Here is a 57,671-nt window from a genome sequence, read left to right as displayed (position 1 = left end):
CAACTTCAAAACCTGCTTGACATGTATTTTGTATCTTATCTGTAATAAGTCCGTCGATTAAATAAGTGAAGTCTTCGTTGCTCTTTCCCATGTAACAATTCACTTCATTCTCAAGCCAACCTTTATAGACAGGAATATCTCTTACCAAAACTTGTTGTTTGCTGGCTAAAGCCTCTAATATGACAATTCCCTCTGTTTCTTCATAAGAAGGGAAGAAAAAAAGATCAGCAGCTGAATATGCCCCTTCGATTATATCCCCTTTTATATAACCTGGAAACTCCACATTTGCCGGATGGTCTTCTTTTACAATTGTTCTAATTGCTCTAGGAATTGAATACATAGGTGTATGACCAAACCAGATAAAACGATATTCTGGAAATTTTCTAGCCAGTTCAACAAAGTCAGTAATTCCTTTTCTTTCAAAATACAATCCTACACAAATAATCACTTTCTGATTTTCGTTGATTTTAAAATACTCTTTAAATTTTTCTTCTTTTTCTTTAGAACGTTCAAATTTATTTAAATCAATTCCATTTGAAATGGAAGATATTGGAACTGTTATACCATAACCTTCTAATAAAGCCTTAGAATAAGGCGTCGGTGTAATTAAATAATCAGCTTTAGAGTATAAGCTAACTAAGTATTTTTTAACTAGAGGTGAAATTTGATTAGATCCAATAAATGAATTTCTAAAATCTTCCTCTGTTGAGTGTGCATGGTAAATAACTTTTTTTCCCATCTTTTTTGCTTTATTTACCATACTATGGCTATTGATTCCATACGTATTAATGTGTAAGATGTCATAATCTGTGCAATTAGCATCTAATGTATATTCAATCCCAACTTCAGAGAGCGCTCGCTTCTGATGGTCTAACGCTCGTCCAATTCCAGACTTCGCTAATATTTTTTCACCTTCAAAATATAATAAAACCTTCACGTTGCCCCTCCTAGCTTCTTTAAAGCATTATAACATAGGTTAAAAAATCCTCACTCAACCTAAAGTCCTAGTTCCATTATCTTACAAATATTATATCAAAAAATAGCATAAGAAAGCCATTTTTCCGCTAAATAGATCCTTTACATGACAAAACTGTTAGATAGTGATAATCAATTTTACCCGTTTCTATCATTATTTCACCTTTTGTTTATTCTATCAAATAATAAAATTTATTTTACTATAAACTAAAAAAAGAACGAAAACTTATTAAGTCTTCGTTCTTTAACTCCGGCAGTAGGACTCGAACCTACGACATCATGATTAACAGTCATGCGCTACTACCAACTGAGCTATGCCGGAATAATTAGCGTGGCGACGTCCTACTCTCACAAAGGGAAACCCTTCACTACAATCGGCGCTAAGAAGCTTAACTTCTGTGTTCGGCATGGGAACAGGTGTATCCTTCTCGCTATCGCCACCACACTGGGTGTTGTTGCTATTTAGTTGAGTGATTATTCACTCAAAACTGGATTGAAGTAGTAATCAAACATTCCGAAACTCTTTTTTATTTCGTTTTTTTGGTTAAGTCCTCGACCGATTAGTATTGGTCCGCTCCGTACATCACTGCACTTCCACTTCCAACCTATCTACCTGATCATCTCTCAGGGGTCTTACTTTCTTAAAGAAATGGGAAATCTCATCTTGAGGTGGGCTTCACACTTAGATGCTTTCAGCGTTTATCCCTTCCCTACATAGCTACCCAGCAGTGCCCTTGGCAGAACAACTGGTACACCAGCGGTAAGTCCATCCCGGTCCTCTCGTACTAAGGACAGCTCCTCTCAAATTTCCAACGCCCGCGACGGATAGGGACCGAACTGTCTCACGACGTTCTGAACCCAGCTCGCGTGCCGCTTTAATGGGCGAACAGCCCAACCCTTGGGACCGACTACAGCCCCAGGATGCGACGAGCCGACATCGAGGTGCCAAACCTCCCCGTCGATGTGGACTCTTGGGGGAGATAAGCCTGTTATCCCCAGGGTAGCTTTTATCCGTTGAGCGATGGCCCTTCCATGCGGAACCACCGGATCACTAAGCCCGACTTTCGTCCCTGCTCGACTTGTAAGTCTCGCAGTCAAGCTCCCTTCTGCCTTTACACTCTGCGAATGATTTCCAACCATTCTGAGGGAACCTTTGGGCGCCTCCGTTACTCTTTAGGAGGCGACCGCCCCAGTCAAACTGCCCACCTGACACTGTCTCCCACCACGATAAGTGGTGCGGGTTAGAGGGTTCATAACACAAGGGTAGTATCCCACCAGCGCCTCCACCGAAACTAGCGTTCCGGGTTCATCGGCTCCTACCTATCCTGTACATGTGGTACAAACACTCAATATCAAGCTACAGTAAAGCTCCATGGGGTCTTTCCGTCCTGTCGCGGGTAACCTGCATCTTCACAGGTACTAAAATTTCACCGAGTCTCTCGTTGAGACAGTGCCCAAATCGTTACGCCTTTCGTGCGGGTCGGAACTTACCCGACAAGGAATTTCGCTACCTTAGGACCGTTATAGTTACGGCCGCCGTTTACTGGGGCTTCAATTCTGAGCTTCGCCGAAGCTAACCCATCCTCTTAACCTTCCAGCACCGGGCAGGCGTCAGCCCCTATACTTCATCTTTCGATTTTGCAGAGACCTGTGTTTTTGATAAACAGTCGCTTGGGCCTATTCACTGCGGCTGACCGAAGTCAGCACCCCTTCTCCCGAAGTTACGGGGTCATTTTGCCGAGTTCCTTAACGAGAGTTCGCTCGCTCACCTTAGGATACTCTCCTCGACTACCTGTGTCGGTTTACGGTACGGGCAGTTGTTTTCTCACTAGAAGCTTTTCTTGACAGTGTGACATCAGGAACTTCGGTACTATTATTTCCCTCCCCATCACAGCTTGTCCGTATAGAGTAAAGCATTTGACTCTACTCAAGACTTACTGCTTGGACATGCACTTCCAGTCGCATGCATTCCTTAGCCTCCTGCGTCCCTCCATTGCTCAAACAAAAACAACTGGTACAGGAATATCAACCTGTTGTCCATCGCCTACGCCTATCGGCCTCGGCTTAGGTCCCGACTAACCCTGGGCGGACGAGCCTTCCCCAGGAAACCTTAGTCATACGGTGGACGGGATTCTCACCCGTCTTTCGCTACTCATACCGGCATTCTCACTTCTAAGCGCTCCAGCCGTCCTCACGATCGACCTTCAACGCCCTTAGAACGCTCTCCTACCATTACACCAGAGGTGTAATCCACAGCTTCGGTAATATGTTTAGCCCCGGTACATTTTCGGCGCAGGGTCACTCGACTAGTGAGCTATTACGCACTCTTTAAATGGTGGCTGCTTCTGAGCCAACATCCTAGTTGTCTGTGCAACCCCACATCCTTTTCCACTTAACATATATTTTGGGACCTTAGCTGGTGGTCTGGGCTGTTTCCCTTTCGACTACGGATCTTATCACTCGCAGTCTGACTCCCGGATATAAATGAATGGCATTCGGAGTTTATCTGAATTCGGTAACCCGAGATGGGCCCCTAGTCCAAACAGTGCTCTACCTCCATCATTCTTAATTCCGAGGCTAGCCCTAAAGCTATTTCGGAGAGAACCAGCTATCTCCAAGTTCGTTTGGAATTTCTCCGCTACCCACAGCTCATCCCCGCACTTTTCAACGTACGTGGGTTCGGTCCTCCAGTGCGTTTTACCACACCTTCAACCTGGCCATGGGTAGATCACATGGTTTCGGGTCTACGACTACATACTCATTCGCCCTATTCAGACTCGCTTTCGCTGCGGCTCCGGCTCTTCACCTTAACCTCGCATGCAATCGTAACTCGCCGGTTCATTCTACAAAAGGCACGCCATCACCCATTAACGGGCTTTGACTTGTTGTAGGCACACGGTTTCAGGATCTATTTCACTCCCCTTCCGGGGTGCTTTTCACCTTTCCCTCACGGTACTGGTTCACTATCGGTCATTAGGGAGTATTTAGCCTTGCGGGATGGTCCCCGCGGATTCCGACGGAATTTCTCGTGTTCCGCCGTACTCAGGATACTCCTAGGTGTTGCCAACATTTCGTCTACGGGGCTATTACCCACTTTGGCGAACCTTTCCAGGTTCTTCGACTATCTTGACAGACTACCACATCGGAGTCCTACAACCCCAACAAGCAAGCTTGTTGGTTTGGGCTCTTCCCGTTTCGCTCGCCGCTACTCAGGGAATCGAATTTTCTTTCTCTTCCTGCAGGTACTTAGATGTTTCAGTTCTCTGCGTCTACCTCTAACCAGCTATGTATTCACTGGAAAGTAACATCCTATAAAAGATGCTGGGTTTCCCCATTCGGAAATCTCTGGATCATAGCTCACTTACAGCTCCCCAAAGCATATCGGTGTTAGTCCCGTCCTTCATCGGCTCCTAATGCCAAGGCATCCACCGTGCGCCCTTATTCACTTAACCTGATGACCTTGCGGTCAATTGTTTGGTTCGTTTCTCTAGCGATAGAGGCGTCACCAATAAAATAAGCTTCGAACTATTTTACTTAAAAAACTCATTCAACGCGGTGTTCTCGGTTTGTTTTGATTACTTTTTTACTTCAATATCCAGTTTTCAATGAACAATATTAGTAACCTAGTGGTTACTAATGGAGCCTAGCGGGATCGAACCGCTGACCTCCTGCGTGCAAAGCAGGCGCTCTCCCATCTGAGCTAAGGCCCCATGGCGCTATTAACTTGAGAGTAAACCTCTCAAAACTGAACAAAGTGTCGACGAATGTGTAAGTTTCCGTAATATTCCTTAGAAAGGAGGTGATCCAGCCGCACCTTCCGATACGGCTACCTTGTTACGACTTCACCCCAATCATCTATCCCACCTTAGGCGGCTGGCTCCACAAGGGTTACCTCACCGACTTCGGGTGTTACAAACTTTCGTGGTGTGACGGGCGGTGTGTACAAGGCCCGGGAACGTATTCACCGCGGCGTGCTGATCCGCGATTACTAGCGATTCCGGCTTCATGTAGGCGAGTTGCAGCCTACAATCCGAACTGAGAGAAGCTTTAAGAGATTTGCATGACCTCGCGGCCTAGCGACTCGTTGTACTTCCCATTGTAGCACGTGTGTAGCCCAGGTCATAAGGGGCATGATGATTTGACGTCATCCCCACCTTCCTCCGGTTTGTCACCGGCAGTCTCGCTAGAGTGCCCAACTGAATGATGGCAACTAACAATAAGGGTTGCGCTCGTTGCGGGACTTAACCCAACATCTCACGACACGAGCTGACGACAACCATGCACCACCTGTCACTTTGTCCCCGAAGGGAAAGCTCTATCTCTAGAGTGGTCAAAGGATGTCAAGACCTGGTAAGGTTCTTCGCGTTGCTTCGAATTAAACCACATGCTCCACCGCTTGTGCGGGCCCCCGTCAATTCCTTTGAGTTTCAACCTTGCGGTCGTACTCCCCAGGCGGAGTGCTTAATGCGTTAGCTGCAAGCACTGAAGGGCGGAAACCCTCCAACACTTAGCACTCATCGTTTACGGCGTGGACTACCAGGGTATCTAATCCTGTTTGCTCCCCACGCTTTCGAGCCTCAGCGTCAGTTACAGACCAGAGAGTCGCCTTCGCCACTGGTGTTCCTCCATATATCTACGCATTTCACCGCTACACATGGAATTCCACTCTCCTCTTCTGCACTCAAGTCTCCCAGTTTCCAATGACCCTCCCCGGTTGAGCCGGGGGCTTTCACATCAGACTTAAGAAACCGCCTGCGCTCGCTTTACGCCCAATAAATCCGGACAACGCTTGCCACCTACGTATTACCGCGGCTGCTGGCACGTAGTTAGCCGTGGCTTTCTGGTTAGATACCGTCAAGGTAAGAGCAGTTACTCTCCTACTTGTTCTTCTCTAACAACAGAGTTTTACGATCCGAAAACCTTCTTCACTCACGCGGCGTTGCTCGGTCAGACTTTCGTCCATTGCCGAAGATTCCCTACTGCTGCCTCCCGTAGGAGTCTGGGCCGTGTCTCAGTCCCAGTGTGGCCGATCACCCTCTCAGGTCGGCTATGCATCATGGCCTTGGTGAGCCGTTACCTCACCAACTAGCTAATGCACCGCGGGTCCATCCATCAGTGACACCCGAAAGCGCCTTTCAAATCAACACCATGCGGTGTCGATTATTATGCGGTATTAGCACCTGTTTCCAAGTGTTATCCCCCTCTGATGGGTAGGTTACCCACGTGTTACTCACCCGTCCGCCACTCCTCTTTTCAAATGAGTGCAAGCACTCGGTAGAAAAGAAGCGTTCGACTTGCATGTATTAGGCACGCCGCCAGCGTTCGTCCTGAGCCAGGATCAAACTCTCATAATAAAAGTTGAACACAATCCGAAGATTGTTAAGCTCATTTGTTTGCTAGCATATTGCTTCGCTTTGTTAAAAATTGTTGTTTGTTTTTACCGTTGTAAAAACAACCTACACATTTGGTTCGTCTTACTTTGTTCAGTTTTCAAAGGTCTACTGTGTTACCTCGCAGCAACTTTTATATCATACCAAATCTTCGATTTGATGTCAATACTTTTTTTTAAAAAGTTTCAAAGTTTTTTTCTGCTTGATGTTATCGGATGTTTCATGACAACTTCATTAGTTTACCAGGTTGTTTGTTATTTGTCAACAACTTTCTTCCTGATTTTTCGAGTTTTTTTAAAACTTGAAATGTTATTCTATTATTGCCGTTCAGCATAATTCGTCAGTGCCTTGCGACAAGATATAATATAACAAGTTTTTCTTTATTGGTCAACCATTTTTTGAAAAAATTTAAAAAGTTTTTTATCTTAACTTCTCACCATCTCTTGTATTTTCGCTTTTCTGACTCAAAACAGTTTCAATATTAGTTTTTTAAAAAAAATAGCAATGAATCCCGATCGTTCTTTATAATTTATATGAAAATAGTTCGAATTCATTTTCATTAGAATCTTTTGAGCTACCAATGTTAACAAATCCGTTTCCTTGATAAAACTGGATTAACTTCTGATTGCTACCTAAACAATCTAAACGTAACTCAGATACTTCATCAAGAAACTTTCGTTTTAAAGCACTTAACAATTCTTCTCCATATGCTTTTCCTCTGTATATAGGACGAATGATGACGCGATGTATGTAGCATGCGGATTGGTGAAAGCCGAAATCTTTCCAAAGTAATTTATCCCATTCAGTCGGAGTTTTCCATGCAGCTGCCATTCCTATTAGTTGATTCTTACTATTATAGAAGAAATAAACTTCACCTTTAGCAACAGCTTCTTCTAATCCGTGTTTATCTTCGCCTTGTAAAACATCTGACCATTGATTACTCCCTTGTTCTTTCAACCATTCGGCACTCTCTTTTAATACAGACATAGCAATTTGCGTTTCTTCTATTGTTACTTGTTTTAATTTCATGGCGATTTCCTCCGAAAAAAAATGCATTAAAAGAAAACGGAACAAAACTAGATTATAGCTTTGTCCCGTCTTATGTTTCTGTGATAAGAGTTGTACAGTAGTATCCTTCTCTTATTCTTTATGTACCTATTTAGTTTTAAAACATCGGGACTCCTTCAATTTCATAAGAAGCTAATAAAGTTTTTAATTTAGATGGTTTTTCCCATGCATATCTATTATCAATAGTTGGGACTACATGATCTTCATTCATTTCAAATACAAACAAAGGCATATTTTCAGCATCTGTATGAGCATTTGTTAACTCGACTAAATTAATTGAAGTAACATCTAGTTGAATTTCTTCTTTGAAAACTTGTAACATACTTGCTAAACCCGTCATATCCTCAGAAACTTTTGTTGTAACAAACGCCATTGACTCACCCACTGGATGAACAAGAAATTTTTTCGAACCATCATTTAGATTCAGCATAATAGTACCAGCGACTTTTTTGTTAGACAAAACATCCACCTCAATTAATTTTTGTTTTCAGAAACTAGGAAAATTGTACCATATTTTCTGAAAAAAAACAGATTTATTTCTCAAGTAGTGCATTCATCGCCTCGTTCCTCCAGATAGGAAGCTCATGTTCTAAGGTTTCAAAGCCGATTTTCTTATTTTTATTCGTGAAATATTTTTTACGTCGATGATTTGGTTGCTGTATTTGAGTCTCTAACGTTCTTAAAGATAAGCTGATTTTTTTTGAGTATTCGTCTATATCAATCACTTGAACTTTGACCTTTTGTCCGACAGTTAATAAACTATGAATATTTTTGGTAAAACCTGCCTGCACTTCTGATACATGTATCAACCCTTGGACCGTATCATTTAATGAAACAAACGCACCATATGGTTGTAGACCGGTTATTGTCCCGTCAAGAATCATTCCTATTTTGTATTCCATATTATTATCCTCTTTTCGTTATTGCCACAAAAATAATTTTCTCATTTCAAATGATATCATGTTCCATTAAATAGTGCATGAATTTATTTCTACCATTATTAATTCTTTTTGTTCATATTTCGTTGAAACTCCATTATACTATAGTTAAGTCTCGTTTAACGAAAAATATTTTGATCTAGAAAGGAAGAATTGAATGGTAGAATTTGATACAGTCTATGAACGCCGTAACACAAATTGTTCTAAGTGGGATTCCATTAAAGATACTTATGGAGAAGATGGCTTGTTACCATTATGGATAGCTGATATGGATTTCAAAGCCAATCAGCCTGTTCTAGACGCTATAAATCGAACAGTAGAACAAGGAATTTTGGGTTACTCTCCAGCTCCTGATTCATTGTACGAAGCAATTCAACGTTGGCAGAAGCGACATCACAATTATACCGTTAGCAAAGAAGCGATCCTATTTAACAGCGGTGTCGTGCCAAGTCTCTCTTTGGCTATTCAAGCTTACACTGAACCTGGCGATGCTATTATGATTCACGATCCAGTTTATCCTCCGTTTGCCAAAGTTGTTGAACAAAATGATCGAAAGCTAGTCCGTAGTCAATTATTAATAGATCAAGAACACTTTATTATGGATCTAGAAGAGATGGAAAAATACTTCGTTGCTGAAAACGTTCGACTATTCATCCTCTGCAACCCTCACAATCCAGGCGGACGTGTTTGGACAAAAGGTGAGCTTGAAGCTTTTGGTACATTATGCGCAAAATATGATGTGCTCGTTGTTAGCGATGAGATTCATCAAGATTTGATTTTTGCTCCGCATGTATTTACAACATTCACAAATGTTCACTCGACATTCAAAGATTTTTCGATTACTTTGACTGCAGCAACAAAAACCTTCAACTTAGCTGGTATTAAAAACTCCATGATCTTCATCGAAAATCCTGATTTGCGAAAACAATTCGTTGAAGCACAGGAACGTAATTTTCAGAACGAAATTAATATTTTCGGTTACGTAGGAACAGAGGCTGCTTATGAACACGGTGATGATTGGTTAGATGAATTACTTGGTTATCTAAAAGAAAACATTGATATGGTTACCAATTTCTTAAAAGCTGAACTTCCTAGCGTCAAAATGATGCATCCAGAAGGTACTTACTTGATTTGGTTAGATTTTTCCGCTTTTGGTTTGACCGATGCACAACTGCAAAATCAACTCGTCCATAAAGGAAAAGTTGTTTTGAATCCTGGAATTACCTTTGGTCCTAAAGGGACGCAACACATGCGCTTAAATGTGGCCTGTCCAAAAGAAACACTGTCAGAAGGCTTACGGAGAATCAAACACTCTTTTGAATAATAAAAAAGTGAAACCAGAACCTTAATGCGTTCTAGTTTCACTTTTTTTACATCGTTGCTGTTTATTCGCTAATTTCTACTTTATCGATGACTACATCAAATGTTGGACGATCTTGAGAGTCTCTTTGTACCCCACCGATTTCATCGACTACATCCATACCTTCTACAACATGACCAAAGACTGTGTGACGGAAATCTAACCATGGTGTTCCACCTTTTTTGTAGGCTTCAATTACTTCTGTTGGGAATCCGGCACCTTCTAGTTGCCCCATCATATTTGCTGGAACATTTTGATTGTTTACGATAAAAAATTGGCTACCGTTAGTATTTGGACCAGCATTTGCCATTGATAGTGCACCACGTAAATTGAATACATCTTTAGAAAATTCATCTTCGAATTTTTCGCCATAAATACTTTCGCCGCCCATACCTGTTCCGGTAGGATCGCCACCTTGGATCATGAAATCAGGAATAACACGGTGAAAAATCACCCCATCATAATAGCCCTTTTTCGCTAGTTGAACAAAGTTTTCAACTGTTTTTGGTGCTTGTTCTGGGAAAAGCTGAACAGTAATGTCTCCGCGGTTGGTTTTTATCACGGCTTTAGGGCCTTTTGCATTTGCTAAATCTAATTGTGGAAATTCTGACATCGTTATTTCCTCCTCGTTATTTTTTACTTACTTATAATATCATAAACAACTTCACTTGAAAATTCCATTATCTTTGCTATTCTTTTAAGAGAAGCTTTTTTTCACAAACTCTTACTTGCTTTTTTCTGTTACAAGTGATATTTTGTGAAAAACGATATACTACATTGTTGCTTTCATTTATATAGATGAAAACTTTTTTATTATAGAAATTGGAGGAAATTTTGATGTCTGATTCAAAAAATATATATGATCTAACGATTGTTGGCGCTGGTCCTGTCGGTCTTTTTGCCGCTTTTTATGCTGGTATCCGCAAAGCAAAAACTAAAATCATTGATAGTTTGCCTCAACTTGGTGGACAACTTTCTACGCTTTACCCCGAAAAATATATTTATGATGTTCCCGGTTTTCCCGCAATCAAAGCCAGCGAACTGATTGGAAATTTAGAAAAACAAATCGCTCCATTTGCCCATGAGACTTGTTTAGAAGAAGAAGTGCGAAATTTGGTTCAAGAAGATGGCTACTTACGCATTGAAACATCAAAAGGTGTTCACTATTCTAAAGCTGTTATTTTCGCTATCGGAAATGGGTCCTTCCAACCTCGACGTCTCATGATCGATGGTGCAGCAGAACTTGAAGGAAATCATGTTCATTATTATGTGACAGATATGAACAAATTCTCTGGTAAAAAGGTTGCTATAGCTGGTGGTGGTGATTCTGCTATTGATTGGGCCTTGATGTTAGAGCCTGTTGCAAAAGAAGTATCGATCATCCATCGCCGTCCTGAATTTCGTGGTCATGAACACAGTGTAGAGAATTTGAAAAATTCTAAAGTATCTATTTATACGCCTTATGTTATTGACCAACTTTTAGTAGAGAATAACGCATTCAAAGGTATTCAATTGAAAGAAACAAAAGCAGATAATTTTGAAAAGCTAGACTTAGATTCTTTGATCATCAACTACGGTTTTACGTCATCATTGGGGCATTTAAAAGACTGGGGTTTAGATGTTAGCCGAAACGCTATTGAAGTCAACTCAGATATGTCGACAAATATTCCTGGTGTTTACGCTGTTGGTGATATTTGTAACTATGATGGCAAAGTAAAACTGATAGCAACAGGTTTTGGTGAAGCTCCCACTGCTGTCAATAATGCATTGCACTTTATTAAACCCAACACAAGAACTCAGCCAATGCATAGTACTAGTTTATTTGAAGGAAAAGAAGCAAACATGCTTTAATAAAAAATAAAACGCGCCTTTTAAAGGAGCGTTTTATTTTTTATCCCATTTCTTCTTGCCATTGCACAATCGCTTTTTTTATATTTTCAACCAGTTCTTCTGGTGTTGCACCCGTAATTCGTTCTCCTTCAAATAAAACAAAGAATGTTTGAGCACAAAGAACACATTCATTCATGCAAGAATAAGAAATTACATCACCATTTTCTTCAATAAATGGATCATTCATTAACAGCTCTGCACCTTTAGCTAAATTTTGTTCACAACATTCTATTAGAGGGTTCATTGATTTTCTCCTTGCAATTTTCTCTGTAGATAGTATACCATTGATGTATTATAAGTTTAAAAATGATGCATCGGAGGTTTTTATTTTGGTCATAAAAGGTGAAACATTAGAACAAAAGGCGCGTCAATTATTGAAAGAACGCGGTGTCGAGATGGAAGATTTGGCGGAATTGGTTTTATTTTTACAAAAACCTTATATAGAAGATCTTGATGTAGCAACTTGTATTGAACATATTGATAGTGTGTTATCAAAACGCGAAGTGCATAACACGATCATCACTGGTATTCAATTAGATATTTTAGCTGAAGAAAAGAAATTACTTCATCCTTTACAAGAAATTTTAGAAGAAGATGAAGGTCTATACGGTATTGATGAAATTTTAGCACTTTCAATCGTTAATGTTTATGGTTCGATCGGTTTTACAAATTATGGCTACATCGACAAAGTAAAGCCTGGTATTTTAGCTAAGTTAAATTCTCATGAAGGACCGCAAGTCCATACTTTTTTAGATGATATTGTTGGCGCAATTGCGGCAGCCGCAGCTAGTCGATTAGCTCACTCTCAGCCAGATAAAAGTAGTATCACACAATAATTATTCGTAAATAGAGTAAGGGTAGAAAATTATTGATATCTAAGTTTTAGGTACATAAATAAAATTTTCTGCTCTTTTTTATATTTTTTACAGCTTTTCAATTGCTTCGTTAGTAAGATGTCCATTATAATAAGTTTAAAGTATGCAACATATTATATACTTATGTTTAAAGATACCACTATAGGCTAAAAGAGTTTCTTCTGATTTTAAATGAGCACATTTTTTCAGTCGTTGATTTTCTTCCCCAATAGATAAATCAAAAGCCTATAGTGGTAAACTTTATTCAACATCCCCTAGAGATTAAATCGTACTTATTTAAATTATAGTTGTACGATCAACAAGGATATTAAAAACAATAGATAGAAGTAAAAAAATAAAAAAACGGTATCAGAATTCCTTCCAATACCGTTGTATCGTTCAATAAGTAAACGCTGGCATGTTCATCATCTCGTGTATTTTTAGGGGTAGATATTTTCCTAAAAATTGAGTACAATGAATCATGTCAGTGCTTTTGCATTGACGAGGGCAACTTGATCGGTCAGTGTCTGCTGACTTTTCAGGGCTTCGTAGTTTGGCGGCCACCAAACTGTGAAGTGCCTTTTTTATTTTATTATTTCACTTCTATCATGTACTCATTGTACAAGATGAGTGAATGTTTCGTCAATGATGATTCTGCTTATTTTTCCCTTGAAAAACAATCGTTCTTAAAAAAATAATAGGGCCAAGGCTTTCCTCATTATTTTTTGATTAGTAGAAATTCTTATTAACCGATTAATACTTCGCTTATATTCATTTGAACTTAGTTATCCTAATTATTGATTTGTCGATACAGCCATTTTTAGTGCTTGCACAGCATCAAAGTGTTGGATCGTATAGACGATTGTCCCTTTTTGCCAAACAACTGAATTGTTCTGGTAGCTATCGCTAACGCTAGCTGTTAAAGAAATCTGTCCAACATTTCGAGGTGCTGGAAGCATCGCTGTTTCTAAATATGCAACGGCTTCTTTCGCTAAAGGTTCACCAACTTCTCCTCCAATATTGGAAGCTCTGACAACCATACTCCAATTGCCTTCTTGCCACGATAGAAAAGTAGAGCCTGCCGCACCTTGTTGATAGCCTTTGATTCCATAGCCAAGATCAATTGGATTTCCCCCATTATCAATAATTTGATTAACAGCGGCGGCGGCTTCTGCATCTGATCCATAAGATTTTTTCTCGAATGATGCAATGGGTTGCAACTCATTGACCGCTAGATCATTCACTGCAATTGCATTAGCTTCAGCATAATACAATACTCTAAAGTTTCCTTGATCAGCGGTACTTGTCGTTGCGGCAGTTAAATACTCTGCTGTTTGACTTGTTAATATAGCTTGCGGCAATGAATTGTTTGGAAACTCTTGATTAAGTTGCCCTAAAACCGCCTCTGCTTGTTTTTCCGGTGTGTTATTTTCTGATTTTGCAGGCGCTTTACTTTCATTCGCTTCAGAAGTGTTCGCAGAAGAAGATGACTTTTGGGTTGTACTAGATTTTTCGGTGTTTTTACTCGTCGCTGTAGTTGTTTGACTTGTTTTTTCAGTACTTTTAGCTGTCGTTGAATGTTCGGTTGTTTGCCCTTTTCCTCCACAAGCAGCTAGAGATACACCTGCTAGTAATATAAATGAATAGATGAATTTATTTCTCATTTTTTTCCCCTCCTAAAGGTTCCTTTTCTTTAGTTTATCATTAAATAGTAGAATACTCACTTCATAAAGATTATTATGAGTAAGATGGATATTCGGACGATACAATAGCAAAAAAAAGAATGCATATTCCATCTTCTAAACGTCCGAAGCCGCTGAAGGAATACCATTCTCGTGGGATTTGAACCTATAACCTACTAATTCTAAACTATATGCACAATAGTTTAGAACGAGTTTTATCCTCTTTAATAAAATCAGTCTAAAATGTATAGCCAATTATATCTATTAAGTTATTGGACTAATCGCTATAACTACATCCTCTTTACCTGATTTTTTAAAGAATGAGATGATTGTGTCTGCTTCCAACGTCTTTACAACGTCCGTTGCATCATCAAATACAAAACCATCTAAAACGTTATTAATAAATCCTGTTGTTTCATTAATATCCTGTATTTGACAAAAAACTTTACCTTCACCTACAATTTCCAATTTGTATTCGCCATTTATTGAATCTGGAATAAAAAAATGACCATAAGTATTTTTTAGACGAATACTTCTATCTTCTTCTATAGGTAAATATTTTTCTTTTGAAGGCGTTAAATGAACTGAACTGTTTTTGGGTGTTTGAACTTTGTTCGTATTATAGAATGCTTGATTATTTATAACATCCTTTCGATTTAAATGTTCATTCCCTAAAAAGAACTCTTTGCTGCTAATCTCAGATACATCATAAAATCCTGAAGATAACTTCTCAGAATCCGACAAAACTGTATACGTTCTATTCCTCTGTAGAACCACTCTTTTTGCTGGATTTTTTTCATATGTGAAAATATCGGATGAACTGTTATTATTGTATAGCCTTCTCCCAACCAAAATAATCAAACATGCACATACAATAAATAAAAACATTTTTCTCATGAAACAATACTCCCATCTTTAATCACAACAATAGTATCGCATGATTCTTCTATATCTTTTTTATTATGACTCGCGATAACAATGATTCTGCCACTCGTTTTCAGTTCGTCTATAAGTTGATAAAATTTGTCAATTGCGTCATCATCCAGACCATTCGTTGGTTCATCTAACAATAATACTTTTGGGTTTTCAAATATAGCCTGAGCAATGATCAATTTTTGTCTCATACCTAATGAATATTTTTTTACAGGTCTTCGATCATTGGGATCCAGTCCCACCTTAGTTAAAGCCAGATCTATATCTTTTTTATTGGCAATTTTGTTAATTTCGGAAAGAAGTTTTAAATTATTGACTCCACTGATAGATGGTTCCAGACCTTCATGTTCAATAATCAAACCTAAGCTTGGCAAAAAATCGAAATCTTTCCCTAAGATCTGATCATTATAGGTAATCGTGCCTTCTTGAACGCGAATCAATCCTGAAATTGCACGTAATAACATTGTTTTTCCAGAACCATTTTGTCCAATCAAACCGTAAACATGGCCTTCCTCGAAAGTAAGACTTACGTTTTTTAATACAGAATACTTCTTTATTTTTTTTGAAATACGATCCACAACTAACATTTCTATTCCTCACAAATAATTTATTTTTTTTGCTGCGACATAATGAGCTACTATGAATATACTTATTAATAAAATAGCCCAATAAAAAAAGGAAAAGCTTTCTCTCCCAACTCTAGTTAGGTAAAAAGGAAATTTTAGTACCCCTCCCACTATAGGTATAGTTGAAAATACGTTGGAAAAAACGACTGCTCCCAGAATGTATGCATTCACTAGTAATAAGGTAAAGTAAAGATTTCTACTAACAAAAAGAATCAATGTAGAAAATAACCCTATCGTAACTATTACTATGAATTGACTTAAATATTCGCCTGTAATGATCAAATTGGGCGTTACTGTTTTTCTAATAGCAATAACCAGAACTATAGTACTTATATTAAGAATTAAATGAATAAAAACTCTTTGTAAATAATCGTTCATCACTTGTTTACGATGCTTATATCTAACTAAAGAATAGCTAGTAAACGTTTGATTTATTATACGAAAACACGAAAGTATCAACCCTGTATACATATAACTATAGAGCAAAAACCATGACAAAAGTTCTTTTAATGAATAGTTCTCAGACAAACCAACAATTAATGAAAAATCATTTGCTTTCTGATAATTAAAATCGCCATCAAAAAAAAGAAATAATAGCAATAAAACAATTCTTTCAACATACTTCATAAAAAATCCTTTCTGGTAAATAGCTCATAATTCAGAATACATTGAGCTAATGGAATGGTTATTAATATCGGCAGATATATAACACTATTGGTCTCAACATTTAATACATAATAAATATAACTCAAATTAAAGAATGAAAAGTAATCTTTAAAAAGAAAATAGCTGCCCATTATTAAAGATACTGATAAAAAGCTATTCATGAACTTCCTGTTGCTTCCGTTTATGAGTTCAATCAACATATAAAATTGAACCGAAATAATAGACATAAGAAAAAAAATCAACGTTTGCTTTGTATATTCAGATAACACAATTCGGTCAGGAAATATAAAAAATACTGGTAGACCTATTAAAAAATAGACTATTACGAATTTGCTGATTTCAAGAAGTATTCTAAGGCACTTACAGAAATATAGACGCTTTTTTGTCATCCTTACATCTTTATAAACAATATTATCTGGTACAAAAACAGCCAAAGAAAAAAGCAACAACGGTATCAAAAAAAGAATGAAAAGTGAGAGATCGTAATAAGAAAAGTAGTTTGTCATCTGTTCCAAAACATTATTTTTATCACTTATTTTGGTCAAAAATTGAGTACTGTACAACATAAGTAGAATAATAACTTGAATCCCCGTTCCCGTTAAACTTTTTTTATACAAAATCATATTGTAACCACCATTTTTTTTGAATAACCAGGCAGACCGTCAGTAATAATACACTTGAGATAAAGTACAACATTTTTGATGCAATAGAATATTCTGTAAATGGTTGAAAAAGAATCATGATAGACGGGGTAATACTAATTAGCAGATACCAAAGACTAATAACAATAAAAACTGTATAGTAAAACGATTTAGTAAAAATATTAATTGTGGCAATCATGACACTCATACATCCAGCCGTCAAAGCAACCATAGTTATATGTAGAATGTTCGACAGTTCTGGGTGGCTAAGCTCCCAAAGAATGGAATCATAAAAAAATCGTTGAAAGTCCACTAGCTTTACGGATTGTTCAATCATAAAAGGAACGGTTGTTTCTTTTCTAAAAATGACTGTTACAAATACGTAATTAAGTATCATTGGTATAAATATCAAACTAAATCCATAAAGAAAATTGACTTGATTATATACTTTCCAATAATATTTACGATTAGTTCTTCCTATTACAGATAATACATTTCCAGAATTAACATCCGCAAGCACCCATGCACTGGTACCGAATATTAGGTATATAGGCAATAACCACAATACTAACATTTGAGCATAGTGACCTTCCGAATTCCCAGCCAAAAACGTGGAGTAATTCGGGTCATATCCACCAAATGATTGATACAATAAAAATGGATCGAGTAACACTAACGAAAAAAAGAATAGGAAGATAAAGCAACTTCGTTTATCGCTAAGTAGACGTTTATAAAAATAACTCATTTTTTAGCTCCTTTACAAAAATATAGTAGAGCTTATGCTCTACTATAGAATAATCTTAACTATTTTATGGACGATGTAATAGTTGTCTGCCAGAGATAATATAAGCAGTCTCTTCATCCCATTTACCGTAACAAGGGTAACTTGCATTGTTGTAATTATTATTTTCTGCTGTTAACCTTACTCTCTGTTTACTCGCTGATGAATAAGCCGAATTGAAAGATTTAGCCCCTCCAGCTTGCACATTGTATGCCTTAGAGACATTTTCACCATTTGATTTCTCCAACCAAAAACGGGTATAAGTCATCCATCCCTCACCAGAAGAAGTTAATTGAGTAAACCAAGCTCTATCCCGATCAGTCGTTTGTCGATAACGTGTTTCTGTGTATGAATTTTTTTGCTTTGGTTTAATTGTAAAAGAAAAATCAATATAGTTTGTCTGGTAAGCAGCATAAGCTTTTGCTGTAAATCCCAATGAAATTATCACTAACAGACAAGACATTAACCTTAGTATCTTTTTTTCATTTTTCATCCCACTAAAATTATTGAATTCCAATAAAATCCAAAGAATTATCATAACATCAAATATAAAAATAGTCAACTTAGTCATTCATTTTGTTTTAAAGGTTGGTTTATTGAAAATACAAACCCTCCATAAAGTAACTATTTTAAAAACTCTTAAATATTTGCCAACTCCATCAGAACATTTTTTATATTATTCTTTGTAAAAACTACTTTATTTTTTAATGGAAAGATTAACTCTTAATCATGCATAAACCAAATGGTGACACTTCCAACTTATTCATACTATTCATCCTTGTAATGCTCGATTCTAATTTAGAGAGTGCAGTGTCTTTTTATTTAGTTTTATTCAGCTTATTTTCAAAAAATTTTCTAACATTTTTTTACTGGGGAACTAGCACTTTCTAGTAGGTTTTGTGCTTTCATTTTTAAGATATCATTTGAACTTATTAGGCTCTTATATTCTTCTGAATCAAATGACCTCAGTGAATCTAGTGAATACTAAATGACAGCATCACTATCATTCCTTAAACTTAAAAGGAATATAAAACCATTCATTCCTGCATCTTCATCAATACAGTAAGCTACTCGTATTTTCCATAAGTCACTATTAGCATCAATATTTTTATACATTTCCTCCCAATCACTTTGAGTAAAATTATTCAATAATTCTTGTGCTTGCATAAAAGCATAGTCATATCAAAAGTCTTCTGATGAATCTTCGTTAATAAAATCTAGCAAATAGCTATCCAATTTTTCAAACATCATTTGCACTATCCTTTCTAAATCTATTTTATCGGGTCAAATCGTGGAGTGGGTTTTCCCCCAACAGGATAGTCAGAAATTATTTCGTTCCCTTTATTCATTACATCAATTTCTACTCCGTTAATTTTCCCTTTGTGAAGTATTAATCCATCGCTTCTCCGTTGTCCAATAGAATTGGAATTACTAACTTCATGAATAGAGTAAATAATATTTTTATCTGACTAGCCATTGGGAAACATTGTGCTTGTTTTTATTTTTGAAATATTTCCATCTGGATTTACTTTTATAATTTCCGTGGCAAAATTTGGATTATCATCATTGATATTGGGTGAGTGTCCTCCGTCAATTCGATTTGAAGTTCTTTTACGTTGTCCCTCTAACCATCTCAGGTATTAAGTTTGCTTTAGCCCCACTGGCTTTCTCTGGCTGTAATTAAGCTCTAAAATTAGAAAAAGAAACGATAAAGTTAAATCGTTTCTTTTTCTATATTGAATTTTTTTACAATAAATACAGCTACTTTTGTTACCTATTGGCAACTTGATTAGTGAGTTTAAAGCTTACTAGTCAATGCTTTATCACTTGATTATCAGTCTTGTGATAAAATGCCTTTTTTACTTTATGTGTATTCTATAAAAATACTATTACTTGAATTATTTTTTAATAATTCTATTATTTTTATCAATATCTCTTGAGGGATTTTTTCTAACGTTGATTTATCAATTGACTCAAATTGTTTTAATGCTTCTTGATTATTTGGAATTTCCCAAGGACTTTCATCATACCAGCCTTCATACAAATTATAATAGTATGCTAAAGATTGCCACTCGCCATTTACTGGTTGTATCGCTCTCATTATTTCATCAAAATATCCATCCCACATTTCGATACCTACTTTCTCATTTTCTGAAAAAGTATAAATATCAATTTCAGGGTTTCCTTCAAATCCTTCATAATAATTATCCATATATGATATTCCTTTCTATTCTTTCCAGTGACCATCTGTTAACATTTTATCTTGTTCAGGTGTACTAACACCATTTTTTCTATCTGTTATTGCTTTTTGCCAATCATTTTTACTAACCCATTTATCTTTTCCTACTAATATTTGTTGTGAACGTCGTTGACCATCAGCCGTTCCTGGAGTAGTTTTCTCAACAACAAATGTATTCCCTTGTCCTTCTGGTGCTCCTGGTGTTTTAGTATGCCAACGCACTTCAATTGTATCTCCATTTTCTTTCCACTTATAAGATATTTGTTCATATCCATTTTTAGATTGAGCTTTTATATTTGCACTTTCTGGAATATTTATTGGAGATTTTTTCTTATATTGATTGGCTAACTTTAACTGCTCTACCTCAGTTAAAGTAGAAAGTTTTGGAACATTAGCTCCACTGGCTTTCTTATTAGTGTTTCTAGGTTTAACATTTTGCGATTTGCCTACATTAACTACGCCTTTGACCATCACACCGATTGTAATCATGCTATTCGCTAACAAGGAAGCTTTTCCAAGCATTTCCGATTGAGTTAATTTCTTCCCTGTCACACTATCAATCCCCGTAGCTAATTCTTTTATCAAGGTCGCATTTTGTTCATAAAATAATTCATCTACACCTTTTTGACGATCGCCTTGAATGAAACTTAAGCCATATTTATCAATCATTCGGCTAAGCCATTTATTATAGGCAAGAGTTACATCAATATCTGCGGCTGTAGCGGACGTCTTTCCTTTTTTCACCCACATCCACATTTTACCATACCCTAAATCAATTAATCTGTATTCTCGATCGCCTACATCTGGTTGTCTATCCTCATCGAGATCCTTTTCTTTCAATTGATTAAACCAGCTACTATCTACACCTGTAGGTAATTGATACGTCCCGTCACGATTAACAACTGTATTATTTAGTATCATGACACCTTGCATGGCAATCTTCATATCATTTAAGCTAGTGGCAAAAAGACTATTCGTTTGTGAAGAAAACTGATGCAGTTTTTCTAACTTTTTCTGTAATTCTCGGATATCCTCTTCAAACGTATTCGACATCCGATTCAAATTGTTTTGAACATCTAACAAGGCATCCAAGATTTTCGCAACAGGATTATTTCTCGACAACGCTCTAGCAACTGCTGCAGAAGCGTCAACAGACGCTTTCATTGCTTTTTTTGTCGCAATTTGTTGATTCAGCTTATCTTCGTCTAGCGTTCCTTCACTTGATATGTTCTGATCAGCGTTAGTATATGTTTGTAGCTCTTGCTCAATACGATCCATCGCTGATGTTACTTTACTAATAGTCGGTAAAACTAAGTCACTAAAGAGACCTTTTCCTGCGGTATAAGCAGCACCAGAGAGCGTTTTGCCATCTACTGCAGCAACCACTTTTTGACTGCCTGCTTTTAGTTGTTGTGAAGCCTCTTTCCCACTTTGGAGATTCTTTTTTAATGCACTGATTAATTGTGCTGAGTCCGAGCTAGAATAAATTAATCCCAAGGAATTTCACCTCTTTTTCTATAGAGCTCTTCGGTTTCATCATCGAGAACTTTTCTTTGTTTTGTATAGCTTTCAGAGAGTTCTTCCACAGCTTCGCTTAATTGACGTTTAAAAAAGTGTTTTTGTTCTTCGGTTTTTCTTTGTAATCGAAGGTTTTCTGGGTTTTCACGAAACTCTTCATCATTTAGCATGCTGAGTGTGCGATACCCTCTCTGTAAAATCATCTTGCAACTGTTGCAAACTATCTTCTATTTTTCGTTGGTCATTTTTTAAGTTATCAACGCTGTTTTCCTTCTCGATGATTAAACGATTATATGTTGCTCGTTCTTGTTCATTCTTATCCATGGTAAACCCCTTAAAACTTGATCTTACTATCTTCAATTGCCATAATTTCAGCTATCTTTGGAAATTTTTGACTCTGTTCTTTCACACAATCAATTAACTGCGATAAATCAGATAGTAATTGATTCGTCACTTCTGTTCCTTTTTTCATACTATTCATGTTACTTTTACCTAGAGAAACGCGAGTTCCTTTATTCACGGATACAGCGTTAATTCCTGTGGTTGCTCTAGTAGCAGCCCCAACGTCTGAAGCAATATTGACCATTCGTTCCGTCCTTAATCTTGAGCGTAGTTCAAGTTAATTTTACCATATAATCAAGATATCTGACATTCGTTAGAAAATTTTTTTACTTATTTCATTTATTTTTCTTAAGATAGTTGATAATTTTACTCTGTTTGTAGATTATATTAGAATTGTCAGTTTAATTGTTTATACTATAGTTTTTTATTAATCTCCTAAACTCACATTTGCTTGTATTAAATAGCTTCTAAATTTATTTTGATTGCTTTATATTAATCAACTCATTAATTTGTTGTGATACCAAAAATAAAACACCTAAAAGATATCCTGTAATAGGAACATCCTTTAGGTGTTCTTTTACTCATTGTAGCCTACTTTTTGAAGCAGGTGCCTCTATTCCAGAGGTAAAAGAACGTTTGGGACATAGCGATGTAAAAACAACGATAAATATTTACACCCATGTAACTAAGAAAACTAAAGATGAGACTGCACAAAAGTTTGCAAACTATATGAGTGTTATCTAATTGTATTCAAAACCGTATTCAAATAAAAAAACGGAAGGCATAAACGTCTTCGAAATGCTTTCGCACCGACGTTTATCCTTCCAAGGGTTTGGCACCCAATGGGTCGTAAGGGGCTCGAACCCATGACCCGCTGATTAAGAGTCGATTAAATCTTATATTATCCTTGTAAACCTTATTAAATCAATGTTTTTTTATTGGTTTTATCATTATTATCTGTTTTAAGCTCTATTTTAGACAATAATTAGTCATAGTTTAAAGGCAGTTTTAATTCATTTAATAACACGATTAGATATCTAATTTACTCATTTTTTTCATAAGATAATAGAAAAGCTATCTCAAGGTGCTTTGTATGAGGTAATCCCATGGCATTAAAAATGTATCTATCATTTAATAAAACTAAACCATGCTATTAAAATAATAAATCTTTACTTATTTCAATTTCTAATTGTTTAAATTTGGATTGAACATTATTAAGCATTAGCTTATTTTTATCTCCTAAAAATTGATTTAAAGAAATATATGAATCAATTCTTTCACTTAATAACTGTATGACTTTGTAAATATCTCTTATTTGGTAGGTTTCAAAAGATTTCTTATATGTTTTATAGAAATCAACATATAGATTCATTATTTTATAAACCAAATAATGTTTTGTTTTTTCTTCATCGTGAATTAAAGTTGTTAATTCTTTATTAGTTGAAATAAATAGGTCATAAGGATTATCTATATTTTTTTCATGTATTGCGTATTCTAAGCTACACCGTGATTTTTGAGTCGTAACTTGTATAGAGTCTTTTATAAATTTTCCATCCTGTTTTTTTTGATCAACTATTTTTTTAGCAACTTCGAGATTGGAGAAAGCTCTATCGTAATCTTTGAAATCCATACAAGCCATAGAAAATTGAACCCAAAAAAATACATTACTTTTTAAATCAGGTAAGTCTTTTATATCATTATAAAATTCAATGACATCTTTTCGATCCTCTCTCCTCTGCTTACCAGAATTTTTACTTAGAGGATAAATCAAAGAGTAAATATTGGAAGATGATATTACATCATGCAGTATATTTCGGGTAACAGCTTTATCAGTTGAGTTATGAGCATTAACTATTAATTTTTTCAAAATGCTTAAAACCTGTTTAGGTGTATTACACTCAGCCAATACAAAATTTGCAAGTATTGAAGATTTGTTTTGCACATTTTGATTAGAAAAATCTAAAAATAAGTTTAATTCTTTATTGTTTTTAATAGCTAAACTGGATTTTTTAATATCTAGTATTTCTAATAGATTAGTTAAACTTATTTTAAAACCAATAACTGTACATATACATGATGCAATTACCAATCCATCAAATTCTTTATTACTTTTAATAATGGAATAATTTTCTTTAAGCTCTTGTCTAACAATCTTATTTTTTACTAAATCAATTAATATATTATATATTTGAGATTTATATTTAGATCTGTAATAGCTTACTGGATTAAAGTTAGGATTCATTCGAACATCATCTAAAAAGTTCGAATTTGATAATAATATATCGAATTTTTCAACATCGGTATCTGTTAATTTATCTAAATTTTCACTATACACTTGGAACACATCGGTATTTAAACCTAATCTTTTAGGCAGTTCATGTTGTACACTTTCATTTGGAAAAGGTCTTCCAGTTAATACCATAATGATATTATCTTGTTTAAAATCTATGAGTAGACTAAATTGATTTAGTATTTTTAAATACTTATAGTAATTTTCTATAAACACATATTTTAACCCAGATATTTTTTTTAATTGCTCTATTTCATCTTTTAAATTTGAATTATATTTGTCGTAAACAAAAACTCTACCTTTATGTAATAATCTATATTTTAGATTACTAATTACACTTGTTTTTCCATTAGCCATTTGTCCAATCAATAAATATATAAGAAATTCTTTTTTACTAATACTTTCATAAATAGTTTGTTCTATATCTCTATGCACTAAGTAATTATCAGTGTTAGTACTAATGAAATCTTCTTCAATACTTCCGTACACTAAAAGTTCTCTTAATTGAATACTTGGGCTATCCATAATTTTTCTATTAGATGCTGACAGCTCTTTCAAACAGTTAAAAGAAAACTCATCCGTATTTTTAGATTTAGATAAATTTTTGTCTATTAATTCTGAAAACTTATCTATTCCTATAGAATGTAATGAACCAAATTTTGTTTGTTTATGAGAACTTATTTTGAATTCAGGCAATTTCATTTCATCATTAGTTCTATATCTATCGATAAAAAATATCTTTTCTTTATAATCATCCTCATTTTTGATAACTCTAGAAATATCTAAATCGTAATTCATTGATACTCCAATAAAAAAAATATTTTTACATATATCGACATCAGACTTAAATACGCTATACCAATCAGAATTTATTAGATCTGTTTGTAAATAACTAGTAGAGGATAGTTTAAATTCAGATTGAAGAGTTGTAAGAGTCAGATTATTTATAGAACCATTTAAGTGAATTATTAAATTTTTATCAATATTATCTTTTACTTTGTGACCAAGAGTAATGCTTTTTCGATTTATTCCTAATTTATCTGAAATAGTCTCAACAACATTATCATAGTTTATTGTGTATATACGTTTCCAAGGTAAGCTTAAAATTTCTTCATGATTACTTAATTCATCATTTTTTCCTATTTTAAAGTTGTTTTCTAACATGTTTATTAAGTCTTTAGTGTCATAATCATCTTCTTCTAATATAATATTTGCTAATGTTTCAATATCTTCTTCAGACTTATCAATACCTATCATTAGCTCAAGCTTCTTTTTGAGATCATTACCTAAAGGAAACGCATTTCCTTCTAAATTTTTAATTCCATAGTTAAATCCCGCACCGATAAAAAGAACAGAATTACCTGCCGATATCTCAGAAATATTATTAATAAATTTATCCATCTATAATTACTCCTTTTAACAATATATTTTAACTCCATAGTCAATATAATACTGATTAAAACTAATACTAACTCTCACAAGGGTTTGAAATGTCAAGTTTGTTAACACTATTTCCGTTCACAAAGAATGCTTGCTTAGTTGTTTTCTTGATGAGTAAAAGCTTATGAAATTTAAGTATTTTCTACTTGATTATTTAAAAATCCTCTTCTATCGATATATTATAACACACCCAATTCACTTTTTCTCTCATTATCTAAATCCTTTTGATTACCATTTATATTATTATGATAGACTTCAATTTTCAAATTGTTTAATTTAATTTTAGTATCGCTTGATAGCATTTTGCAGTACACTAACATCTCTTTAATCCTATTTAAAAGTTGATGTTCTCCTACATTTAAACAATAAACTTTTATTTCAGTTATTTCTTTCGTATGGTAATGATATCTTATTTTATAAAAATCATAATAGTATAAGCCTCTTTTATATTCACCTTCCACAATAAATGATGTGAATGTTGATAACTTTCTCTCATAAACTACAGGAAAAAAAATCTCTTTTTCAATGCCTATTTCTTTCAGCAGTTCAATATCTTGATCTTCATAATCATTTGTATAAGCTTCATACTTCATGAATCCCATTTTTTTCATATACAAATCGAACTTATTCATTAAATCACCCCAAAATAAAAAAGCTAGCAAAGACTTATTACATCTTCACTAGCTCTATTTTTTTCTTATTCTTTTTTAAAGTCTACAAAACTCATAAACCCTTTTATTTGTAAAATTGATGGATCAGACTCTGGAAAATTCAAAGTAAGAGCCGTATCTGAAAAATCACCTACATTATCAACTACTTTAATACTTAAATAATCGTTTGTATAAGTATTTCCTTCTCTTTTCTTTTTCAATTCCTCTAAATAATCATCTAAAGTTAACTTTTCTATTTTTTTTACTTTATCTGTTATTGAGGATAGCTTCTTTTCAGAATCATCACTCTGTTCGTCTAAGCCGCTAAGATCACTACTATACATATTATCTGACAAATCTAAATACAAATCCCCTTCGTATTTAAACTGAATCATACCGCTACCATCTTCTTTTGTTTCAGTAACATTGGAAGCATACCCATATTTAGTTTGATGATTATAAGTTACTTTCCCCTCTTTATCAAACGAGTATTCTGTTTTTTTATAGTCAGTAGAATCATTTTTTGAATTATCAACGACATTCACCCAATTACCATTGATTTTCAATAGTAACTCTTCTTTCATTCTTTTGTTGGCTGCTTCAAGTGCCTTATTATAAGCAGTTTTAGCATTATCAACTTTTTTAGTCCATTCTATTTTTGCTTTTTCTTCTTTTTGTTCCTGTTCTTCTTTTTTCTTAGCTTCCTTGTTCATTTTTTCTTCTTGCTCTTTGTAGTCTTTACTGTCTTTACGATAATAAATATTATCATCAATGGTTAACTTATTCCCAGTCAATTCATAACTCACACTGTTTTCAAGACCACCTGATCCTAAAATTAAATGCTTTTTATCTTCTGAAATTTTATAACTGAGAACATTATTTTCAACTGTAACTTCATTCTTTGTAAAAACTACTTCCTCACCTAAATTAGAAGTATTAAACTCTTGCCATGATCCTTCTAATTTGTTAGTGCTGCACCCCACAATAACAAACAAATAAAATATTGATAACATTACAAATACACTTTTTTTCATTCCAATTCTCCCTATATTTTTTTCTCTAAGAACAAAATAATTATATCATTTATGGAATACCATAGCCACAAATAACAGAAGAATCTATTGTATATTTTTGTTCCCTAACAGCATCATTACTATTTCCTTCAACTGTGTAAACATACCCACCTTCACTTTTTACTACTAGCCCTACATGGTCACTTGTACCATCACTTTCCCAGTCAAAGAAAATTATATATCCTTCTTTAGGTGTAGAACCTTTTTCAGCCCATTTATTTCTAGCTTTAAAATTATTAATACCTGTAGGACAATAAGCAAACTTTTCAAAATTTAACCCCGCTTGATTACCCGCCCAAGAAACAAACGTTGCACACCATTCAACCCTTGAAGGATATCCATACCAAGACCAAAATTTTTGACCGCCTTCATTTCCTAGTTCTTTCAATGCAATTTTAATAATATCAGTATTACTCGATTCTCCTGAACTTGATCCACCACCGTTAAATCCATGAAACTTATCGTACCAATATTTCGCTTGTTGCGCTCTAGCAGGTTGGTTAGGGTGTTTAGGGTGTTCGTAAAATGCAATAAATGATTCTGCTGCTTTAGTAATATCTTTCAGTTCAGTGAATTCTTTGAAAGATAAAAAAGTAAGATCAGGCCTGCTACCGTTAGGAAACCATTGTGCATTGTTTTCCATTTCCCATTGGATTCTCTCGCACTGTGCTTTTATTGTTTTATAATCTAACCCTTTTTCTTTGCACCAATCAACCAATTTAGACATTGGTGTCCATTGAGTAAGACCATAACCGCCACCACCACTTTCTTCATGACGGTCTGCTATAATTCCCGATTCACTTTGAATATTTCCTAGCATTCCCGCTATGGCTTCCTCCGACCAATTTTTACTTTTAAAAAATTGCCAGATTTCCCATGCATTTTTTTCTTGCTCTGTATTTAATTCTGGAGGAAAACCACCACTCGATCCCCCCATTCCAATACTACCACCGAAAAGGAAAAGAACAAAAATGAACATAAAGAAGATTGGTACAACGATTATACCAATCCTTTTGAACATTTTACTCATGACCTTAAATCTTCAAGTTCTTGATAAAATAAGGTTCTATCTTCCTCTGAATGGGTGCTAGGTGATTCACCTACATCGTTCACTCCCACAGTATTATTTATATTGCTATTTACATTCAATTCTTGTTGTTCAACGGAATCTGTTTCTAAAGTTTCTCTTTTCTCAGACTCCACAACCTCGACTTCTAATGAATCTAAATCTTCAACTTCTTTTGGCTCTACATCTTCAAAATCTGGTGATTCGACATCATTGATCTCAATACTTTCAATTTTTTCAACTGGTATTGCTTCAATCTCTTCACCACCAACATCTTCCGCATCTTCAATCTCAATGCGATCAACTTCATCCATTTCTACATTTTCAGGATATTCAGATTCTTCAACATCAAAATCATCATCTTTGGATATATCCCGATTTTCATTTGTCTCCGACGTTTCATCATCTTCATCATTCTCAACTTCAATATCTGCATTTTCAATCTCAATTTCAGCATCCTCAAAATCACGAGAATCAACATCAGGAGTGTCATTTTCAGTTGTATTGACAATATCAAGATTAGCATTTTCAATCATTATATCAGCATGACCAATTGTTGCAGGCACTCCACTTGAATCAACCTCACTAGCTTCGTCATTCCCACCTCTTCGGCTACGTCTCATTTCTCTCAACATCCTACGATCCATGTTATTGACATTGGTTACATGTCCACCAGTTACAAAACTAACAATTTGATTTCTAAATTTCCAAATCAAAACAATGACGATAGCTTTTACAAAAGCACCTAATACACAGCTTACAATTGAAGCACTCCCTGCCATAGCTATAATGCTACTATCTATCAATGCCATGATAAAGAAAAACAAATACATTGCTACAGACATAAATAGTGATATAAAGAAAACCATCATCATTTTACCTAACGCATTCATTAAAGAATTACCAAATTTTGGTACTAAACTTAAAATACTAACTATCGGTAACCCAAAAATCATGCATAGTATAAGAATTTTCAGAAGAAACTTCATCATAGCCATAATTAACAATGGTATGCCTAAAAATAAATTGCTCACCCAAGAATAGATAGAGATAAAAAATTTATCTCCTGCACCATCGGGAGTAACATATCTATTTGTTTTACTCTCTTCTTTTATTAGGTCTTTAAGCTCGTTCTTAATTTCTTCATTGTTATCGTCGGTTTCTTGTTCCACTGTATATAGAAACTTGTTAAATCGCTCTTCATAAATCGACGTTCCAAAATTTATCATCGCAAATGACTGCTGCATAACTGACTTAAAATAAGTTTCTCTCATGATTTCAACAGAATCGGATGTACCTGCTTCTATTTCTGTTTTAGATCCATCTACATTAAACATAGGCAAAGTAATCGCTTTTGAAATAACCGTCTCTACCTCATCAAAAACACCGTTAACATCCGTTAGATATTCTTGCCCCTTAGAATAGATTGCAAAATTGAACCCAATAACCATGAATAAAGTAACTAGTTTTCTAAATGATTCTTGTGGACTTTTAAAAGCATACACAAAGAATATCGAACCAATCGCAAATATAAACAATGTAATACCTACAGCACCGAACAAAGCATTGTAGAGATTTACAGCAACTTTGAAAACACTACCTATCGTATCCTCAAAAACAGTGTTACTCATAAATATCTGTAAACCCAAATCAACAACTTGGTAAATCCAAAGATTAAAAATCATCCCCATATTAATCAAGAAATTAATTATCTCATATAATTTTTCATCGCCGATTACCCACCATTTACCGTCCGTATTCATCAGTGAAACATAGGAATTAAGTGAAAACTTATCCATTCAGATCACCCCCTATATGAACATCGCTTCGGCTTTGCTTCCGCTCGTTTCCTTAACTGTATCAAATGTTTTCTTAACTTCGGGAAATAGGCAATGAACACTAATTTTCTGAACTTGTTTATATGGATCGAGCATTAGGCATTGACCTTTTTTCATTCCTGATAACCATTCTCTATTTTTTACGCTAACATCAACACCGACATGTTCTAGAATCTTATCTTCTTCTTTTGGTTCATTAAAAGCAAAGATTGTCCCAAAATTCCCGTGATCATCTTCTGTTGTTACATCCGTAACTGATTGAGTTGAATAAACCAACATATTATTTTGAGACCGTCCAACACGTTTAATAGAATTTAAAATCTTTTTCCCTACGGAAGAAGTATTAAAAATCCAAGCCTCTTCAAATACCTCAAACGTTTCTTCATCATCGTTCATTGAACCAAATTTTTCACAGAATTTCCCTAGCGGGATCATTAAAGCTAAACTTTTCTTTTCTGACTGTGAATAGTGGTTTGGATCATCGTTTTCTCTTGGTACACTTAAACCAAGCACTCCGATTATAGTGATCCTTTTTTCAAAACTTAATCCAACATTTTCACCATTTGAAAATCCTAATCGCAACACACTACCTTGCACTTTTTCTTCTAGCAGTTCACCAATTTCACGCACTTCTTTTTCATCATGTGCTTTCAGTAATTCAACCACTTGAAACATGCCGACTTGCTCACCGCTCGCTCGGCGTTCAATCACCGAACGAATAGCTTTTGATACTTCTGATTGACCTAAACGAGTATCATCAATATTAACAATTTGATAAATCATTGCTTCCGCTGTATCTTTTGCATCCGTACCAGTTAAAAAAGTAATTGGATCAAGCACTCCCCAATTTTCTGGTTTTTCAGGATCAAAAGTAATTAAATGAAACTTTGATACCAACTCATAATAATGAGGATATCGCTTCTTATTCATTGGATCAGATAAAAATCTTCTATATTGCTTAATCTTTTCCGTTTTCGGGTCAATGAACAACCCTTTAACCTTCAGCATCGTAAGATAAGTAAAGATCAAACTTACTAAAAATGTTTTACCCATACCTGTCTCACCAGTAACCGCTATATGTGGACTTGCAGTTCCCATTTCTTCATTCCACTTATTCGCAGTGAATGGATTTGACAAAACAATATTCTGACTTGAATGAATTGCACTTTTTAAACTTTTTGCTCCTGAGATATGTGGATCAACACGCCCAATATACCATCCTGTTTTGAACCCCACTCTTTGATTGATTGCTAAGAGATTCTCACAAAATCCTTCAACATTCGTTGTCTGAATCCACTTATTATCGCCACTTTCTAAACCAACGCCCAAAAGGTTTTTGTAATACAGATAAACTTGTTGTGACTGAGCTCGAGATATCTTAATTTTTCTAGTTTTAAATAATGAAATCACTGTATTAATACGTTGGCGACACTGTTTTTCATCCTTTGCATAAATAACAATACAACCAAGCCAATTCACAATCGCTTTTTCCGCGTTCACTTCTTCTTTTAAATCCTCAACAACTACTCGGCTGTTCGAAACCTCTTTACTTTCAGTATTCCCAACAGCACGACTTTCTTTCACTACGTTTTTTAATCGTAATGCCGAACGTTTTGCTTTCCCTTCCACCCCTAAACTACCTTTTAAATTTTGAAATTTAACTTTGTATCTAAGTTCCACAGGAAATGGAAGCGTCTGAACAATTTCCGCTATATGAATATAATTCACGCTTAAAGGCGTATCAGCAATTGGTAAAAATGCTATAGTACTTTTACCTTCATTACTTCGTAGTGATAACATTCCTACCCTTGAACTAGGGTCAATAATACAATCAGTAATATTTTCGATAGTCGTATTTGTTTCTTCTTCCTCTAACGAATGCGGCATATTTCGAATAAAATTCAATCTGTTCAAATAGTACATCTCTTTTTCATTTAGTGCTGTACCTTGAAACATACTCATTTTTCGCCCTATTAGACTTTGCAACTCTTCAAATGGTTCAAAATCAGAGTCTTTAACATTTAGTTGATAGCCTACCATATTTAACGTGCTTTTTTGAAAATTCTCATAAGCAGTTTTTAGACCATCTTTAATTGAATCAACTTCAAATTGTGATTTCAAAGGTACTCCCACAATCCAGTCATAGGTATAGATCATTCCCATTTCTTTCTCGAGCATTTCAATTGTTTTATCTGAATAATATTTCGCTGTATCAAAACACTCTTCACTAAAAGATTTTGACAATTCTACAAAACGTTCTTCCAACGTCATATCACGAGGTACCATGAATATATCAACATTCACACAATCTTTTAATTCATTCATTAAATGTTTAAACTTACGCTTTATATCTTCTTTTTTTCTATCCGCTGTTGCAGGCATACTCGCCGAATGAATACGATAGTACGCCCAAATTTCATTTTCATTAGTGTACATCATATTATCTTTTATATATCTTAATGGAAAACTTAACTTCAAAAAATTCACTCTCCTGTATATTGGTTAGGGATTTTAAACCCTAACCAGATATTTTTTCAAATACTATCAGTTCCTTTTCTTTTAAATCTGTAAATGTTTGATTTTGATTAATTACTTTTCTTCCTATTTTGTATGTGATTAAATAAAACAAAAAATCTATTACGTACTGAGGAATTTTCAAACCATCAGGTTCCAACTTATCCCAAAGCATAACCATACCAACAGGCAATAAAATATAAGCTGCAATATCTAACCCTTTTAAAACACCTAATAGCAACATTAACGGTCTCAACACGGTGAACAATGCAATCAAAGTTCCCCCAAAAACAACCACTTTTGTTAATTCAAGTGGATTCTCTAACGTAAAGCCTCGCCATAATTTTTGAATCATAAAAGGAACCGTTAAAGCCTTTTTATAGTTAAATAACTTCTTTTTCTTCATATTTATCCACCAATGATTTTCTTAAATATCTCACCAATCGCATTAAAAACAGTCTTTGGATCATTAGCCATGAAGAAAATGAAGGCAGCTACAAATATTACACCGATCATCGGCCCGATTTTTTGTTTCACTGCTAAAACAATACATATAACTAACGCAACCAATCCAATTGCAATTTGTACTTCTGTTGTAGCCCATGAGTTAAGCCCTCCAAGGCTAGGTAACCCCAAAACTAAATTATTTAAAGTAACCATTTACTAAAATCCTCCTAAGTTATGACGCAGTTCGTCAATTTTATATTGATTATTTTCTTTTACAAGTTTCAATGAGAACACTTCTTTATGTGGTAATTTAGAACTTTTCTCAATAAAGTTTGCTTTTGTATAAACTGTTATATAATCTTTATGAGAAAACACTTCTATTGATTCCACATCTTTTAATTCATAATTATCACCTAACGATTCGACACTTTTCATTAGATATTGTAATTCCTCGGTACTTCCACTAGCATACTTAGCCAAGAAGATATCTAAGAAGCTCTCAACTTCTTTCAATTGATCTCCATTTAGTGCAGTAGCTGCTTGTTCATTTTTAGATAACCCCTCATTAACCATCGTTAATTTTTTAGATACACTAAAATATGGATACGATACAATTGAAAACTTATTATCTTTTTCAACATAATCAACATTTAAAAAAGTTGTTTTTTCTTGTGTTTCATACTCAATAAAGGGTTCTTTTTCAACATCATTAACTTTTTTATCAGTCGTAACTTCCTTGTTTTTTTCATGCGGAATTTCCAAAGAGTAAACAACTTTATATTGTGCTGTTGTGAATTTATCGTGTTTTTCAATATTATTCAATTCACTAGAAATCAGTTTCCGAGTTGTCATGCTAATTTCTTTATCTAGAGAAACATTTGAGGACAAATAATCTTTCAACTTCTCTGCACGCTCGTCCATAGCTGTATTATCATTTGATACTGGGACGTACAATTCAATAAATTTTTGCATAAACTCATTTAATTCAAAAGGATAGCTTTCTTGTGCGTCACCACCAGTAACATCACTAGATAGTTTAGAAACTTTACTTAAATCAGCTTGCACAACATCAAGACGCCCACCAATACCAAAGGTACGAAATAGAGCAAACACACCACTAAAAACCATGAAACAAATCACACCAACAAAAATCCAATTAAAAGTTTTAGCTTCCATTTTTTTAATATTAGGATTTTTTACTTTACTTTTTTTCAAGAAACGGCGCTTCTTACTTTGATCTTCAAATAATGATTGATCTTTTTTTTCAAAAGAATCGGCAATTTCAATCTGCGATACCGACTCAACTTCTTTTTTTGAATGTACACTTTCAATTTCTTCAAACGTCTCTTTTTCGATTTGTTTAACATCGTCTTCAAAAGATTCTTCAGCTTCAATATTTGATGGTGCAATAACTTTTCTTTGGAGATAGTCTATTTTTTCAATTTTGTTCTGGTTATAGTAATGTTCACCCTCTTCATCAACAATCAAGATTTCACGATCGTTTACATAAAAACGATCATTTAGAATATATTCTCTTGTCACATCGTCACTATAAGAATAGAAATCAAATTCAAGCGGTGCCTTTTCAGGAAAGAAAATAGTGATTTTATACCACCACGTCCGATCACCTTTTTCTGTATACAATTCTTTTGAATTTGTTTTCTTTTCAATTGAATTTAATGGAACTTCAAATTGAGTATACTCTGGAACAACTTTCTTTTTTTTACCTAAACCATTTCTTTTTTTGTTTTTCCGAACAAACATAAAGCCCATATACCCCACAAAAAGAATGACAAGACCTAAAATTATTATTAACTGTTTATTCAAATGTTTTTCCCTCGCTTTCCATAAATAAAGACAAGAAATGAATCATTCCTTGTCTTGTTTGAATTATTCAGTTTTATCATTCGATTCGTCCTCTGGATTTTGTTCATTTCTGGTATACCAGAAAGCAACAATACATAAAACTAACGCTACACCTACAACACTCAAATAGCCTTGTATTTCACCAGTGTTTGGCAAAATCCCTTTAGGCTTTTGTACAACTGGTTTTTCTTCAATATCAGGCGGTGTAAGTGTAACAATATTTGATGGAATATCTTCATCATTTAAAATCAAATGCATTTGATTCTCAAACACCTGATCTTTATGATCCATACTGAATTTGTAAGCAGTTTGAATCACCCATCGAATTGAGGTTCTACGAAGTTCTTTTGCGTACTCATTTTTAATTTCTAAAGTAACTTTCTGACCTTCATTTTTTATGGTTGTTTGATTAGTGATATCATTTCCTGATTCATCATAGATTTTTGACTCTTCAAAAGAAAAACCATTCGGCAATTCATCAACGACTTTCAAAGATTCTATTTTTTCATTATCACCAATGTAAACAAGTCCTTCAAACATAACTTTTTCTCCATTGGACAATAGCTCATAATGATCAACCTTTGAACCGTCTTCTTTTAAAATTGATTTGACAATATTGTTCTCTTTAATAAGCAAGTTCTTAATATCTACAAGCTCAACATCTTCTTTTGAGTTATCAGTAGACGATTCTTCAGTTTGCTCTGTATTACTTTGACTTGTCGACTCTTTCGAATCCTCACCAGAAGTTACTTCTGGATTCTTATTTTCGTTTTTCTCAGTTCTTTCTGTTTCATAGTCTTTTTTCACATCGGCATCAATGTATCCATTTCCATATAATTCAATCATATGAACCGCATCATTAGAAACTGGTATATAAGAAAAATAGAATTTTTCTTGATTAAGTTGATAGCCCTCTTTGGTAGAAATTTCTTTAATGTAATACTGCTGTTCTGGAATTAAGATTCCCTTATAGGTGCCTTGTCCCTTTTCATCTATTTCAATTTCTGATACCAACGTGTCTTTCAAAATCACATTTTCATCATCAATTTTATGATTAATAGCATGGAACAAACCAAATTTGGCACCCCCTATTTCTTTAAAAGTACCGTCTTCTTGTTCAAAAGTTTTGTGTATTTTCAACTCAACTTCTTGTAATGGATCTTTTTGCTCACCTTTACCTGTAGCAGTATCTTTATTCGAAACAACATCAATTATAATAGGCGTTGGATCAACTTGAATCCCTATAGGCGCTGCTACCTCAACCGCTCTATATTTTCCCGCATAAATATCTTTTTTAGTGGCAATACCTTCTTCATCGCTTGTAATTTTACCAAAATCAGAATTTTTTTCAGCAACTAAAGTACCATCAGTAAGTGTTACAGGCTCTTCCGCTGTGATCTGATAAGATACATCAGCCTGCGGTTTTTCTTCATATTTTGGCAGCAGTGTTTCATTTTCAAACCCAGTTAATTGATCTGTTACTTTATAGATTGTAAATGTACCTTTTGGGTCAGAACCTTTATTTTCTACTTTATTGGTTGGGGATTCATGGGTATCAAGAACTACTTTCCCCTGATTTTTGAAGATTGTCTTTGACCTTATATCATCTTTCACTTTTACATTAATTTTCAATCTATAGCTTTCACCTTTCAAAGGCATCGACTGTAAAAAGTCATTAGACGCCTGATACTTAACGGTATGTTTTTCCTTATCATAACTAATGGCACCTTTTGGATCAGCTTCAAATTTCGCACTTTCAAAAATTACTTCTTCTGGTAGCGGATCAATAAACTCAAATTTACTATATCTTTCCAGTAGATCAACACCCAAATTATGAACTTTTTGATCAATTGCATATACTAACTTTTGATTAGCAAGTACTTCCTGTTTGTTAACAGATCGACCTTGATCATCTAATACATCTTTCATAGGATTTTCAGGTTTAGTACTAAAAACAGTAGCAGAAGATAAAGCAAACCAACCACTAGCCAAGCCAGAACCTAATACAAACTTTTGTCTTTTCCCCTTAATTTGAAATGACACAGAGTTCCTAGTAAAATTATCAGATCCCAATTGATCAACAAAATTATCACTGACACCAACAAAAACTGGTTTGTTCAAATATGATGATTTACTTGAATCTGTAAATTGTTTAAATTGAATATTTGTATCTTTTGCCAAATAAGCTGTTGAGGAAGAACTTTCCACACTAACATCATCATTTAAGTAATTTACAAATTCGCCTGCATAATTCGGAAGATTTCCATTTAAAGAATTGAAAGTTAAATAACTATCACCCTCAAAATTAATTTCACTTCCTGTTCCAGAATCAAAAAAAGTAAACTCTGGTTCAAAATGTCCCATATTGCCATTAACAAACCCATTAAAAGGACTTTCAGAAATATCAAGCCATATTTTATTTGCCATGGTTATTGGAGCAGTTGGGTTTAAACGATAAGTAATGCCCAACATATCCATCTTTAGATCGATTGATTTACCATTATAACTTCCCACATTCTTCCACTTGACAGTAAATTTGTCTGCAGAAGTAGGATTTTTAATAACAAAAGATTTACTTGCATATCCTTTTTCATAATTCCCATAATGTTTTGATTTGAAAGCATCTGATCCAAAAAATGCCATACCCGCTTCAGAAGAGCCTGCATGACTCGCCGATTTAGGTTTATCATATATTTCCATACGATTTGACGGTACGTTTGTAGAAACTTCAAACCCTTTAATTACAGGACTTTTTTCAATTAACAAACTATTTTTGGCATCAAAATATTGACCTGAATCAACACTAACAATTTTTGCATCTCCACTCTCCGAACCTCCAAAAATCGCAAGTAATAAAGTAGACAAAACAAACAAATTACGTGACCACCTCATTTTACTTAACATCTTATTATCTCCTTATTTTTCATATTTTTAGTAATCGGCTTTAAAACGTGCCGATTTGGCACTTACAAAATGCACAATGGATCACTTCGTTCGATCAATTGCCCCTTTTATAAGCGATTATCGAAAACATCACATCAACACACCTGTTCTTTTAGCAAAATCACTTGTTTCAGCTATCTCAATTTCAATTAACTTTTCATCTGCTTCTCTCAATTCAGCCTTATTAATGATATCTTTTAAACGATTTGTACCTAACACATCATCAACAACTTGAATCGTCTTCAATGTGCGAGCCATAAAATAATCGACATATGCCACTTTTTTCTTCAAAGTCGGTTTTTCTGGTTCAATTTTCAGATTGATTGCATCAGAGTTACCGATAAACTTCAACCATTTTTTCCACACAACAGCTTCACCTGTACTATCAATTTCAAGCATCGTCAATTGATTGCTGATAATCCCTAATATAAGCTCAGCAAAATCAAAGTTTTCCATATATTCCTTTAAAAACATTCTTGCTTTATCATTAATCATTCTTACTTCATAACGGTTTTTCACTTCAATTTCTTCAATCGGAATTTTTTCCCGCTTTGATATCTCATAATTTTTTTGATAAAAGCAGAAATGCATCAAGCTTTGTCTTGATCCTAAATATACTGTAGCCCCTTCTTTTTCATCATCGCCAAGATCATCCTGAAAAATGGTTCGTTTCGTTCGAAATTTAGTAATGTACTCACCTTTTTTTATCTTTCTTGCCATTTCATGTATAGAAAAAATCTCTTTGTAATCATCTAAAGCAACATCGATTCTAGTCGCTACCCCTTTATTTTCATAACAACGTTGAATAAATTCTTTCCACCCTTCTTGCCTTTCCTCTAACACACAATCGTAATTTCTACAGCCTTGACCTGACAATTCGATTAAGACTCCTCTTTCACTTCCCTTCACAGAATTCAGAACTCTTATCATTCCTAGGTAATACATTTCTGAATAACCAAAGAGCCCACTTCCTTTTTTATCAAAGTAGCAAAATTCCATACACAGAACTTCTTCAATGATTTTTTTGATATCATGAGTTGGAAACCTGATACGCACATAATCAAATTTAGCTTCAATAATGTCACTCACATGAATTGATTGATAAAAACGAATCAATTGTTCAAATTTTGCTTCTGAAAGAGTTCTTTCACCCTTTTCAACTTTAGCTAAAAAGGAACGATCAAAGCCAAGCGTATCTGACACTACTTTCTGACTTAAATTTCTTTTCAACCTCATATTTTTTAAATCGTTTGCTTTAATTCTTGCCACCTCATTCACTTGTCACAATTTCTTTTCAAAAAATTTCATTATGTGACAGACAATTAACTCTTCTAAAACTTACTAAATCAACGATTTTAGTACTAGTTAGTCGAAATTTTTCGTTATTTTTACCCCCCTAGCAGAAAACGGGGGTTTTCAGGTGAGCGGCTACGCCACTCACCACGTTCGCACGATTCACTACACTACCGTTGAGCCGTCACCGACGGCTCTCACGCTCCTCTTAACGACCGTGACTTACTTTTTACTCTTCTGTTACGCATTGTACGGAGCTGTTAAAAAAAATGACAATAAAAAAATGATAGCAAGCTTCAATAGTCCTTGTTATCACTGTTCATATTTTTCTATTAAATTATGCCGTTCATTCAATCAATAATTTAGCCAACTCTTAAATATCAGCTTATAAATATTTATGCCATTTCTTGCGGTGGATATTTTGCAAACTCTTCCATAAAATCAAAATCTTTATCCACAAAAGGAGAATAAAATTCACTTACTTGCTCTGTTCCAACATCGGCATACCCACGCCCTTTAATTGGTTTATTAAACAATGATTTGATTGTCGAATCAAACATCATTTTATACCCTTGTTGAGACATTTTCCCTAAAGTTACACGTAAACCAAAGCTATCACGCAAAGCACCATCAATATATTTTGCATCAGGTCGTTGCATACCCAAGATTAAAAAATATCCTGATTGACGCCCCATCAAAATAATTTGATTAAGTAATTGCATAGCTCGTTTCTTTTCTTTTGTATCTAATGAAGAATAATATGCAGGCCATTCATCAACTACAACAAATTTTGGCTTAAAACCGAAATGAGAATAGTTTTTCCCAGTTTTATAGTTTGGTGAACCTTTTATTTGATCATAACGATCAAGCATTTCTTCTACATTTTTTTCTAAACAAGATATGATACCCGCTCCATAATAGACATGATCTTCAAAAAATGGTAAATCTCCCAAATCAAGTAAATCCGCTTTTTTAGGATCACAAATATCTACTAAAGCACCCATAGGAATCAAAGCTTTCAGCAAAGAAAGAATAAAATAGGTTTTTCCTCCACCAGTACCACCCGCAATAAGTGCATGGGGTGTTTTATTGATCTCCCATGATGCATTTTTCATTAATGGTAAAACAAAATCTTCTACAACTAAATCCTTTATATTTAATCGATTTTTTTCAATGTCATAAAGTAGCTTATAACAAATATATCCTTCCTCTCTTTGTGCTTCTTGCATATCACAGAAGAAGGCTTCTTCCAGTTCACCCGCAAGTTCATTAAATTTACTCTGAAAAGGTCCCAAATCAAGCGGGAAACGAACATAGATGAAGCCCTCCTTGTATTGATAAAATATTTTGGGGAAGTAGACAGTTTTTTTGCCTTTGGCGTTTCCTGTTTTTACCGCTTCAACAAAAAGCCGTCTACTTATAATCATTTTTGATAATTTACTTCTATGCAGTAATCTTTTAAAATAATTATAGAAAGGAAAATACAACATAAAATAAGTTACTACCATAGATAAGACTAAACCAGTTACACAAACGGCAACCATATAAATTTCTGATTTACCTTGGTTAAATAAAATATAGTCTAAATATCCAGTCATAACCAACACTGGCAACATCAAATAGAAAATAAACCTTACTGGTGCGCTTTTGTGTCTTTTTCTGATTCTTAAACCTTTATACTTTATTAAAACAACAAATCCCCCTTTCACTACCGCAGCTAATAAAACTTATTATTTATTTTCAGTTGTTTTTTGTGGTGCAACTGCACCTTTTTTCTTAATTCCCGCCGCTGTTACTTTCACATCACTATCAGCAAAATTCCCATAAGCATCGGCATCGATCATCGCCCAACACATAAACGTTACATCAACCAATTCAACTTGATCACCAAACTTAAAACCACTTAAATTTGTATCACTTGGCAATACAATTTTAATACCTGATTGCTGTACATCACTTGATACTTCAATTCTTTTGTCAACAATTTCACCAGTTCTTTCACCATTTTCATATCCTTGACGTCCTTCTAATTCACTAATAAACATCAAAGAACCTAGCGTTTTTTCTGCATTCGCAGGAACAATATTATTTTCAAATGTAATCGCCATATTTATGCGCCCCCTTTAATTTTTAATTCTGACACTGTGAGAATATACTCAACTTTTGCTCGTTTTGCATCATTGAATTTGTTCACCACAGATCGTGGAATAACTACAGGATCAACAACCTCAATTGGTGCGCCGTATTTAATCCCTTTAATTGCTGTTTCAACAGGTACTTGAATTTCAACTACCCCTTTTTTCTCCGTTGCAACTTCAAATAATTCAAACTCGGGAACTCGATTTCTCCCATTTTGCTTTGTTAATGTCCGTACGTGTTTTTGCATGATCGTTGTTCCTAATTCATTAGGAGAAATAAATAATTTTGTTACACCCATCTTTTGTACTTCCTTTCAATTTTTAGTTTTTTCTGCATCTTTTATGCAGTTTTTAATGTTCTTATTTTTCCGCTAGTTCGGTGAGCAACAATAATTTCATTTACCGCACGTCTTTCTACTAGCCAATTTTTAGGATTTAAAACAATTCCGCCAATTTTCTGACTTGAAATCAATTCTTTTTCTTTTCTAGTTGGACGTTTTAATTGTTTCATTTATACAAATCACTCCTTCATATTAATCAATAAATTTTGCAGTTTCATGGCACAATCATGTCACGCTATTACTGCAAAACTTAAAATATATTTGTTTTGTAGTTTTCTTTCGTTGCAAACTACAAACACGCAAAGAGTGACTTTCTAACCAATTTCTTGTATACTAATTCTTGTCACGGAGTAGCATACAAAGAAGTTTAAGCACTCTTTGTACGATCCGAAGAAATCTTATAATCTCATAAATGAGCAAGTCAGATTCCCTCGGATTGGCTATTCAGTTTTCAAAGATCAGCTAAAACAAATTTTAGAAATAGAACCTTTCCTTAACTTCTACAATTTCATAAAATTCACCAATCGAAATAGATTCTTAAAAACTTGTTTTAATGAAATATCTTTGCTTTTAATAAGATATCTCATTAAAGCGAGTTTTTTTTACAATCCAATTATTTATTTTTAGTTATCATAATACCGATTTACACCAAGATATTTTTTAGTATATAATTAAGAAAAATATTTAGGAGAAAAATTATGAGATTAAATAGACTAGATTATAAATTTGTTGTATTAATATCAATGCTTATATCAGGTATGTTAATACGATTATTTCCAAAGCTTAATTTTGTTATCTGTCTTTTTGTTATATCTTTCTTCTTTTTTTTCTTATTTGAATATGTACTTGGTCGAACAAAACCAAAGCATAAAAAGAAAAAGTGATAATTAGTATTAAGCGTTCTTTTAGACTCAATTTCAATAACATTCTTTAATTCGAACAAATCATTTTTTCATTACATCCACCACATAAAATGTTTACTTCTTTAGTCGCTCTGACTGTTTGCTCGCAACATGGACAAATATATTTCCTAGTGCTAGATTTCTTTTTTGATGTTTTTTTTATTCCTCCCTTTCTGTATAAAGAAATATTTTCAAACGCTTTATTTCCGTTAACAAATTCTTTTAAATTTTCCGAAGGCTCTGTAAGACTCCAACCAATTCGAGCAGAATATGAAATAATTAACTCTCGCTTTTCACTTTCCGCTTTAAATTTCTTGTTGTGATAAGTTCCTCCTCTGGATACATCTTTAATATCATTTTCTGCACAATACTGATGTACCATCTCATGAATAAGAGTGGCTATTACATTTTCAATCTTTCTATTTAGTGTTTCAGCTCCTAAATTAATTTCATAAGCCTTACTATCTTTTGAAAGATTCCAGACTTTATCAACTGTAAAATGCCCATATGCTGACGGAGTGCTCTGTATAGTAATAACTGATTTTGAAAGTGAACTTTCAAAGTATTTATCATTTAAAACATCAAACGCATTTTCTAACATTTTTACAATCTCTGATAAAACTGGTTTCTTTTTCATCTTCCTATCACTACTCCTGTTCTTGTTTTTTATTCATATTGATCTCAACTCCAAAACCATAAGCTTTAGCAAATTGTTCTTCATTAACTCGACCCTTGTCAGTTTTGAATCCTTCTTGTTCCATTTTTACATTGAAGTTTCTAATAATTACATAAGCTTTTGGTACACTACATTTCATTAACTCACTCACTTCTTTAGCTGTGAGGAATTTAATCATCATTTTATCGCTCCTGTCAATTTTTTGTATAAATTATCGGTTAAACCGTTTCTCTATATATAATATACAACGGCTAAACCGATATGTCAACGATAAATATAGATTTATTTTATATTCACTAATAATATATCGACTAAAGTGATATTATGAAGGAAATGAGGTGATTCTTATGGCTTTTGGCGATAAACTAAAACAACTTAGAGCTTCTAGAAATATGAAACAAAACGAATTGGCTGACCTTCTTTTCTTAAAACAGAGTTCAGTCAGTGATTATGAAAATAATAAATCTATTCCAAGTGGTGATATTATTACCAAGCTCACTCAAATCTTTAATGTGAGTTCTGATTACCTATTGGACATTGATAGCCCAAACAAATCAAAACTCGATAAAACTATCGAGGAAACTTTTGAAGAATTAAAACATGAAGATACCCTTTTGTTCTTGAAAGACGGCGATATTGATGAGGAGACAGCAAGACTCATTAAAATTGCAATGAAAAATGCTATTAAAACAGTTGATGACATGAAGAAAAAAGAATGACGATATTTTTGAATGTACACTTTCAAAAATAGAAAGCAAGGTGGAACGTATCAACGGGATAAGTAGAACAATAAAAGAAGAGGCTACTAGGATTGTTGAATTTTATAATACTAATGATCCTGTAGCCATCACTGAATATTTAGGTATATTGATATTAAAATCAGATTTGGGTAACGTTAATGGCTTTCTACAGTATTATAGTAATCATTACATCATTCACATCAATCAAAAAATTGAAAATGAAAAATTATTTGATAAAGTGATAGCTCACGAGCTTGGGCACTATTTCCTACATAAGCATCTAAATATCTTCAAAATGAGCCTAAGTACTATCGCTTTTACTGGAAAGATCGAGCAAGAAGCGGACAATTTCGCTTGCGAACTCTTATTACCTGACAAAATTCTTAAAGAAGAAGCTATTTACATTGAAAATATGAATCATAAAGAAATAGCAGTGTATTTTAACATTGATCCCGATATAGTTAGCCTTAAATATTATAATAATATGGTAGCTAATTTTTTTTAATAAAAAAAGAACGTACGTTCCCGTTTAGAGAGGTGATTATTTTGGCAATTAGCAAAAAAGAGAATGGTTACAAAATCGATGTTTCTTTAGGAATCGATCCAATAACAAAAAAACAGCAACGAGTCAGAATAGAAGGAATAAAGAAAAAAAGCAAAGCTCAGGAACTCGAAGCCCGATACATTCGCTTATATCATGAAAAAAAACTTGTTTCAGCAAGTTCTTTCACTTTAGAAGATATTCAAGAGATTTATTTTGAAAAATACACAAGCAACCAAAAAGCAAGTTATATTAGATCACAACAAGAATTGTATAAGAATCACATCAAGCCTTTTTTCAAAAATGCTTTGATTACTTCCCTCAGATTCAAACAAATAAACGATTTTCAAAACTGCTTACTGATAAAAGAATCTGTTGCAAAAAAAACTCTCTCTAAAAATTCAATAAATAAAATTATGATATTACTGGGAAAATTGTTCAATACAGCAATAAAAGAAAACATCATCATGGAGAACCCATGCCGAAATGTCGAAAAATTGAAATTTCAAAAGAAAGAAATGAATTTCTGGACAGCTAACACTTTCAAAATTTTTCTTGCTGCTATTGATGAAGAAAGAGAGCCATACACATCACTATTTTATCAGATAGCATTTTTGACTGGCTTACGTGCAGGGGAAATGATTGCATTAACATGGAATGATATTGACTTCGATAGAAGCGAAATAAGAGTGAATAAGACTGCTTCACTTATTAGAGGGGAATATATCACCACTGAACCTAAAACAATAAACAGTCGTCGTTTCGTGACTATTAATAGCAATCTATTGAAAAGATTAAAGAAATGGAAAGAAAGTCAGCAGCAGTTTCTTCTTGACCACTTTCAGAATTTTAATCCTGATTCTCTTTTAGTCTTTCAGTATAACGAAAACCATCCATCAAGGGACTTCTTTAGTAGAAGAATCAAGCGAATCATCAAAGAGAATGAATTAAACATTGAACCTATTAGATTACATGATTTCAGACACTCTCACGTTGCTTTGTTGATTCATAACGGCGAAGAACCCACAGCGATCAAAGAACGCTTAGGACACGCCTCTATTACAACTACAATAGATACCTATGGACACTTATACCCAAATAAACAAAAATCTATGAGTGATAAATTAAATAACCTCTTTTAAATCATTGCCTATTTACCAACTTTTAGTAAGTAGGCATTTTTAGGCATCAACATTTTTAGAAAACAAAAAAAGAGAACGCATATTCCATCTTCTAAACGTCCTAAAACGCCGACAGAATACCATTCTCGTGGGTTTGGCACCCAATGGGTCGTAAGGGGCTCGAACCCATGACCCGCTGATTAAGAGTCAGCTGCTCTACCAACTGAGCTAACGACCCAAATAACTAGTACTTAAATAGTGTAGCACTTGAAAGTTGTTTATTCAAGAAAAAACGTCAGATACAACGAAATAAGTTACGACTGGTTTATCTCATTATACCTAACTTTTTTACTCTCCTTGTTCTTTTTTTACAGGACATGTGGTGTGACAATCATCACAGCTCTTCCCTTTTTTGATTCGAGAATAGACAACATATCCAGCTGCGCCAAAAATCATTACTGCTAAAATAAATGTGGCCATGTTTTTACCCTCTTTCTAACGTTGCCATTGTAATAACTGGTTCTTCTTTTATCTTTGGTTTTCTCACTAAATAATACCCCATGATAATCAAGAGTAGTGTTGCAATCAGTATCCCCACTCCAATATGACCATTCTCAAAGATCACATGCCCAAATTGATAGATAATAAAACTAACCACATACGCTAAACCACATTGATATCCAATCGCTCCCCAAGTCCATTTCAAATTGCCCATCTCTCTTCTGATTGCACCAATTGCTGCAAAACACGGGGCGCACAATAGATTAAAGACTAAAAATGAATAGGCCGCAACTGGAGTGAAGGCTCCTTGTAACGCAGACCAAACTTCCACGCCATCCTCCGAGACTTCCCCTACATGTCCGAATAAAATACCAAATGTACCGATCACGTTTTCTTTTGCAACTAAACCTGTTATCGTAGCAACTGCACCCTGCCAAGTGCCCCAGCCAAGTGGTGCGAATATTGGTGCAATGACTTTCCCTAAATTGGCTAAGATACTTTGATCCGCTTCTGCTTCTTGCAAAGTAAACGTATAGGTAGACGTAAACCAAATAATGATACTCATCACGAAAATAATTGTTCCTGCTTTCTTCACAAATGATTTACTGCGATCGTATGCGTGACGAAGAACACCACGTAATTGCGGCATATGATACGCTGGTAATTCCATGATAAATGGAGCTGGATCACCTGAAAACGAATGTATTTTCTTCAATGCAATCCCCGATAATACGATTGCTGCGATCCCAATAAAATAAGCGGATGGAGAAACCCAACTACTTTTTGGAAAAAAGGCACCTGCAATCAAGGCAATGATTGGTAGTTTTGCTGAACAGGGCATAAACGTAGTAACCATGATCGTCATCTTACGGTCTTTTTCATTTTCGATCGTACGACTAGCCATGACACCTGGTACGCCACAACCTGTTGCAATCAGCATCGGGATAAACGATTTTCCTGATAACCCAAATTTTCTAAATAAGCGATCCATCACAAAGGCAATTCTTGACATATAGCCACAATCTTCTAAGAAGCCTAAACATAGAAACAACACTGCTAACTGTGGTAAAAATCCCAGTACAGCACCCACCCCAGCTATGATTCCATCTAAAATCAAACGTTGCATCCAAGGTGCTACTTGCCAATTAGCTAATAAACCTTCAACGGTATTGGGAACAAGATTTCCAAACAATTCATCATTGATCCAGTCAGTCCCCATCGTGCCTACAGTTTGAATTGCTAAATAATAAACAAACCACATAATCACAGCGAAAATGGGTAAAGCCAACCAACGATTTGTCACGATTCGATCGATTTTATCACTAGTATTGAATGTGATTTCATTTCTCTCGATAGAACACAGAGCCGTTAAGCGAGTAATGAATTCGTAACGTTCATTAATGACAATCGATTCACTATCATCCCCGAAAACTTGTTCTGTGATTTTAATAATTTCTTCTATTTCATCTTGCTGCGCTGAACTCAATACTAGCTCTTTTATGACTCTAGTATCTCTTTCAAACAATTTGATACTGTACCACCGAGCTTGTCTTTCCAGTACACGGTTCCCTAAAACAACTATAATTTCATTTAGGGCTGCTTCTAAACGATTATCATAAGTTGGATAGTTAAATTCTTTTGGGAAGGTTTCTGTTTCTTTTACTGCTTTTGTTATCAACGCATCCAGTCCTCGATTTTTTAGGGCGCTAACTCCTAGTACATCCACACCTAAACCATAAGCGAGTTTTTCACTATTGATTTTTTTCCCAGTTTTATCTAAAATATCCATCATATTTAACCCAACAACAACGGGAATCCCAGTTTCCATCAATTGAGTTGTCAGATACAAGTTTCGTTCTAAATTTGTAGCATCAACGATATTAATAATCACGTCAGGGTCACCACTTAGTAAATAGTCTCTGGCAACCCCCTCTTCTGGTGTGTAAGGAGATAGAGAATAAATACCTGGTAGATCCTGAATCGTTATCTGTTTATTTTTTTTAAGCTTTCCTTCTTTTCGTTCAACAGTAACACCCGGCCAATTTCCTACATATTGATTTGCGCCTGTTAACGCATTGAATGTCGTTGTTTTCCCACTATTGGGATTTCCTGTCAACGCAATATGCCGTTCTTCCATTCCTTATCCTTCTTTCTGCACCAAGACTAGTTCTGCTTCATTTTTTCTTAACGTTAATTCGTATCCACGAAGATTGATTTCAATCGGGTCCCCTAAAGGCGCCATTTTTCTGACTAGTAAATCCACCCCTTTTGTTAGTCCCATATCCATTAATCGTCTTTTAACAGCACCTTGTCCATGAATCCCAATGACGCGAGCTTTCTCCCCCACTGTTAATTGATCGAGCGATAGCCAATTTTCCTCATTGATACTTTTTTCTACTATTGTAATCTGCTGCAATACAGATACATTAATCGCAATTCGACTATTATGTAGCAAAACGATCCCATTCTCCCTAGAATAATTCACCAATACCACTTTTCCTCCTGAGACAAAACCAAGGTTATTTAGATGTTTCTTGGCAAAACCTTCCGCTTGAATTCCTTCAATTGTATAAACCTTATTCAACTTTGCTTGTGCCAATGTCAACATTTAGTGATCCTCCTATTTTAAAAGCCAGTATCTTGTAACATAATTCATCCCAATCATTTCCCTTTTAAAGCGAAATCTTGTGAAAAAGTTTCATTCATTCTCCCATTGATACTGATAATCGTTCTCATCAAGTATACCTGTTTGTGAGACTTAAATCAATGTTCTATCTACCTATAGTAAGAAAATACTCTCCACGCTGATTTGCCTCAATTTTTGTAGTGTGTCTTACTTTCATTCACCACTATATCTTGTGCTTTAGCCTCCATATTTTCTAATTCAAAATTTAATAAATTTCTTTTTTTAGCACAAAAACAGCTTGAAAAGTCGCCTAAATCTAGAGATTACGAGCTTTCATATTTCTTTCAAAAACACAAAACATGGTATTCAGACAAAAAACAACCACAATATGTAGTGCCTAACTGTTGACTTTTTTCGTGAGAGATTTATACTAGTGAAGTAAACTAATTGAGGGGGAATTAAAAATGAACGTAAAAATCTTTTCTAAAAATAATTGTATCCAATGTAAAATGGCAAAACGCTTTTTGAGCGAGAATAATATAGCATTTGAAGAAGTAAATATCGATATCCAACCAGACGCGATCGAATGGTTAAAAGAACAAGGATTTCAAAGTGTTCCGGTTATCACTTCTGACGCTACAACAGTTGTAGGATTTCGTCCTGATCAATTAAAACAATTGGCTAGCTAAAATGAAAATTGTTTATTTTTCAGTCACTGGACAAACCAGACGCTTCATTAAAAAATTGGATTTAGCAGCTTACGAAATTGAGCCTGCGAATCCTTTTTTTGAGATAAATGAGCCTTTTGTTCTAGTCGTTCCTACTTATGACCAAGAGATCACTGAAGTAGTGAACGATTTTCTTGATTACAAAAGTAATCGAGAAAACTTACAAGGCGTTGCAGGAGGCGGCAACCTTAATTTCGCAGAATTATTTGTATATACAGCCAAAGACATAGCACGTGATTACAACGTTCCGATGCTTTTTGCATTTGAATTTAGCGGTACGAACGAAGACGTGGAATCCTTTAAGAAAGTAGTGAATGAACTTGAGTCTAAAAGAAATTAAAGATGTTAGCTATTTTAAGCTGAATAACGAGATCAACCGTCCCGTTGATGGACAAATTCCTTTACATAAGGATAAAGAAGCTTTGGAAGCTTTCTTCAAAGAAAATGTTCTTCCTAACACAAGAACCTTCAATACTATAGAAGAAAAAATCAATTACTTGATCGACAATGATTATTTAGAAACCGCCTTTATCGAAAAATATTCTATGGCTTTTATTGAACAATTATACACATTTCTTGATGAACAGCAGTTTGAATTCAAATCATTCATGGCCGCTTACAAGTTTTATTCACAATATGCGCTTAAAAACAACGAAGGAACTGAATACTTAGAAAGTTATGAAGATCGTGTCGCTTTTAATGCATTATATTTCGCTGATGGCAATGAAGAATTAGCTTTAATTTTAGCTGATGAAATGATTCATCAACGTTACCAACCTGCAACGCCTTCTTTCTTGAATGCTGGGCGTAAACGTCGCGGTGAGCTTGTTTCTTGTTTCTTGATCCAAGTAACAGATGACATGAACAGTATCGGCCGTTCAATCAACTCCGCTTTACAATTATCACGTATTGGTGGCGGTGTGGGTATCACATTAGCAAATTTACGTGAAGCAGGTGCTCCGATCAAAGGATACGAAGGAGCTGCCAGCGGCGTGGTTCCTGTTATGAAATTGTTCGAAGATAGTTTTAGCTATTCTAATCAATTAGGTCAACGTCAAGGTGCTGGAGTTGTATATCTAAACGTTTTTCATCCAGATATCGAAATGTTTCTATCTACAAAAAAAGAAAATGCGGATGAAAAAGTTCGTGTGAAGACATTATCTTTAGGTGTTGTGGTTCCTGATAAATTTTATGAATTAGCTCGCAATAATGAAGATATGTATTTATTCAGCCCATATAGTGTAGAACGTGAATATGGCGTACCGTTCTCTTATGTTGATATTACAAAAGAATATGACAACCTAGTTGCCAATCCAAAAATTCGTAAACGTAAAATCAAAGCACGTGACTTAGAAAATGAAATTTCTAAATTACAACAAGAATCTGGCTACCCATATATCATCAATATTGATACAGCCAATAGAAGCAATCCAGCTTATGGCAAAATCATCATGAGTAACTTATGTTCAGAAATTTTACAAGTTCAAACACCATCTGTTTTGAATGGCAAACAAGAGTATGAAACACTTGGGACAGATATCAGCTGTAACCTAGGTTCAACGAACATCGTCAACTTAATGGATAGTCCTGACTTTGGTAAATCAGTTCGTGCTATGACACGTGCCTTAACATTTGTTACAGATGCTTCAGATATCGATGTAGTTCCTTCTATTCAAAACGGAAATAGATTAAGCCATACAATTGGACTTGGTGCGATGGGTCTCCATACATTCTTTGCTAAAAACCACATGGAATATGGTTCAAAAGACTCATTAGATTTCACCAATGTTTACTTTACTTTATTAAATTATTGGACTCTAGTAGAAAGCAATAACATTGCTAAACAATACAACGAAACATTCCATAACTTTGAAAAATCTGATTATGCTAATGGTTCTTATTTCGATAAATATATTGAAGGAGATTTCACTCCTCAATCGGATAAAGTCAAAGAAATTTTCAAAGATATTTTTGTTCCAACATCTGAAGACTGGGCAAAATTACGTGATGCAGTAAAGCAAGATGGTTTATACCACCAAAATCGTTTAGCTGTAGCACCTAATGGTTCTATCTCCTATATCAATGATACAAGTGCTAGTATCCATCCTATCACTCGTATGATCGAAGAGCGCCAAGAAAAGAAAATCGGTAAAATTTATTACCCTGCTCCTTATCTAGCAAATGATACAATTCCTTATTACACATCTGCATATGACATGGATATGCGTAGAGTGATCGATGTTTATGCAACAGCACAACAACACGTAGATCAAGGAATGAGTTTAACCTTGTTTATGCGTTCTGAGATTCCAGAAGGTTTATATGAGTGGAAAGATTCACCGAAACAAACCACTCGTGATTTGAATATTTTACGTCACTATGCTTTCCATAAAGGGGTTAAATCAATTTATTACGTAAGAACATTTACAGATGATGCGGAAGAAATCGGCAGTAACCAATGTGAAAGTTGTGTCATTTAGAAAAGCAAAAAGAGCTCGTAAAAATACAAACAAGGCGCCCTCTGGTCGCCTTGTTCCATGATATGATGTATTTTATTGTAAGGGTAATAAGGAGGAAAAAACATGGCAACCTATTATGAAGCAATTAACTGGAACGCTATCGAAGATGTGATCGACAAGTCTACTTGGGAAAAACTAACGGAGCAATTTTGGTTAGATACTCGTATTCCTTTGTCTAACGACCTCGATGACTGGAGAACTCTTTCAGATCTCGAAAAAACGACTGTAGGGTATGTTTTTGGCGGTTTGACACTATTAGATACTGTTCAGTCTGAAAGTGGGATGGAACAGCTAAGAAATGATGTTCGCACACCACATGAAGAGGCTGTTTTAAATAATATCCAATTTATGGAATCAGTTCATGCTAAAAGTTATTCATCTATCTTCAGTACATTAAATACTAAAAAAGAAATCGATGATATCTTCGAATGGACAAATACAAATGTTTACCTACAAAAAAAAGCAGAAAAAATCAATGAAATTTACAAAACTGGTACACCATTAGAAAAGAAAGTTGCTAGCGTATTTTTAGAAACATTCCTATTCTACTCTGGTTTTTATACGCCTCTTTACTATTTAGGCAATAATAAACTAGCAAACGTTGCGGAAATCATCAAATTGATTATTCGTGATGAATCTGTTCATGGAACTTATATTGGCTACAAATTCCAATTAGGATTCAATGAGTTGTCTGAAGCAGAACAAACTGAAATGAAAGATTGGATGTACAATCTTCTTTATGAGTTATACGAAAATGAAGAACGATATACTGAAGAATTATATGATGGATTAGGCTGGACTGAGGAGGTAAAAACCTTCCTACGTTACAATGCTAACAAAGCGTTGATGAACCTTGGAATGGATCCATTGTTTGCCGATACAGCCAACGATGTTAATCCAATCGTTATGAACGGTATATCTACCGGTACAAGCAATCACGATTTCTTCTCTCAAGTTGGGAATGGTTACTTATTAGGAACTGTTGAAGCAATGAAAGATGACGATTATTTGATTGGTATGGAATAATTCTTCCTAAAAAAGGTCTAGGATAAAACGACTTAAGTTGTTATCCTAGCCTTTTTTATTGATCCATTAGAAGCTCTCTCTCTAATATTCACCCCCTTTCCGTGATATACTTGTCCTATTAAAAAACTTTTGCTAAACGAATTATTTTTAAGAGGTGTATCATGACTATTTTAGTATATAAATTCCTGCTCGGTTTCATCACAGGTAATATAATTGGTCTGTTCTCATATATTACCCATTTGCTTACAAAGTCTGGAGCATTGGCTGTAATTCTTATGGCTACCGTTGTTTGCGGCTTTGGCTCATGGCCAACTTGGGGCTTACTTATTTTATTTTTTGCAAGTTCTGGATGTATTTATTTTCTAAAAAAAAGAATGAATGCCACTAAAGCGACATCAATTGTTGAAAAAGGGCACACAAGAGATGGTTGGCAAGTACTTGCTAATAGTCTTCCAGCCATCAGTTCTTTAGTGCTTTTCTATTATACAGAAAACCAATTATTCTTATTTGGCTATGTTAGCGGGATCGCTGGTGCTACTGCGGATACATGGGGGTCTGAAATCGGGATTTTAAGTAAACGTCATCCTCTCTCAATTATCTCCTTTAAACAGATTGAAACAGGACTATCTGGTGGTATTTCTATGCTTGGAAGTTTGGCTTCTTTTTTTGGCAGTCTATTGATTTCATTTACTACCTGGTTGTGTTATCGCTGGCTTCCTGTTTCCGAGCATCTAACTACGCTATTCTTTATCGTTCCACTTCTTTGTGGTATTTTCGGATTGCTTGTGGATAGTTTGTTAGGGGCAACATTGCAAGTAAAATATCGCTGTACTATTTGTGGACAACTTACAGAACAAAAGCAACATCATCAACAAGAAACAAACCAAATAAACGGACTATCCTGGATGACAAATGATTGGGTTAATTTTTTTAGCGGCTGTTTGACCGTCCCATTAAGTTGGCTTCTTATTTTCTATCTCCAATGATGACTTTATAAATAAAAGAGCCTGGTACATAACTAAAAAGGTTATGATGTGCGCCCTAAAAGTTGTACGTAGATTAACTTGTCATTCGACTGGTATGAATTCGGTATTGAACCGGACTCATACCAGTCAATTTTGCTTTTATCCGATGATGATTGTAATAATCAATATAATTTGTAACTGCTCGGTTTAATTCCTCAAAGCTAGAAAAACTACGACCATAATACATTTCTTGTTTCATTAGACCAAAGAAATTTTCCATCAATGCATTGTCCAAACAATTTCCTTTTCGTGACATACTCTGGTATAACTTTGCTTGCTTCAATTGTCTAACATACTGTTGATTTTGGTAATGCCACCCTTGATCGGAATGGATTGTTGTTCGAAAGTTGGTCTTTTTACTTTCTTTAATGGCTGTTTTTAAAGGAATCAATACACAATCCAACGTTGGTTTTTGCTGAAATTGATAGGCTATGATTTCTCCATTAAAACCATCAAGAAAAGGACTGAGATAGGCTTTTCTTTTTAGTTTAATTCCTTCGGAATTTCGTTCAGTATAGTGGAATTCTGAAATATCTGTAAAGATTTTTTGTTTTGGCATCGTGCTAAAAAAGCGACGATTCACCTTGTTCTTTGCCAAGGTTCCCACTAAACCTTTGTAAGATCGATACCTTCTTGAACGACGAGTAAAGCTTATACATACTATGTTATATTTCTTCATAATTCGTCGGATTTTCTTATGATTGATTTGATAGCCCATATTCACTAAAGCCAGTTTGATTCGACGATAGCCATAATTGCGATCATTCTCTTCAAAAATTGTTTGAATCAATTTCTCTAGGTGAGTCATTTTTTCTTCGCTCATTATCTGTTTTTTCCAGTAATTGAAGGTAGAACGCGGTAGCTTAATCGCTTGTAATACGTGATCTTGACGATACTTTCCAATAAGTTCTATGGCTATTCTGGTTTGAACTCGTCTTTTCGCTTCGCCATAATAGTTTGTTGGAAAGTCCGTAGCTTTTTTAAATACTCGACCTCGATTCGCAAACATTCATTCTCACGCTCTAATTCCTTTTCACGAGATAGTTTGCTTGTTTCTTGCTGTTTTTTTGTTGGTTTATTCATCCTTTTTTTGGGTCTCCCTTTTTGATTAGACAGAGCCGTTTGACCACCAGCGATGTATTTCTTTTGCCAACGAGAAATCATCGACCCATTAGGCAGCTTGAATTGTCTTGCTGCTTCACCGAAAGAAGCACCTGTCGTTTCTATAAAGTGTAATACATCTCGCTTAAATTCACTAGTATATTTTGTCAGTGAACGGTGTCTTTTGAGCCCTTCTTTCCCAAATAATTGATAGGAGTGTTTCCAATTGTAAATTAAGGCATTTGATGGGAGTCCGTATTTTTTAGCCAAGGCTCGTCCGCCCAGAGGGCCTTCTAGGTACTCTTTCACTAGCTTTAATTTGAATTCTACCTCATAATAACTCATAAAAAATAACCTCCAAAAATTGTATTTTTCACGTACAACTTTTGGGGGTCACATCATTATGTTTCAGGCTCTTAGTAACCGAATAAACGGTGGGCGCAGAAGCAACTCCTTAAGAAATAAGCCGAAATTGCTGTAAAACACAACAAGGAACAAGTTGATGTTGCACAGTACCTACTTGGTCACAAAAATTTGAAGAGCAATTTTCGTAAATTCCTTCTTATTTCTCGGAGTTAAACAATTCTGTCCCAACCTCATACTTATTGTGGTAATGAAAATAGATTAAATACTCACTAACCGTAGTTTTGTTATATTTTTATAAATCGATAAATCTTCTATTACTTCAGCATACGTCATTCCTTTTGGCAAATCAATTGTATAGATATTCGTGTAAATCTGCGTGTCTTCCATCAATACTACATTGAAGTTTACATCTTCGATTTCGATTTTATGATCTTCAAAATACTGATTGATAAACTCTTTTGTTTCCTGCTTGTGTATATAACGAATCTCTAATTTTTTTGTTGTTGGTACGTGGATTACTTTTTTCACTAATGTTAATGCTATAAATACGCCAATAAAACTAGTGATGGCAATTGCATAGTAACCCATACCAATCGCAATTCCTAAGCCAGCGATAGCCCATAATGAAGCAGCCGTGGTCAATCCTGTTACTGATTGTTTCGTTACAATAATCGTTCCTGCACCTAAAAAACCAATCCCACTAACTACTTGAGCAATCAAACGAGCCTGATCTGAACGAATGACTCCTGATAATTCTGGATGATTTATCGCATCTTTCAATGCGTTTTCTGCAATTTCAACTTGAATGAGTGCAATAATCGTCGCCCCCATACAAACCAAAATATGCGTCCGCATGCCAGCTGGTCGATTTTTATATTGCCGCTCAAATCCAATGACGCCACCAATTAGCATTGCCAAGCATAATCGTATTATAATTTCTGGAACTGTTAAAATCATATTATTCGTCATACTCATCCCTCCTAGTCCTCTTCTATTTCATTATAGCACTAATTTGGATTAAGAAAACGGCGTTCGTTTATGAACAAAAAAAGTGTTTGTACTATACCGTAAAAGTCATAGTACAAACACAACTACTTTTTATAGCTTACTTGCTGCAGCTTCATCAATGATAACAACAACATCTGAATGATTTTGTAAAGCACTTGCAGGTAAATCAACAGAAACAGGTCCATCGATCATTCCTTTGATCGCATCGGCTTTCGCTTCACCATAAGCCATTAAAATCATTTTTTTACCTTTCATGATTGAACCGATTCCCATTGAAACAGCTCTTGTTGGTACATCTTCTACTTTTTCAAAATTACGTTTATTCGCATTGATTGTAGATTCTGTCAATTCAACGACATGCGTTAAACTATCTAACGGAGTTCCTGGTTCATTAAAACCAATATGTCCATTTTGACCAATACCTAGGATTTGAATATCGATTGGGTTACTGTCGATAATGCTCTCATAATGTTTGCATTCAGTCGCTAAATCGTCCGCTTTTCCGTTTGGTACGTATGTGTTTTTAAATGATTTTTTATTGAATAATTGATCATTCATGAAATAACGATAACTTTGATCATCGTCTCCACCTAAGCCAACATATTCATCTAAATTTACAGAAGTCATGTCTGTAAAATCTAAATCACTTGCAGTCATTTCTTTATACAATGTTTCAGGTGTACTTCCTGTCGCAAGCCCCAAAACTTTTGCACCCTTATCCATACCTTCTTTGATTAGTTCAAATGCTTTTTTTCCGCCTTCTTCTGCGTTTGCTACTTTGATAATTTTCATCGAAAATTGCTCCCTTATATCCAGATTTGGTATAGTCCAATTATAACACCCTATAAAACAGATTTCTAGTCTAAAGTAGAGATAAAATAAAAAAACTTCAATCCTCTTTCGAGAATTGAAGTTTATCGATTAATATTCATCCTAATATTGGCCTTCATCCGCTACATTTTGATCTGTATAGGAATTGGGATCAACAT

At 34.7% G+C, this 57,671-nt stretch carries 54 protein-coding genes, 3 tRNA genes, 3 rRNA genes and 2 pseudogenes (2 of these 62 only partly in view); 12 read left to right on the top strand and 50 right to left on the bottom strand.

Annotated features, from left to right (window positions below; all coding sequences use genetic code 11):
• The 9 genes from AC1PU0_RS03755 to AC1PU0_RS03715 all read right to left on the bottom strand — a co-directional run.
• Positions 1-937, bottom strand: partial view of an LTA glycolipid anchor biosynthesis glycosyltransferase, IagA/BgsA family gene (locus AC1PU0_RS03755; RefSeq protein ID WP_206849389.1) — the 5' portion only. Its footprint begins 116 nt before the window's first position; the window shows 937 of its 1,053 coding nt (coding positions 1-937); the start codon lies at positions 935-937; the stop codon falls past the left edge of the window.
• 286 nt (positions 938-1,223) lie between these two features.
• Positions 1,224-1,297, bottom strand: a tRNA-Asn gene (locus tag AC1PU0_RS03750).
• A 7-nt stretch (positions 1,298-1,304) separates the two neighbouring features.
• Positions 1,305-1,420, bottom strand: a 5S ribosomal RNA gene (gene rrf, locus AC1PU0_RS03745).
• A 95-nt stretch (positions 1,421-1,515) separates the two neighbouring features.
• Positions 1,516-4,427, bottom strand: a 23S ribosomal RNA gene (locus tag AC1PU0_RS03740).
• A 185-nt stretch (positions 4,428-4,612) separates the two neighbouring features.
• Positions 4,613-4,685, bottom strand: a tRNA-Ala gene (locus tag AC1PU0_RS03735).
• A gap of 82 nt (positions 4,686-4,767) precedes the next feature.
• Positions 4,768-6,329 (bottom strand): 16S ribosomal RNA (locus AC1PU0_RS03730).
• The 16S, 23S and 5S rRNA genes sit together here with 2 tRNA genes alongside, the layout of an rRNA operon.
• Before the next feature lie 558 nt (positions 6,330-6,887).
• Positions 6,888-7,394: a GNAT family N-acetyltransferase gene (locus AC1PU0_RS03725; protein ID WP_206850748.1), complete on the bottom strand. Its 507-nt coding sequence runs from the start codon at positions 7,392-7,394 to the stop codon at positions 6,888-6,890.
• A gap of 136 nt (positions 7,395-7,530) precedes the next feature.
• On the bottom strand, positions 7,531-7,902 hold the full coding sequence (locus AC1PU0_RS03720) for a hypothetical protein (protein ID WP_181429481.1): 372 nt from the start codon (positions 7,900-7,902) through the stop codon (positions 7,531-7,533).
• Positions 7,903-7,966: 64 nt separating this feature from the next.
• A complete protein-coding gene (locus tag AC1PU0_RS03715; RefSeq protein ID WP_069653724.1) occupies positions 7,967-8,335 on the bottom strand; it encodes a CvfD/Ygs/GSP13 family RNA-binding post-transcriptional regulator in 369 nt (122 codons plus the stop codon).
• A 193-nt stretch (positions 8,336-8,528) separates the two neighbouring features.
• On the opposite strand from AC1PU0_RS03715, the gene AC1PU0_RS03710 reads away from it, so the two are divergent.
• Complete coding sequence (locus AC1PU0_RS03710; protein WP_479998738.1) at positions 8,529-9,695, top strand: MalY/PatB family protein; 1,167 nt, start codon at positions 8,529-8,531, stop codon at positions 9,693-9,695.
• 61 nt (positions 9,696-9,756) lie between these two features.
• Here the strand turns inward: AC1PU0_RS03710 and AC1PU0_RS03705 are convergent, their stop codons facing one another.
• Positions 9,757-10,344, bottom strand: coding sequence for a peptidylprolyl isomerase (locus AC1PU0_RS03705; protein ID WP_069653722.1), 588 nt, complete (start codon positions 10,342-10,344; stop codon positions 9,757-9,759).
• Positions 10,345-10,568: 224 nt separating this feature from the next.
• Here AC1PU0_RS03705 and AC1PU0_RS03700 point away from each other — a divergent pair, with 224 nt between their 5' ends.
• On the top strand, positions 10,569-11,582 hold the full coding sequence (locus AC1PU0_RS03700; protein ID WP_206850741.1) for an NAD(P)/FAD-dependent oxidoreductase: 1,014 nt from the start codon (positions 10,569-10,571) through the stop codon (positions 11,580-11,582).
• 40 nt (positions 11,583-11,622) lie between these two features.
• Here AC1PU0_RS03700 and AC1PU0_RS03695 read toward each other — a convergent pair whose 3' ends face one another.
• Positions 11,623-11,865: a DUF1450 domain-containing protein gene (locus AC1PU0_RS03695; RefSeq protein WP_069653720.1), complete on the bottom strand. Its 243-nt coding sequence runs from the start codon at positions 11,863-11,865 to the stop codon at positions 11,623-11,625.
• Positions 11,866-11,950: 85 nt separating this feature from the next.
• On the opposite strand from AC1PU0_RS03695, the gene AC1PU0_RS03690 reads away from it, so the two are divergent.
• Positions 11,951-12,457 carry a phosphatidylglycerophosphatase A family protein gene (locus tag AC1PU0_RS03690; RefSeq protein ID WP_069653719.1) on the top strand — a complete coding sequence of 169 codons (507 nt, stop codon included), beginning with the start codon at positions 11,951-11,953 and terminating at the stop codon, positions 12,455-12,457.
• A gap of 812 nt (positions 12,458-13,269) precedes the next feature.
• Here AC1PU0_RS03690 and AC1PU0_RS03685 read toward each other — a convergent pair.
• From AC1PU0_RS03685 to AC1PU0_RS03630, 12 genes are all read right to left on the bottom strand, one after another.
• Entirely contained in the window at positions 13,270-14,139 is an 870-nt protein-coding gene (locus AC1PU0_RS03685) for a hypothetical protein (RefSeq protein WP_206850739.1), read from the bottom strand.
• Positions 14,140-14,421: 282 nt separating this feature from the next.
• On the bottom strand, positions 14,422-15,054 hold the full coding sequence (locus AC1PU0_RS03680; protein WP_069653717.1) for a hypothetical protein: 633 nt from the start codon (positions 15,052-15,054) through the stop codon (positions 14,422-14,424).
• Entirely contained in the window at positions 15,051-15,677 is a 627-nt protein-coding gene (locus tag AC1PU0_RS03675; RefSeq protein ID WP_479998737.1) for an ABC transporter ATP-binding protein, read from the bottom strand. The genes AC1PU0_RS03680 and AC1PU0_RS03675 overlap by 4 nt, the downstream gene beginning before the upstream one ends.
• A 9-nt stretch (positions 15,678-15,686) precedes the next feature.
• Positions 15,687-16,343: a hypothetical protein gene (locus AC1PU0_RS03670; protein ID WP_206850736.1), complete on the bottom strand. Its 657-nt coding sequence runs from the start codon at positions 16,341-16,343 to the stop codon at positions 15,687-15,689.
• A gap of 648 nt (positions 16,344-16,991) precedes the next feature.
• On the bottom strand, positions 16,992-17,768 hold the full coding sequence (locus AC1PU0_RS03665; RefSeq protein WP_111247943.1) for a hypothetical protein: 777 nt from the start codon (positions 17,766-17,768) through the stop codon (positions 16,992-16,994).
• A 64-nt stretch (positions 17,769-17,832) separates the two neighbouring features.
• Complete coding sequence (locus tag AC1PU0_RS03660; RefSeq protein WP_430598109.1) at positions 17,833-18,240, bottom strand: DUF2712 domain-containing protein; 408 nt, start codon at positions 18,238-18,240, stop codon at positions 17,833-17,835.
• A 548-nt stretch (positions 18,241-18,788) separates the two neighbouring features.
• Entirely contained in the window at positions 18,789-18,971 is a 183-nt protein-coding gene (locus AC1PU0_RS03655; RefSeq protein WP_258379399.1) for a hypothetical protein, read from the bottom strand.
• Between the two features lie 697 nt (positions 18,972-19,668).
• Positions 19,669-20,016 (bottom strand): dihydroorotate dehydrogenase (quinone), encoded by a 348-nt coding sequence (locus AC1PU0_RS03650; RefSeq protein ID WP_111247814.1) that lies wholly within the window; start codon positions 20,014-20,016, stop codon positions 19,669-19,671.
• A gap of 15 nt (positions 20,017-20,031) precedes the next feature.
• Positions 20,032-21,540, bottom strand: a complete 1,509-nt coding sequence (locus AC1PU0_RS03645) for a T7SS effector LXG polymorphic toxin (protein WP_479998736.1) — start codon at positions 21,538-21,540, stop codon at positions 20,032-20,034.
• Entirely contained in the window at positions 21,531-21,731 is a 201-nt protein-coding gene (locus AC1PU0_RS03640; protein WP_479998735.1) for a hypothetical protein, read from the bottom strand. Before AC1PU0_RS03640 ends, AC1PU0_RS03645 begins: the two co-directional genes overlap by 10 nt.
• The gene (locus tag AC1PU0_RS03635) at positions 21,721-21,885 is read right to left on the bottom strand and encodes a hypothetical protein (RefSeq protein WP_479998734.1); all 165 of its coding nucleotides are present in this window, start codon (positions 21,883-21,885) and stop codon (positions 21,721-21,723) included. Before AC1PU0_RS03635 ends, AC1PU0_RS03640 begins: the two co-directional genes overlap by 11 nt.
• A gap of 10 nt (positions 21,886-21,895) precedes the next feature.
• A complete protein-coding gene (locus tag AC1PU0_RS03630) occupies positions 21,896-22,147 on the bottom strand; it encodes a hypothetical protein (RefSeq protein ID WP_479998733.1) in 252 nt (83 codons plus the stop codon).
• Between the two features lie 335 nt (positions 22,148-22,482).
• Here AC1PU0_RS03630 and AC1PU0_RS03625 point away from each other — a divergent pair.
• Positions 22,483-22,647, top strand: a pseudogene (locus tag AC1PU0_RS03625) (tyrosine-type recombinase/integrase); the annotation flags it as partial.
• A 409-nt stretch (positions 22,648-23,056) separates the two neighbouring features.
• Here the strand turns inward: AC1PU0_RS03625 and AC1PU0_RS03620 are convergent.
• The 17 genes from AC1PU0_RS03620 to AC1PU0_RS03540 form a co-directional block, all read right to left on the bottom strand.
• Positions 23,057-25,594 (bottom strand): SIR2 family protein, encoded by a 2,538-nt coding sequence (locus AC1PU0_RS03620; protein WP_479998732.1) that lies wholly within the window; start codon positions 25,592-25,594, stop codon positions 23,057-23,059.
• 218 nt (positions 25,595-25,812) lie between these two features.
• Positions 25,813-26,265, bottom strand: a complete 453-nt coding sequence (locus AC1PU0_RS03615; RefSeq protein ID WP_479998731.1) for a hypothetical protein — start codon at positions 26,263-26,265, stop codon at positions 25,813-25,815.
• Positions 26,266-26,330: 65 nt separating this feature from the next.
• Complete coding sequence (locus AC1PU0_RS03610) at positions 26,331-27,317, bottom strand: hypothetical protein (RefSeq protein ID WP_479998730.1); 987 nt, start codon at positions 27,315-27,317, stop codon at positions 26,331-26,333.
• 49 nt (positions 27,318-27,366) lie between these two features.
• Positions 27,367-28,386: a phage tail tip lysozyme gene (locus tag AC1PU0_RS03605; protein ID WP_479998729.1), complete on the bottom strand. Its 1,020-nt coding sequence runs from the start codon at positions 28,384-28,386 to the stop codon at positions 27,367-27,369.
• Positions 28,383-30,221: a CD3337/EF1877 family mobilome membrane protein gene (locus AC1PU0_RS03600; RefSeq protein ID WP_479998728.1), complete on the bottom strand. Its 1,839-nt coding sequence runs from the start codon at positions 30,219-30,221 to the stop codon at positions 28,383-28,385. The genes AC1PU0_RS03605 and AC1PU0_RS03600 overlap by 4 nt, the downstream gene beginning before the upstream one ends.
• 12 nt (positions 30,222-30,233) lie before the next feature.
• A complete protein-coding gene (locus AC1PU0_RS03595; protein ID WP_479998727.1) occupies positions 30,234-32,738 on the bottom strand; it encodes an ATP-binding protein in 2,505 nt (834 codons plus the stop codon).
• Between the two features lie 40 nt (positions 32,739-32,778).
• Entirely contained in the window at positions 32,779-33,180 is a 402-nt protein-coding gene (locus tag AC1PU0_RS03590) for a TcpE family conjugal transfer membrane protein (RefSeq protein ID WP_479998726.1), read from the bottom strand.
• Between the two features lie 2 nt (positions 33,181-33,182).
• Entirely contained in the window at positions 33,183-33,434 is a 252-nt protein-coding gene (locus AC1PU0_RS03585; RefSeq protein ID WP_479998725.1) for a TcpD family membrane protein, read from the bottom strand.
• Between the two features lie 3 nt (positions 33,435-33,437).
• A complete protein-coding gene (locus tag AC1PU0_RS03580; RefSeq protein ID WP_479998724.1) occupies positions 33,438-35,048 on the bottom strand; it encodes a conjugal transfer protein in 1,611 nt (536 codons plus the stop codon).
• A gap of 63 nt (positions 35,049-35,111) precedes the next feature.
• On the bottom strand, positions 35,112-37,991 hold the full coding sequence (locus AC1PU0_RS03575; RefSeq protein ID WP_479998723.1) for a SpaA isopeptide-forming pilin-related protein: 2,880 nt from the start codon (positions 37,989-37,991) through the stop codon (positions 35,112-35,114).
• 129 nt (positions 37,992-38,120) lie between these two features.
• Positions 38,121-39,299 (bottom strand): replication initiation factor domain-containing protein, encoded by a 1,179-nt coding sequence (locus AC1PU0_RS03570; protein ID WP_479998722.1) that lies wholly within the window; start codon positions 39,297-39,299, stop codon positions 38,121-38,123.
• A gap of 419 nt (positions 39,300-39,718) precedes the next feature.
• Complete coding sequence (locus tag AC1PU0_RS03565; RefSeq protein WP_479998721.1) at positions 39,719-40,921, bottom strand: hypothetical protein; 1,203 nt, start codon at positions 40,919-40,921, stop codon at positions 39,719-39,721.
• A gap of 132 nt (positions 40,922-41,053) precedes the next feature.
• The gene (locus AC1PU0_RS03560; protein WP_479998720.1) at positions 41,054-41,431 is read right to left on the bottom strand and encodes a DUF961 family protein; all 378 of its coding nucleotides are present in this window, start codon (positions 41,429-41,431) and stop codon (positions 41,054-41,056) included.
• A 2-nt stretch (positions 41,432-41,433) separates the two neighbouring features.
• Positions 41,434-41,760 carry a hypothetical protein gene (locus tag AC1PU0_RS03555; protein WP_479998719.1) on the bottom strand — a complete coding sequence of 109 codons (327 nt, stop codon included), beginning with the start codon at positions 41,758-41,760 and terminating at the stop codon, positions 41,434-41,436.
• A 41-nt stretch (positions 41,761-41,801) separates the two neighbouring features.
• Positions 41,802-41,972: a DUF6906 family protein gene (locus AC1PU0_RS03550; protein WP_479998718.1), complete on the bottom strand. Its 171-nt coding sequence runs from the start codon at positions 41,970-41,972 to the stop codon at positions 41,802-41,804.
• Positions 41,973-42,732: 760 nt separating this feature from the next.
• Complete coding sequence (locus AC1PU0_RS03545) at positions 42,733-43,341, bottom strand: SprT-like domain-containing protein (RefSeq protein ID WP_479998717.1); 609 nt, start codon at positions 43,339-43,341, stop codon at positions 42,733-42,735.
• A 10-nt stretch (positions 43,342-43,351) separates the two neighbouring features.
• Positions 43,352-43,561: a DNA-binding protein gene (locus AC1PU0_RS03540; protein ID WP_479998716.1), complete on the bottom strand. Its 210-nt coding sequence runs from the start codon at positions 43,559-43,561 to the stop codon at positions 43,352-43,354.
• A 166-nt stretch (positions 43,562-43,727) separates the two neighbouring features.
• On the opposite strand from AC1PU0_RS03540, the gene AC1PU0_RS03535 reads away from it, so the two are divergent.
• Genes AC1PU0_RS03535 through AC1PU0_RS03525 form a run of 3 tightly spaced genes read left to right on the top strand, consistent with a single transcriptional unit; the run spans position 43,728 to position 45,803 of the window.
• Positions 43,728-44,099, top strand: coding sequence for a helix-turn-helix domain-containing protein (locus AC1PU0_RS03535; RefSeq protein ID WP_479998715.1), 372 nt, complete (start codon positions 43,728-43,730; stop codon positions 44,097-44,099).
• Positions 44,100-44,139: 40 nt separating this feature from the next.
• Positions 44,140-44,625, top strand: a complete 486-nt coding sequence (locus AC1PU0_RS03530) for an ImmA/IrrE family metallo-endopeptidase (protein WP_479998714.1) — start codon at positions 44,140-44,142, stop codon at positions 44,623-44,625.
• Between the two features lie 41 nt (positions 44,626-44,666).
• Positions 44,667-45,803 carry a tyrosine-type recombinase/integrase gene (locus AC1PU0_RS03525; protein WP_479998713.1) on the top strand — a complete coding sequence of 379 codons (1,137 nt, stop codon included), beginning with the start codon at positions 44,667-44,669 and terminating at the stop codon, positions 45,801-45,803.
• Positions 45,804-45,947: 144 nt separating this feature from the next.
• Here the strand turns inward: AC1PU0_RS03525 and AC1PU0_RS03520 are convergent.
• The 4 genes from AC1PU0_RS03520 to AC1PU0_RS03505 all read right to left on the bottom strand — a co-directional run bounded on the left by AC1PU0_RS03520 (position 45,948) and on the right by AC1PU0_RS03505 (position 48,891).
• Positions 45,948-46,020, bottom strand: a tRNA-Lys gene (locus AC1PU0_RS03520).
• 110 nt (positions 46,021-46,130) lie between these two features.
• The gene (locus AC1PU0_RS03515; RefSeq protein WP_111246918.1) at positions 46,131-46,262 is read right to left on the bottom strand and encodes a FeoB-associated Cys-rich membrane protein; all 132 of its coding nucleotides are present in this window, start codon (positions 46,260-46,262) and stop codon (positions 46,131-46,133) included.
• Between the two features lie 4 nt (positions 46,263-46,266).
• The gene (feoB, locus tag AC1PU0_RS03510) at positions 46,267-48,420 is read right to left on the bottom strand and encodes a ferrous iron transport protein B (protein ID WP_479998712.1); all 2,154 of its coding nucleotides are present in this window, start codon (positions 48,418-48,420) and stop codon (positions 46,267-46,269) included.
• Between the two features lie 3 nt (positions 48,421-48,423).
• Positions 48,424-48,891: a FeoA family protein gene (locus tag AC1PU0_RS03505; RefSeq protein ID WP_069653711.1), complete on the bottom strand. Its 468-nt coding sequence runs from the start codon at positions 48,889-48,891 to the stop codon at positions 48,424-48,426.
• 482 nt (positions 48,892-49,373) lie between these two features.
• Between AC1PU0_RS03505 and nrdH the strand changes: the two genes are divergently transcribed.
• From nrdH to AC1PU0_RS03480, 5 genes are all read left to right on the top strand, one after another.
• The gene (gene nrdH / locus AC1PU0_RS03500) at positions 49,374-49,598 is read left to right on the top strand and encodes a glutaredoxin-like protein NrdH (RefSeq protein ID WP_069653710.1); all 225 of its coding nucleotides are present in this window, start codon (positions 49,374-49,376) and stop codon (positions 49,596-49,598) included.
• A gap of 1 nt (position 49,599) precedes the next feature.
• The gene (gene nrdI, locus AC1PU0_RS03495; RefSeq protein WP_069653709.1) at positions 49,600-49,977 is read left to right on the top strand and encodes a class Ib ribonucleoside-diphosphate reductase assembly flavoprotein NrdI; all 378 of its coding nucleotides are present in this window, start codon (positions 49,600-49,602) and stop codon (positions 49,975-49,977) included.
• Positions 49,958-52,117 (top strand): class 1b ribonucleoside-diphosphate reductase subunit alpha, encoded by a 2,160-nt coding sequence (nrdE, locus tag AC1PU0_RS03490; RefSeq protein WP_479998804.1) that lies wholly within the window; start codon positions 49,958-49,960, stop codon positions 52,115-52,117. Before nrdI ends, nrdE begins: the two co-directional genes overlap by 20 nt.
• Positions 52,118-52,219: 102 nt before the next feature.
• Positions 52,220-53,182: a class 1b ribonucleoside-diphosphate reductase subunit beta gene (nrdF, locus tag AC1PU0_RS03485; RefSeq protein WP_069653708.1), complete on the top strand. Its 963-nt coding sequence runs from the start codon at positions 52,220-52,222 to the stop codon at positions 53,180-53,182.
• A 161-nt stretch (positions 53,183-53,343) separates the two neighbouring features.
• Entirely contained in the window at positions 53,344-54,168 is an 825-nt protein-coding gene (locus AC1PU0_RS03480) for a DUF92 domain-containing protein (RefSeq protein ID WP_479998711.1), read from the top strand.
• Between the two features lie 73 nt (positions 54,169-54,241).
• On the opposite strand, the gene AC1PU0_RS03475 is transcribed toward AC1PU0_RS03480, so the two are convergent.
• The 6 genes and pseudogenes from AC1PU0_RS03475 to AC1PU0_RS03450 form a co-directional block, all read right to left on the bottom strand.
• The gene (locus tag AC1PU0_RS03475) at positions 54,242-55,216 is read right to left on the bottom strand and encodes an IS3 family transposase (RefSeq protein ID WP_479998485.1); all 975 of its coding nucleotides are present in this window, start codon (positions 55,214-55,216) and stop codon (positions 54,242-54,244) included.
• On the bottom strand, positions 55,123-55,653 hold the full coding sequence (locus AC1PU0_RS03470) for a transposase (protein ID WP_479998306.1): 531 nt from the start codon (positions 55,651-55,653) through the stop codon (positions 55,123-55,125). Before AC1PU0_RS03470 ends, AC1PU0_RS03475 begins: the two co-directional genes overlap by 94 nt.
• Positions 55,654-55,716: 63 nt before the next feature.
• Positions 55,717-55,908, bottom strand: a pseudogene (locus AC1PU0_RS03465) (hypothetical protein).
• A gap of 24 nt (positions 55,909-55,932) precedes the next feature.
• The gene (locus AC1PU0_RS03460) at positions 55,933-56,643 is read right to left on the bottom strand and encodes an MgtC/SapB family protein (protein WP_479998710.1); all 711 of its coding nucleotides are present in this window, start codon (positions 56,641-56,643) and stop codon (positions 55,933-55,935) included.
• Between the two features lie 129 nt (positions 56,644-56,772).
• On the bottom strand, positions 56,773-57,474 hold the full coding sequence (gene nagB, locus AC1PU0_RS03455; RefSeq protein WP_206849108.1) for a glucosamine-6-phosphate deaminase: 702 nt from the start codon (positions 57,472-57,474) through the stop codon (positions 56,773-56,775).
• Between the two features lie 141 nt (positions 57,475-57,615).
• A protein-coding gene (locus tag AC1PU0_RS03450; protein ID WP_479998709.1) for an LCP family glycopolymer transferase crosses the window boundary here: on the bottom strand, positions 57,616-57,671 show its 3' end. 1,057 nt of this gene lie beyond the right edge of the window; only the last 56 of its 1,113 coding nucleotides appear in the window; its start codon lies beyond the right edge, outside the window — the gene reads right to left on this strand; its stop codon occupies positions 57,616-57,618.

The sequence above is a fragment of the Enterococcus sp. XAF26B05_ASV22 genome (assembly GCF_056727285.1).
The sequence above is the reverse complement of the archived record's forward strand: the minus strand, read 5'-3'. Positions and strand labels throughout refer to the sequence as shown.

Coding starts and splice junctions, on each gene's coding strand:
- AC1PU0_RS03715 (WP_069653724.1), bottom strand. CDS start 8,335: ATGGAATACAAAATAGGAATGATTCTTGACGGGACAATAACCGGTCTA.
- AC1PU0_RS03620 (WP_479998732.1), bottom strand. CDS start 25,594: ATGGATAAATTTATTAATAATATTTCTGAGATATCGGCAGGTAATTCT.
- AC1PU0_RS03710 (WP_479998738.1), top strand. CDS start 8,529: ATGGTAGAATTTGATACAGTCTATGAACGCCGTAACACAAATTGTTCT.
- AC1PU0_RS03540 (WP_479998716.1), bottom strand. CDS start 43,561: ATGATGATTAAATTCCTCACAGCTAAAGAAGTGAGTGAGTTAATGAAA.
- AC1PU0_RS03550 (WP_479998718.1), bottom strand. CDS start 41,972: ATGAAACAATTAAAACGTCCAACTAGAAAAGAAAAAGAATTGATTTCA.
- AC1PU0_RS03630 (WP_479998733.1), bottom strand. CDS start 22,147: ATGGTCAATATTGCTTCAGACGTTGGGGCTGCTACTAGAGCAACCACA.
- AC1PU0_RS03670 (WP_206850736.1), bottom strand. CDS start 16,343: ATGAAGTATGTTGAAAGAATTGTTTTATTGCTATTATTTCTTTTTTTT.
- AC1PU0_RS03725 (WP_206850748.1), bottom strand. CDS start 7,394: ATGAAATTAAAACAAGTAACAATAGAAGAAACGCAAATTGCTATGTCT.
- AC1PU0_RS03700 (WP_206850741.1), top strand. CDS start 10,569: ATGTCTGATTCAAAAAATATATATGATCTAACGATTGTTGGCGCTGGT.
- AC1PU0_RS03575 (WP_479998723.1), bottom strand. CDS start 37,991: ATGTTAAGTAAAATGAGGTGGTCACGTAATTTGTTTGTTTTGTCTACT.
- AC1PU0_RS03460 (WP_479998710.1), bottom strand. CDS start 56,643: ATGACGAATAATATGATTTTAACAGTTCCAGAAATTATAATACGATTA.
- AC1PU0_RS03515 (WP_111246918.1), bottom strand. CDS start 46,262: ATGGCCACATTTATTTTAGCAGTAATGATTTTTGGCGCAGCTGGATAT.
- AC1PU0_RS03685 (WP_206850739.1), bottom strand. CDS start 14,139: ATGAGAAATAAATTCATCTATTCATTTATATTACTAGCAGGTGTATCT.
- AC1PU0_RS03475 (WP_479998485.1), bottom strand. CDS start 55,216: ATGTTTGCGAATCGAGGTCGAGTATTTAAAAAAGCTACGGACTTTCCA.
- AC1PU0_RS03600 (WP_479998728.1), bottom strand. CDS start 30,221: ATGGATAAGTTTTCACTTAATTCCTATGTTTCACTGATGAATACGGAC.
- nagB (WP_206849108.1), bottom strand. CDS start 57,474: ATGAAAATTATCAAAGTAGCAAACGCAGAAGAAGGCGGAAAAAAAGCA.
- feoB (WP_479998712.1), bottom strand. CDS start 48,420: ATGGAAGAACGGCATATTGCGTTGACAGGAAATCCCAATAGTGGGAAA.
- AC1PU0_RS03695 (WP_069653720.1), bottom strand. CDS start 11,865: ATGAACCCTCTAATAGAATGTTGTGAACAAAATTTAGCTAAAGGTGCA.
- AC1PU0_RS03470 (WP_479998306.1), bottom strand. CDS start 55,653: ATGAGTTATTATGAGGTAGAATTCAAATTAAAGCTAGTGAAAGAGTAC.
- AC1PU0_RS03480 (WP_479998711.1), top strand. CDS start 53,344: ATGACTATTTTAGTATATAAATTCCTGCTCGGTTTCATCACAGGTAAT.
- AC1PU0_RS03555 (WP_479998719.1), bottom strand. CDS start 41,760: ATGGGTGTAACAAAATTATTTATTTCTCCTAATGAATTAGGAACAACG.
- AC1PU0_RS03505 (WP_069653711.1), bottom strand. CDS start 48,891: ATGTTGACATTGGCACAAGCAAAGTTGAATAAGGTTTATACAATTGAA.
- AC1PU0_RS03680 (WP_069653717.1), bottom strand. CDS start 15,054: ATGAGAAAAATGTTTTTATTTATTGTATGTGCATGTTTGATTATTTTG.
- AC1PU0_RS03565 (WP_479998721.1), bottom strand. CDS start 40,921: ATGACTGGATATTTAGACTATATTTTATTTAACCAAGGTAAATCAGAA.
- nrdH (WP_069653710.1), top strand. CDS start 49,374: ATGAACGTAAAAATCTTTTCTAAAAATAATTGTATCCAATGTAAAATG.
- AC1PU0_RS03640 (WP_479998735.1), bottom strand. CDS start 21,731: ATGCTAAATGATGAAGAGTTTCGTGAAAACCCAGAAAACCTTCGATTA.
- AC1PU0_RS03665 (WP_111247943.1), bottom strand. CDS start 17,768: ATGAGTTATTTTTATAAACGTCTACTTAGCGATAAACGAAGTTGCTTT.
- nrdI (WP_069653709.1), top strand. CDS start 49,600: ATGAAAATTGTTTATTTTTCAGTCACTGGACAAACCAGACGCTTCATT.
- AC1PU0_RS03610 (WP_479998730.1), bottom strand. CDS start 27,317: ATGAAAAAAAGTGTATTTGTAATGTTATCAATATTTTATTTGTTTGTT.
- AC1PU0_RS03705 (WP_069653722.1), bottom strand. CDS start 10,344: ATGTCAGAATTTCCACAATTAGATTTAGCAAATGCAAAAGGCCCTAAA.
- nrdF (WP_069653708.1), top strand. CDS start 52,220: ATGGCAACCTATTATGAAGCAATTAACTGGAACGCTATCGAAGATGTG.
- AC1PU0_RS03535 (WP_479998715.1), top strand. CDS start 43,728: ATGGCTTTTGGCGATAAACTAAAACAACTTAGAGCTTCTAGAAATATG.
- AC1PU0_RS03590 (WP_479998726.1), bottom strand. CDS start 33,180: ATGAAGAAAAAGAAGTTATTTAACTATAAAAAGGCTTTAACGGTTCCT.
- AC1PU0_RS03605 (WP_479998729.1), bottom strand. CDS start 28,386: ATGAGTAAAATGTTCAAAAGGATTGGTATAATCGTTGTACCAATCTTC.
- AC1PU0_RS03635 (WP_479998734.1), bottom strand. CDS start 21,885: ATGGATAAGAATGAACAAGAACGAGCAACATATAATCGTTTAATCATC.
- AC1PU0_RS03650 (WP_111247814.1), bottom strand. CDS start 20,016: ATGGATAATTATTATGAAGGATTTGAAGGAAACCCTGAAATTGATATT.
- AC1PU0_RS03615 (WP_479998731.1), bottom strand. CDS start 26,265: ATGAATAAGTTCGATTTGTATATGAAAAAAATGGGATTCATGAAGTAT.
- AC1PU0_RS03675 (WP_479998737.1), bottom strand. CDS start 15,677: ATGTTAGTTGTGGATCGTATTTCAAAAAAAATAAAGAAGTATTCTGTA.
- AC1PU0_RS03585 (WP_479998725.1), bottom strand. CDS start 33,434: ATGGTTACTTTAAATAATTTAGTTTTGGGGTTACCTAGCCTTGGAGGG.
- AC1PU0_RS03545 (WP_479998717.1), bottom strand. CDS start 43,341: ATGAAAAAGAAACCAGTTTTATCAGAGATTGTAAAAATGTTAGAAAAT.
- AC1PU0_RS03655 (WP_258379399.1), bottom strand. CDS start 18,971: ATGCAAGCACAAGAATTATTGAATAATTTTACTCAAAGTGATTGGGAG.
- AC1PU0_RS03560 (WP_479998720.1), bottom strand. CDS start 41,431: ATGGCGATTACATTTGAAAATAATATTGTTCCTGCGAATGCAGAAAAA.